The organism is Corynebacterium sp. MSK218 (assembly GCF_030232655.1).
In the GTDB taxonomy this organism is placed as follows: domain Bacteria; phylum Actinomycetota; class Actinomycetes; order Mycobacteriales; family Mycobacteriaceae; genus Corynebacterium.
On sequence record NZ_JASPGN010000004.1, the window covers coordinates 57,672 to 115,342 of the forward strand.

Genomic DNA, 57,671 nt, shown 5'->3' on the forward strand with positions numbered 1-57,671 from the left:
CTTCCTCGTCGCCGCCACCGAAGCCGGCGAAAAGGTCGAACTGGCCCTTATCAGCTGCCTTCTTCGTGGTCTGAACGGAGTCCACTGCGTCCTCGTGAATGAGCATGAGGCCCTTGCGTGGGTGCTCCAGGGAGTCGAAAGCGCCGGCCTTGATGAGGGACTCCGTCACGCGCTTGGAGCAGGCTGCTAGCTCAATCTTGTCCAAATAGTCAGAGAAGGACGTATATGCGCCTTTCTCCCGGCGGGTCTTCACGATGGAATCGACCACTTCCCCACCGACGTTGCGGATAGCGCCCATGCCGAAGCGGATGTCCTCGCCCACGGCTTGGAAGGTTTCTTGGGACTCATTGACGTCTGGGGAGAGCACGCGGATGCCCAGGTGGCGGCAATCGGCAAGGTAGATAGCGGACTTATCCTTCTTGTCACCCACCGACGTCAGAAGCGCTGCCATGTACTCCGGGGCATAGTAGGCCTTGAGGTAGGCCGTCCAGAAAGACACCAGGCCGTAGCCCGCGGCGTGAGACTTGTTAAACGCGTAGGAAGCGAAAGGCTCAATCGTGCCCCACAGCGCATCCATGGCCTCCTTGGAGTAGCCGTTGTCCTTCATGCCGCCCCAGAACTTGTCGTACTGTTGCGCCAGGACTTCCGGCTTCTTCTTACCCATAGCCTTGCGGAAGCCGTCTGCCTCGCCGGCGGTGTAGTTTGCCACCTTCTGCGAGATACGCATGATCTGCTCCTGGTACACGATAAGGCCGTAGGTCTCATCGAGGATTTCCTTGAGCGGCTCTTCCAGCTCCGGGTGAATCGGGGTAATTTCCTTACGCCCATTCTTGCGGTCCGCGTAATCCCAGTGAGCATTCACGCCCATCGGGCCCGGACGGTAGAGCGCCAGCGACGCGACAATGTCCTTGAAACCTGTCGGCTTCATGCGCTTGAGCAGCTCCTGCATGCCGCCCGAGTCCAGCTGGAACACGCCCAGAGTATCGCCCCGTGAGAGCAGTTCATAGACCTTCGAGGCATTCGGGTCGTCGGCATGGAGGTCCTCTAGGTGGACTTCCTCGCCGCGGTTTTTCTTGATGTTCTCTAGGCAGTCGCCGATCACGGTGAGGTTGCGAAGGCCCAGAAAGTCCATCTTCAGCAGGCCAATAGCCTCACAGGCGGGGTAGTCCCAGCCGGTGATGTAGGCGCCGTCGGCTGGGCGCTTCCACATCGGAATGTGGTCCATGAGGCGGACCGAAGCCATAATCACCGCGCAGGCATGCACACCGGCCTGCCTGACGACGCCCTCAAGACCACGCGCGGTCTCATAAATCTTCTTGACGTCCGGGTCAGTCTCAATCATTTGGCGGACCTCGGTGGCCTCCGAGTAGCGCTCGTGCTCCGGGTCAGTAATACCGGACAGCGGAATATCCTTGGCCATAATGGCGGGCGGCAACGCACCGTTGATGCGGTCGGCCATCTGGAAGCCCGGCTGGCCAAAGTGCACCTTGGCGGAGTCCTTAATCGCCTGCTTGGTCTTCACGGTGCCGAAGGTAATCACCTGGGCAACCTTGTCCTCGCCCCAGCGCTCAGCAGCGTAGGTAATCATTTCGCCGCGGCGGCGGTCATCGAAGTCGATATCGATATCCGGCGCGGAGGGGCGCTCCGGGTTCAAGAATCGCTCGAAGAGGAGGCCGTGCTCGATGGGGTCAATGTTGGTAATCGTCAACGCATAGGCCACGAGCGCACCTGCAGCCGAACCACGACCCGGGCCGACGCGAATACCGATGGACCGCGCGTGCTTGATGAGCTCGGCCACGATGAGGAAGTAGGAAGGATAGCCCTTCATATCGATGACGCTGATCTCGTACTCAGCGCGGTCGATGTACTCCTGCGGCACATCCCTGCCGTTGAAGCGATCCTTAAGGCCCTCCATGACCTCGTGGGTCAGCCACGAGGTTGGGGTGTGGCCCTCGGGGACGTCGGCAATCGGCATGCGGTCGTGGGTATGTTCTTCCCAAATGGCGCCGTAGTCTTGGACGCGCTCTGCAATCCACAAGGTGTTATCGCAGGCCTCCGGCACCATATGGTCCCACAGTTCACGCATCTGCTGGGCGGACTTGATGTAGTAGCCGGTGCCGTCAAACTTGAAACGGTCCGGGTCCATAAAGGTCTTGCCCGTCTGCACACAAAGCATAGCCTCATGCGCTGGGGCTTGAGACTCCAGCACGTAGTGGCAGTCATTGGTCACCAGCGGCGGCAAGTCCAGCTTGCGGCCAATCTCCAACAGGCCATCACGAGTGCGCTTCTCGATATCCAGCCCATGGTCCATGAGCTCCAAGAAGAAATTGTCCTTGCCGTAGATGTCCTGCCACATCGCAGCGGCCTCGAGTGCCTCGTTGAACTGGCCCAGGCGCAGGCGGGTTTGGACATCGCCGGAGGGGCAGCCGGTGGTCGCGATAATGCCCTCAGCATGCTCAGCGATAAGCTCGGCATCCATACGCGGCCACTTGCCCAGCTGACCTTCGTAGGAGGCAAGCGAGGAGAGCTTAAACAGATTGCGCAGACCAGTTTCATTTTCCGCCAGCATGGTCTGGTGCAGGTAGGCACCGGAGGCAGAAACATCATCGCGCTTTTGATCCGGCGTTCCCCACAGCACGCGCTTCTTATTGAAACGCGACTCCGGCGCGAGGTAGGCCTCAATACCAATGATGGGTTTGACGCCTGCGCTCGTCATCCTCTGGTAGAAGGCATTGGAGCCGTACATGTTGCCGTGGTCCGTCATGCCGACGGCGGGCATGCCTTGGCGGACCACCTCATCCGCCAACATATCCACCTTTGCCATGCCGTCCAGCATGGAAAACTCGGTGTGGTTGTGCAGGTGGACGAAGGATGAGTTTTTGGCCATGCGGTCATCTTAGCGGGGCCGTCAAACTTCCCGGATTACTCAACGTCCTGTACATTTTTCTGTGATGTTCTACACTATTGCCGCTTATCTCATGTGGGGCTTCTTCCCGGCGTTCTTCCCGCTGCTACGCCCCGCCAGCCCATTTGAAATTCTTGCGCACCGCATTGTGTGGACTGCGGTGCTCGTCACCTTCATGCTGGTGGTGACCGGCGGCTGGCGTGAGCTCAAAGAGATGAGCCTGCGCACGTGGGGCTGGATGCTGGGCTGCGGTATTACCATCACCATCAACTGGGGTACGTACGTCATCGCGGTCAACAGCGACCACGTGGCAGACGCCGCACTGGGCTATTTCATCAACCCGCTCGTCTCAGTCGCCTTAGGCATCATTTTCCTCAAGGAGACACTGACGAAGGCACAGGTGGCGTCGGTCAGCATTGCCTTCGTGGCGGTCCTGTGGCTGACGTTTATGACCGGCCAGGCGCCCTATTATTCGCTGGCCCTCGCCTTTAGTTTCGCGCTTTATGGGCTGTTCAAGAAACAGATTTCGGTCTCTTCCATGGGCTCCGTGGCCGCGGAAACCATCGTCATGCTGCCCTTCGCGCTCATGTACCTGGGATACCTACAGGTCCAGGGCGAATCCACCTTTGCCAGCGAGGGCCCTGGCCACATGGCACTGCTCGTTACCTCCGGACTGGTGACTGCCCTGCCGCTGCTCTGCTTTGCACAGGGCGCTAAGCATCTGCGCCTATCCACCATCGGCATGCTGCAGTACATGACACCGATTATGCAGATGCTGTGGGCGGTCTTCGTCACCCAGGAGGAGATGCCGACTGAGCGTTGGATCGGCTTCATCATTATTTGGGTAGCGGTCATCATTTACCTGGCGGATTTGGTGCGGATGGGCCGCGCTTCCCGACGCCGCGCCCGCCTCCACTCCCCGCACCCCCGCACCGAAGACACGACAGAAGACACGACTGCCACCTAAACGGGTAGTGCGCCTACTTCTGCTTCTTCATCCGGCGCAGCTCGTCACGGGCTTCCTTGGCTCGGGCCCGCTTGGCGGCTTCCTCTTGGCCGTTGAGCGCCCACCGCGGCATGAGCACGGCCATGGCGATGCAGTAGAGGGCCACAACAATCATGATGCCCAGCGTCAGCCCATCGCTGCCCAAGAGTGCTAGCGCGATGGCGGCGAGGACTGTGATGATAGCTCCTGCCCACACAAGGATATAGGCGAAGCGGTAGTTGGCAGGCCACGTGGAGGTTTTGGGGAACAGTCGCATCATCGCTCCTTACTGCTGGTAACTCTAACGGGTATTGGAGGGCGGGCGCACGCCGAAGGAACCCCAGGCGGCGTCGGCAGGCGCGGCTTCCACTGTCTTTACGCGGGGGTCGGAAGCTAGGGCTCGCAATTCAGTACCGCTGGAATAGACCACCGCGGCATCCACCTGCTTTGGAGTCTCGCCACCATCGCCGGCGGCGTGAGCCACGCGCTGAAGAACAGTAGTAATGACGTCCGCGCGGTCCTTACCCGCTGTGGGCTCCGGGACTGCCACGGGAGCTGCCAGTCCGATGATGATGGCATCCATGCGCTGCGCTGGGCTCAGTACCTCAGCGGTGTCCTCCGGTGACAGCGCCGAGTGGAACCCCACGAGCGCGTACGTCGGCTCATCGGCTTGGGCCAGCGACGCTTCGGCACGCTCGCGGTACTCGGCGGCGGTCTCAGAGCCGTCTGGGCCTAGCTGGTCTCCCTGGAGCGCGGTGCTTGGCTGCGTGCCAAAGATGCCAAAGGAAAGAACCACGAGCAGCGCTGTCACCGCAAGCAACACATAGGCTGCGATGCGACGGCGGCGATAAATACGCTGGCGGGTGGATCGATTCACCGTCATCCGCGCAAGACCTCTACTGCGTGCTCGAGATCCTCCGGGTACGGCGCGGTGCACTCAAACCATTTGCCGGTGCCCGGGTGCGAAAAGCCCAAGGACACTGCATGGAGCCACTGCCGGATAAGACCAACGCGCTTAGCCAAGTTCGGGTCGCAGCCATACATCGGATCACCCACGCAGGGATGTCCGGTGGCGGACATGTGGACGCGGATCTGGTGTGTGCGGCCAGTCTCGAGGTGGACCTCCAACAGGCTGGCCTCGCGGAAGGCCTCCAGCAGCTTGTAGTGAGTAACCGCTGGCTTGCCGTCTTCCACCACGGCGAACTTCCAGCCCGCCGACGGATGGCGCCCAATCGGTGCATCAATGGTACCGACGATCGGATCCGGCAGCCCCTGGACCACCGCGTGGTAGGTCTTGTCCACGGTCCGCTCGCGGAAGGCGGTCTTCAGCTGGGAGTAGGCGCGCTCGCTGGCGGCGACCACCATGACACCGGAGGTACCCACGTCGAGGCGGTGGACAATGCCTTTGCGTTCGGTAGGTCCGGCGTCGGCAAGCGCATAGCCCGCCGCACGAAGCCCGCCGATCACGGTCGGCCCTTCCCACCCCAGAGTCGGGTGCGCGGCCACGCCCACAGGTTTGAACACGCAGATGATGTCCTCATCCTCGTAGAGGACATCCATACCCTCCACCAGCTCCTCTTTAGGCACCAGCGGTTCTTCCGGCGCCGGCATCATGACGTCAATCCAGCCGCCGGCGCTTAGCCGCTCAGACTTGCCCACCGCCACGCCGTCGATCTCCACGTCACCCGCCGCGCACAACTCCGCCACCTTAGCCCGAGAAACACCCAAGAGCTTGGCCAAAGCAGCATCGGCACGCATACCCTCGAGGCCCTCAGGTACCGGCAACCTACGACTTTCACGCATCAGACTCTTGTGCCTCCTTCCGCTCCGCCATGAACATCGCGATGATAAACACCACCACACCACACGTGATTGAGGCATCCGCGATGTTAAAAACAGCGAAGCTGCCGACGGAAATGTAATCCACCACGTGGCCAAACCAGAATCCCGGCTCGCGCACGAGGCGGTCAATCAGATTACCCAACGCCCCGCCCGCAATCATTGCCAAGCCTACCGCCTGCCACTTGTCATGGATCCTCGGTGCAGCGATGGCAACACCTACGACGAAAACCAGCTGGATGGTGGTAAACAGCCACGTCGAGCCCTCCCCTCCCATGGAGAAAGCCGCACCGGGGTTAAAAAGGAGGTAGAAGCGGAACCAGTTACCAATCACCGGCAGCGCTTCGCCTTCGGTAAGGATCGACAGCATCAGTTGCTTCACTGCTTGGTCCACGGCAGCTACTCCCAGCACCACCGCGGCCATTGTTCCGATATATCTCCTTGCCTTCACCCGTTCCATTCTAAACAGCCCCATCCGGTATTTTGGAATGCGTGTTTCGTCTGAGAGTCGTTTCAGTTCTGTCCGCTGCAGCCTTGGCCTTGACCGGCACTCTTGCTGGCTGTTCCTATTCCCAGCCGGCCAAGCCGGTGGAAGAACCCGTGGGCCTGCCTCTCGACGCCCCACGCGTCACCCTTCACTCCCCCGGTGACGGCACCGGCCGCGTGCTGACCTATCAGGACCTTGATTCCGAGCAGTCCCTGACCTATACCGTTGCCACTGGCTTTGACCAGGAGCTGCGCAAAGATGGCAGCGAAGGCACTGCGCCCGGAGCCACCGATAAAGTCACCCTCCCGCTGCAGGCTTCCGTGGAGGCGGCTACCGAAAACGTCGAAGGCCAGCTGCCGGCGAGCCGCAATGCCTTCGTCACCGTGGGTAAACCCGGAGCAGAAGGTGCTGATGTGGAGTCTGCTGAAGGTTTCCAGTTTGGTTGGCGCGGCACCGATACCGGCCAAATGAACTCACTGCGCCTCGCCGCACCGCAAGCAGCCACCGATGAGGCGCGCGGTGCCGTGGAACGCGCAATTACCAGCCTGACGTCGCTGCCCATTGTCTTCCCTGAGGAAGAGATCGGCCCCGGCGCGGAGTGGACGGTGGAGTCTCGCGTCCCTGGTGAGTCCACACTGTTGCAAACCACCACGTATACCTTGGACAAGCTCGACGGCGATGTGGCAACGCTTAGTGTCTCTGTGGAACAACGCCCGTCCCTGGGCGCGCTGTCCTTCGACGGCGCCGACGCCCCTCAGGAGCTGCAGGACAAGGAACTTAAGGTCCTCGATACCACGACGCAATCCGAGGGCACCGTCACCGTGGATCTGACCAAACCGCTGCCGACGGCTGGCGACGTCTCCATCACCACCGTCATCTCCTATGGCGCAGAAGGCTCGGACCTGCGTGTCCTGCAGACCAGCGCCACCGAGATGGGTTTTCACACCGACTAAACTCTCCCCACACGCTTAAGAAAGCGCCCGCCGGCCCCGGTTTCGTACCAGGACTGACTGGGCGCTTGTGCTGACGAGGCACGTTCCTTGCAGCTTCCGTGCGCAGAACGTGCTGCGCGAGAAACTTACTGTGCTGGAGCCTCGCCTTCGGCGGGGGCATCAGCGGCGTCGGCGGGAGCCTCGCCCTCGGCTGGCATCTCGCCGTCGGCGGCGTCGACAGGCGCCTCTGCTGCGGAATCGGCACACATTTCCGGAACCTCTTCCGGCGGCACAATATTGGTCACGAGGACACAGGCCCACGTCTGGGACAGCTTCCACGTACCGCCATCGTTGATGAACTCCACCTGATCAGCGGTCTGCTGCTGGCCATCTGGGGTATTGATGTGGACGGTAGCCAGCGCAGAGTCCGGCACGAGGCCCGGGATGACCGGGGCAACGACCTCAAAGGTGGCGCCGGATTCGGCCTGGGACTGAGACATGACGTCGAAAAGCTCCGGCGCCGTCTCACTACCCTGGACCAGCTGAACCTTCTCTTCCTGCGGCACGTTCGGGTCAGAAGCCTTCGCCAGGATCTCATTGAGTTGCTCCACGGAAGGCATCTCGGTGGAGACTACCTGGGAAGCAGAGGTCTCGCCGGTAGGCTTTGCGGCGCTGCTCGAGTTCGCCGCGTCCTCGTCCGAGGACGAGCAGGCAGCCAAGGTGACACTTGCACCCAGGGCCAGGATGGCGGCGCTCAGCTTGATGGATTTCACAGATACTCCTCACGTAGGGGGTCGTGGTTAATCTCCTTCACTCTAGCGCTCACGCACACCAGCCTGTGTTTCCCGCGCAGCGTTGCGCCTGAAGTACCCTGGTGGAATGACTTTCGCGCTCATCGCCACCGGCGGCACCATTGCCTGCACCACCATTGCTGACGGTTCCCTCGTCCCCACTGTTAACGGCCAACAGTTGGCTGACTCCCTGGGCAACGACATCGAGGTCGTGGAATTTCGCGCTCTGGATTCTAGCTCGATTACCCTGTCTGATCTCGATGAGCTGCTGCTCTGCGTGCGCACACAGCTTGCTCGCCCGGACATTGAGGGCGTGCTCATTACTCACGGCACGGATTCGATGGAGGAAACCGCGCTGGCTTTGTCCCTGTTTGACTTAGGCGATGGCCCCGTTGTACTCACGGGCGCGCAGCGCGCCTTCGACCACCCAGAGGGCGACGGCCCGCGCAACCTGCGTGATGCCTACGACCTTCTGTGCTCTGGCAAGCCTGGTGTGTGGGTTCAGTTTGGGGGAAAGACCATCCCCGGCCGGCGCGCCCGCAAATGGCACACCTCGCATCTCAATGGCTTTGAGGAGCTGGCGGTGGGCGACTCTGCCGTGCCGCCACTTCCCCTAGCCCCCTTGGCGGAGCACCCAGTTGAGATCATTGCGGCTTACCCGGGAGCCGGCGCCCTGCTTGTCGACGTCTCCCTCAACCACGCCAAAAGCCTCATCATCGAAGCCATGGGTTCGGGCAACATGGGCGCAGAGATGGGCGCCGGGGTGGCCCGCGCGCTGCAGGCTGGAGTGCCGGTGGTGATCAGCACCCGCACTCCCTATGGATTGACCAAGCTGGCCTATGGCGGCGCAGGTGGTGGTGCCACCTTAGGCGAGATGGGCGCGGTAGCTTCCGGCGGATTCCGCGCCGGCCAAGCCCGCATTCTGCTTGCTGCGGCACTGGCTACCGGCACCCCGGTGGCCGACATGTTTAGCTCCGCGCCACAGGCCACGGCGTATACCGCGAGCTAGCTGTCCCCAGCCGGCGGTGTCCCTTCCGCATCATCAAGCTCGGTATCTTCATCCGACGGGATGTCCTCCCACGCCAGCGAATCCAACGGATCGGCGGGTCGGAGTTCTTCATCTTCAGCAGCAAAGGAACGAACAAACCCCGGCCCCGTCGCCCGGGTTTCAAAGCGCACGCTGACTACCCCATGGCCCGTGCCTTGAATCCACCCGTGCCCAAACTCCGGGTGGTAAACGTCTTGGGTAGCGTGCCAGCGACGCGTCGAGTCCGGCCCGGCTTCGTTGTGCGATTCCAACCCCACCCCGGGCTCCGTTTCTGTTTCGGGCCCGCCGGGCAGATGGTCGCTGACGCCGGTCTCATAATCCGTATCCGGAGTTGGGCGCACGACTTCACGGTCAAGTTCTGGGAAAAGAACGTCTTGGCGGGCTGTTTCCAATCCCGAATAGCTCACGCCAACCAACCGGATGGGCCCTAATTCGTCGGGGTAGCGCGCCAAGCTCAATGCTCGCGCCTTGAGGATCTCCAAGTCGTCGGTGGCATAGGGCAAGGTGGCTGAGCGCGACTCAATGTGGAAATCCGCCATCCGCAATTTCACCGTCACGGTGCGCGCACCGCGTCCATCTTTGAGCAAGCGGCGGTGCGCGCCTTCTGCTGCTCGCGTCAACGCGGCATCCACCTCCGGCACCGTGCGCAAATCCGTGGGGTAGGTAAACTCCGTGGAAATCTGCTTCGCAATCGCGCGCGGGGCAACGGGCCGTTCATCAATGCCTTGCGCCAACTGCCACAGCTGCACGCCCACCACACCGCCGAGGGAAATCTCCACTTCTTTGCGGCTCATGGCCGCCAGCTGCCCAATGGTCTCTACCCCAATGGCTGCAAGCTTCTGCTGCGTCACCGGTCCTGCGCCCCACAGCTTACCCACGGGCAAGGGGTGGATAAGTTCATCGAATCGTTCCTGCGGTACCACGAAGGTGCCATCCGGCTTCGCTTCCCCAGAGGCAATCTTCGCCGCCTGTTTTCCTGCTCCCGCACCAATCGAGCTGGGCAGGCCAGTGTCCTCACGAATGACGCGGCGCAGGTTGTCGGCCCACTCACGGACGTCGTCAGGCGCGGCGCCTACCAGAGCAGCCGGTTCCATAAATGCTTCGTCAATGGAGAGCTGCTCAATAAGCCCCGCATGTTTCGCGATGATGCCAAAGACCCGGCGCGAGGCCGCCGAATACACCGCGCGCCGCGGCCGCACCACCACGGCTTTGTACCCCACCAGCTGCTGGGCGCGGAACATGGGCATTGCCGAATGCGCACCATATTCACGAGCTTCGTAAGAAGCTCCAGCCACCACGCCGCGCCCACCCGCGCCGCCCACCAGCACTGGGCGGCCTCGCAGCGTGGGCCGGGTCAACTGTTCCACGGAGGCAAAGAAAGCATCCATGTCGATGTGAAGGACCCAGCGTTGCATGTGCTCCAGTGTAAACACCGCGCGCGGGTAACCCATTATTCATGTTTCTTTATTAACTTCGTAACTTTTATGCCCCTATCCGCTTACTTTCTCCCCCTAACCTTTTCCGCCGTGACTTCTCAGCTCTCGCCCCAACAACCTGTCTCCCAGGCCCACGTGGTCGTCGACGGCATTAAGCGCGAGTTCGCGGACAATACCGGCCTCCATGCCACTGACCTCGTCATTAACTCCGGCGAGTTCATCTCCATCCTCGGCCCCTCCGGTTGCGGTAAGTCCACGCTTCTGCGCTGCATCGCAGGCCTCGAAACTCCCGATGCTGGCACCATCACCTTCTCCGGTAAAGAAGTGTTCGGTCCCCACACGAACGTTCCCGTAAATAAGCGCAACCTGTCCATGGTGTTCCAAGATCTGGCGCTGTGGCCACACATGACCGTTGAGAAAAACATCGAGTTTCCCCTCACCACCGCGGGTAACAAGCTTTCTTCTGCGGAACGCACAGAACGTGTGCGCACCTGTATGGACATGGTCGGCATTACTCCGAAGGCACAAGCTCGCCCCAATCAACTCTCCGGCGGCCAGCAGCAGCGCGTAGCCATCGCCCGCGCGCTTGTGTCCAACCCGCAGTTGCTCCTTATGGATGAGCCACTCTCTGCCCTCGACGCCGCCCTGCGTGTTCAGATTCGTGCCGAGCTCACCGCACTTGCTCACGATTTGGGCCTCACGGTTATCTACGTTACCCACGATCAGTCCGAGGCTCTGTCCATGTCGGACCGCGTCGTCGTCATGAAGGACGGCGTCATCGAACAGTTCGCCGATCCTGTCACCCTGTACGACTCCCCTGCCACAACCTTCGTCGGTGGCTTCGTGGGCACTATGAACCGCCGTGCTGGGCTTCCCGACGTCCGTCCGGAAAACCTCACTGTCCTTGACGCGGAGGAAGACATTGGGTCTTTCCCGCACCACGTGGACGGAATCGTCCGCACCGCTCAGTACATCGGCGGGCGCTACGAGCTGCACTGCGATGTCGAAGGCGCTGACGAGCCTTGGGTGGCGTACAGCCGCTCTCGAGTCGATCGTGGTTCGACGGTACGTCTCGCGTACTAACCTCATCTGTTTTCTACTTTTAAGGATTCTCCATGCTGTATAAGAAGCTTTCTCTCGCCCTCGCTGCCACCGCTGCTTCCGCCCTAGCTCTGGCTGGCTGCGGTTCCGTTGATTCCGCTGACTCCACCGACGCATCCTCTGCCGACAACACCGGTGCCGAGACCACCGCCGAGGCCTGGGAAGCCCCGGAGGGCCTGTCCGGCGAGCTGGACTACTACTCTGCGAACCCGCAGGGGCTTACCGACGCCCTCGTCGAAGCCTTCGAGGAAAAGACCGATGTCAAGGTCAACGTCTTCGCCGACACCACCGGCAAGATCACCGCCAAGCTCAAGGCGGAAGAGGCTAACCCGCAGGCAGACGTGGTCTACCTGGCTTCTTGGTCCGCAGCGTCCAAGCAGGACAAGGCCGGCGCTCTGGAAGAATACACCCCGGAAGGCGCTGACAAGATCACTTCCAGCTGGGTATCTAAGAATGGCACCTTTACCGGCCGTGATGGCTCCGCGCTGGCGCTGGTGACCAATACCAACGTGGTGGACTCCGTCCCGCAGGACTGGGAGGACCTCGCTGACGAAAAGTACAAGGATCAGGTCATTATGCCGGATCCGCGCGAGTCCGGCACCGCCGCTGACCTCATTGCTGCCATGGTGGATCAGTGGGGCGAGGACAAGACCTGGGAGCTCTTTGACAAGCTCTTCGACAACGGCATGATTGTCCAGGGCGCTAACGGCCCAGCCTTGGACCAGGTCACCTCCGGTTCTCGTGGCATCGTCATGGGCGGCGTGGACTACTCCGCATACTCTGCTCAGGCCAAGGGCGAGCCGCTTGAGGTTGTTATCCCCTCCTCCGGCACTACTGTCACCCCGCGCCCGGTCATGATCCTCAAGACCACCGATAACAAGGACGCTGCCGAAGCTTTTGTCGACTTCATGTTCTCCGATGAGGCACAGGAGATTTCTGCTTCCAAGAACATGATCCCGGCCAACACCGAGATCGCCCCGAAGAACGGTCCGAAGCTGGAGGAGATTAAGACCCTCAACGAGGATCTTGACGGCATCGCCTCCTCCTCCAAGGACGTCAAGGAAAAGTTCGCTGAGCGCTACCTGAAGTAGCCTCTACTATCTCACCACGGAGTAACCCCACCTCATGAGCACCACTACCCGCAGCCCTCAGCGCACTTTTGGCATTTATGCAGTACTCCTTGTGCTGCTCGTGCTTGTCGCTGCGCCATTGGTATCGGTGCTCATCAGCGCTGTGGTGGGGTACCGCGATGAGCCTTCTTCTCTCCACAAGATTGTGGAGCCGGGCATGGGAGAGGTCCTGCTTAATACTGTCGTCCTCTCCCTCCTCGTGGTGGTCTTTTCTACTCTGTTCGCCGCCCCGCTAGCCTTCTTGCGCGCGTGGACGCCTTTTTCTAAAGCGAACTGGATAGAAATCGCCATCATGATTCCTTTCATGACCCCGCCTTTTGCCGCAGCAATGGCGTGGATGGATTTCACCCGCCGCGGTGGAGTCTCCGAATTGCTCTTCGGGCATACCGTCGGCAAGCTCGCGCACGACGCCATTTACTCGGTTCCTGGCATGGCCTTCATCATGGCGTGCGAGCTCTTCCCCTTCCTCTATCTCATCCTGCGCAACTGTCTGACCTCAATTCCCGCATCCTCTCTGGAAATGGCTCAAGTCGCCGGCGCCAGCCGGTGGCAACAAATTAGTCGCATCATCCTGCCCACCGTCGTGGGCCCCTATTCACTGGGCGCATTGATCATTTTCATCAAGGCCGCCGGCGAGTTTGGCACCCCAGTTACCTTGGGAAACGCCATCGGTTTCACGGTACTGGTCTCCTCCATTTACCAAGACGTCACCATTGACCCGTTGAGCTTCTCCGATGCAGCAGCGTCCTCATCTGTGCTGTTTGCACTTGGCGTGGGTGCATGGGCCTTCCAACAATGGGTCTCGCGACGCGACCTCACCAGTGGGGGACGCGTATCCCGCCAAGTCTCTCTCCGCATTGGCGCCGTAGGCAAGGCCCTTGGCGGCGCCGTTACTTTCCTCATCATCGCCTGCTCGGTGCTCATCCCGTATATTTCCATCACCCTGGCAGCAATGACCATTCTGCGCTCCGCGCCCCCAACGCCTCAGAACCTCACCTTCGACTATTTCGCCATCGTCCTACAGATGCCTTCTGCCCAGGAAGCTTTGCTGCGTTCCATTGCCCTCGGCGCAGTAGGCGCCACAACGGCGGTCATCCTCGGCATTGCGGTCACCTTGCTCACCCAGCGGACCAAGCAGGTCAGTGCCCGTGTCACGGACTTCCTTGCTGTGGCACCCGATACTGTTCCCGGCATTGTGCTTGCCATCGGCTTCATCCTCCTGTGGAACGCACCGTGGCTGCCATGGACACCTTATGGCTCCATGATCATCCTCGTCATGGCTTTTACCGTCCTCTTCCTGCCCATGGCGGTACAAAACATCAAAACCTCCGCTGGCGCAGTTTCCCCTTCGGTCTACGAGGCAGCCGCCGTATCCGGTGCCTCTGCGCCCCATAAGTTGCGCAGCATCACCTTGCCGCTGCTTGCCCCGGGTATCTTTGCCGGTTGGCTGCTGGCGTTCTTTGTGGGCTTCCGCGAGCTCGTCATGTCCTCCCTAATCCGTCCGAGCCAGCTCAATCTCCTCGCGCCCTGGATTATGAACCAATTTGACCAGGGACATCGCGCAGAAGCCATGGCCATGACGCTCATCGGTGTAGGCACCTCCACCGTCGTGCTAGTACTTATCACTTGGTGGCAGGGACGGCGGGCGCGTGGCTAGCATTCTCATTTTCGCGGATCTTCACCTTGGCAGGCCTGGCGCGCCGGGCATAGAGTGGGCACTCGACGTCCTGGAGACCACGGACGCGGATGCCTGCATCTGTCTCGGTGACATCATTGACCGTACGGCCGACACAGATACCTACGTCCCCCAGGCCCAGCAGGTCATGGCCCGCGCCGGCGAGCTTTTCGACGACGCCCATTTCATCTCCGGAAATCACGACGTCCACCACAAACTCAGTTTCCCTTCGTTTGTGACCGTTCACTCTACCGACGTTCATGCCTTTCACTGCGCAGGCGCAACTGTTGTTACCGCCGCGGTGGCCGCAGACCCCGATCCCCGCAAGCTCACCTTCCCTGCCCGCCAAGGCGACGGGCCGCACCTAGGCTTGCTGCATTCGTCAGCGACTGGTGAGTTCTCAAAAGGCGTGTGCTTGCCTACGACGCCCAATCAACTACAGGCGTGCGACTTCGACGCATGGATTCTCGGCCATGTCCACACTCCGCACGTGCTTCAGAATGATCCCTTTATCGGTTGGGTCGGCATGGGCGAGGCAGTGCTTTACGACGTCCCCACCGCCTCCGTCACTCGCCTTTAAAACGTCTCCCACCTGGCCACATTCGATATTCGGAGAACTAGCTCTCACTTTCCCTCCGCGTGATCGATGTCTCACGAATTGGCGTTTGCGCTAGATCTTGAATGCCACATGCATGCATCATGTATGCATGCAGAAAGACAAGGTGCCCGCCGCGGAACGGGCCTACGAACACCTCAAGCGCCGCATCATCGATGATGAGGTTGATGACTCGGAAATGCTCTCCGAAGCCGCCCTCGCCTCAGAGCTGGGGATGAGCCGCACCCCGGTGCGTGAAGCTTTCCTCCGTCTCGAGGTGGAAGGCTTTTTGAAGCTCTACCCCAAGCGTGGTGCACTCGTGGTACCGATTAGTCCCCGCGAGATTCGTGAAGTGTACGAGGCACGGATGCTCGTCGACGAGCACTCTGCCCGTCATATCTGCTCTTTACCAGCCGAGGAGCGCGGCCTCATCGCCGATGTCCTCGACGCCACCATTGCGGAACAACATGCCGCGCTCGACAAGGACGACTTACGCGCCTATGCCAGGCTCGACGCGAAATTCCACCAGACCATCATGGACAACGGTGGCAACCGTCTGTTGGCCAATCTGGGGCACACCTTGCGCGAGCGCCAACAACGTTTCACCGCCACGGCCGTGGGGCGCAGCGTTGAGCGCGCACGTGCCTTCGTTGCCCAGCACGCCTTGCTGGCCGACGCCCTCCGCGCCGGCCACCTCGACACCTACCTCACCGAACTCGAATCTCACCTCAACTCTTCAAGGAAGCAACTGTGACTGTCTCCGCACATTCGCACCCGGAGGTCGACGCGGCTGTCGACGACTCCGAACTATCAACTGACTCCGCTGTGCCCCCAGCCCAGGGCTCGCTCTCCTCACGCGCGTGGTTCCCCGTTGCTGGCTCCATGGTCGCTGTGGCCTGGGGTGGCAATGAATTCACGCCGCTTCTCGTGATGTACCGCGAGACCTCCCACTTCTCTCAAGTGACCGTCAACGGCCTCCTCGCGGCGTATGTTGTCGGCATTATCCCGGCGTTGCTCATCGGCGGGCCGCTCTCTGACCTTATTGGCCGCCGCCCGATGCTACTTCCGGCCGCTCCGCTCTCTCTTGCTGGTTCTTTCCTTCTTTCTATCGCTCCCGAGGAACCTCTCATCATTGCCTTGGGCCGCGTTCTGTGCGGCATGGCGTTGGGCCTGGTCATGGCTGTGGGTTCAACGTGGATTACTGAGCTCATTACCCGTGCCGGTGGTGACCCTGCCTCCGGTGCACGCAAGGCATCACTGTGCTTGACCGCAGGTTTCCTCGTGGGCGCGGGCATCGCTTCTGTCTTGGCGCAGTGGGGTCCATGGCCGACTCACACCGCATATATCCTCCATATGCTGCTCACCGTTGTCACTGCTATCTGGATTCTTCACACTCCGGAAACCCGCCAGCCCAGCCATGGCACTGTGAAGATGACCATCCTGGATCTCACCGTCCGCGAGATGCTCCAGATGCTCCACGTCCCGACGGCCGCTCACAAGCGTTTCGTGCGCGTCGTCATGCCTGTAGCTCCTTGGGTCTTTGGATGTGCCGGTGCCGCTTATGCGCTGCTACCGCAATTGTTGTCCGACTCCGCCGGCAATGCCCCCATCGCATTCTCCGGTCTCATGACCGTCATCACCCTCGGCTGCGGCGTGGGCGTGCAAATGCTCGGCCGTATCGTGGATACGCACAAGTCCGCTCGCGCCTCCGCCATCGCCATGGGCGTTATCACCGTCGGAGCTGTCTTTGCCGCTTTCGCCGCGCATTCCTTGTCTCTGCCTCTAGGCATCGCCGCAGCTGCCACCATGGGCGCTGGCTACGGCCTCGCGCTCGTCGCGGGTCTCTCTGAAGTTCAGCGGATCGCGGGAGAACGTGAACTTGCTGGCTTGACCGCCGTCTACTACTCCATCTCCTACACCGGCTTCTTCATCCCCATGGCCTTCAGCGCCTTGGCGCCTTACATTGGGTTTACCAACCTCTTCATCATTGGTAGCGTCCTCGCTCTACTGTGCCTCATCAACGTCGTCATGGCGTGGCGCGCACACTTGCCAGGTGCTCGCCGTTAGCTCTCCGAATACAAGAAAGGCTCCACTCCCCTTACCGGGACGTGGAGCCTTTCTCCTCGATATTTAGCGCATGGTCAGCTGCGCCCTGCTGTCCAAGTTCTAGGCCTTGGCCACGGTCGCGGTGACACCCTTGAGGACGTCATGCACCGTCTGTCCAGCATCGCTCGACAGAGCCTCCGTCGTCACGGTGAAGTCGACGGCGAGCACCTCTGCCGCAATGTGCTCGCGGTGGCGGTTGGCCCACTCTTCCTTTTCTGCGGGGACGCAGAGGACCACCGTGATGCGGTCAGTCACCACAAAGTCTTCAGCCTTGCGGGCATCTTGGAGTCCTCGGATGACATCCGCGGCCCAGCCTTCGGCCTCGAGCTCTTCGGTGACCTCGGTATCCAGCACCACCAGACCGTCTACGCCGTCCACGCGTGCCGTGGACTCCGGGTTCGCTGCCTGCAAGCGCTCGGTGTACTCATCCGGGGTCAGGCGGATATCGCCGTCGACGACGACCTCCTCGCCGTCGCGCTCGTAGTTACCAGCCTTGAGGTTCTTGATGGCGCGCTGCACGTCCTTACCCAAACGCGGGCCCGCCACCTTGGCGTTGCACACCACGTCGAAGGTGCCGACCTCATCGACGTCATCAGTGAGCACAACGTCCTTGACGTTGACCTCATCGCGGATGATGTCCTTGAAATCTGCCAAGCGCGCCGAATCCGGCATCGCCACCGTCAGCTTCGGTAGCGGCAGGCGGTTGCGCAGCTTATTGGACTTGCGCACAGACGACGCCGCCGAAGCCACCGCGCGGGTGGCATCCATGGCGGCCACCAGGTTCGCGTCAGCCGGGTAGTCCTCAGCCTTCGGGTAGGAAGCCAAGTGCACAGAGCGCTCACCAGTCAGGCCGCGGTAGATGACCTCAGCAACGTGCGGCAGCAGCGGAGCCACCACGCGAGAGACGGTCTCCAGCACCGTATAGAGGGTATTGAACGCCTCAACGTGAGTCTCCTCGCCTTCCCAGAAGCGATCGCGAGAGCGGCGCACGTACCAGTTGGTCAAGGCATCCGCGAAGAGGCGAACCTCTTCGGTAGCCGAAGCAATGTCAGTATTCGCAAGTGCGTCATTCGTATTCTTCACCAAGTCATGCGTCTTGGCCAAGATGTAGCGGTCCAGCACGTTGGTGGAGCTGACATCGAACTTCGCCTCCTGGGAAGCATAAAGCTGCAGGAAGGTGTAAGCATTCCAGATCGGCAGGATGGCCTGGCGCACGCCCTCACGGATGCCCTGCTCAGTCACGATGAGGTTGCCGCCGCGCAGGATCGGCGAGGACATAAGGAACCAGCGCATCGCATCCGAACCATCGCGGTCGAAGACCTCGTTCACGTTCGGGTAATTGCCCTTGGACTTCGACATCTTCAGGCCATCGTTGCCCAGAACGATGCCGTGGGCGACGACCTTCTTGAACGCCGGGCGGTCGAACAGCGCGGTGGACAGCACATGCAGGAGGTAGAACCAACCGCGCGTCTGACCGGAGTACTCCACGATGAAGTCCGCCGGCGAGTGAGTCTCAAACCACTCCTTATTCTCAAACGGGTAGTGCTTCTGCGCGAACGGCATCGAGCCGGACTCAAACCAGCAATCCAGCACGTCCGGCACGCGGCGCATCGTGGACTTGCCCGTCGGATCATCCGGGTTCGGTCGGGTCAGCTCATCGATGTACGGGCGGTGCAGGCTGGTCGGGCGCACGCCGAAGTCACGCTCCAGCTCATCCAGCGAGCCATAGACATCCACGCGCGGGTACTCCGGATCATCGGAGATCCACGCCGGGATCGGCGCGCCCCAGTAGCGGGTACGGGAGATGTTCCAATCGCGAGCGCCTTCCAGCCACTTGCCGAACTGACCGTCGCGAATGTGTTCCGGCAACCACTCAATCTCGTTGTGGTTGAGCTCCACCATGCGGTCTCGGAACTCTGTCACCTTGACGAACCATGCCGGCAGCGCCATGTAGATGAGTGGTTCGCCGGAGCGCCAGGAGTGCGGGTAGGAGTGTTCAATGGTCACATGACGCACCACGCGGCCAGCTGCCTTGAGGTCCTTGATGATGGCCTTATTAGCGTCAAAGACCAGCTGGCCCTCATACGGCGGTACCTGCGAGGTGAACTTGCCATCCTCATCCACTGGGATGACCAGTCCCACGCCATACTTCTGGCAGGTGATCATATCGTCCTCACCGAAGGCCGGAGCCTGGTGGACAACACCGGTGCCATCCTCAGTGGTGACGTAATCCGCGAGCAGCAGCTGGTACGCGTTCTCGACATCCGGAAAGAAATCGAAGATGGGCTGGTAATTAAAGCCCTCCAACTGCGCGCCCTTGAAGGTCTTGAGGACTTCCGCCTCACCCAGCTCCTTCGCCAAAGTGCCGGTGAGTGCCTCGGCCATCACGAAGGTGCGGCCAGCAAAGTCGCCTTCGGTGGCCTTGAACAGGACGTAGTCGACCTCCGGGTGGACCGCCAGAGCCAGGTTGGATGGCAGGGTCCAGGGGGTGGTGGTCCAGGCGAGGAAGGAGGCGTCGGCAAGCTCGGCGTTCTCCGCCAACGTCTTCTCCGCCGCACTTCCCTCGACCGCACCAGCCACCGGGAACGTCACCGTCAGGGTCGGGTCCTGGCGCATCTTATAAGAATCATCCAGGCGGGTCTCCTGGTTCGACAGCGAGGTGTGCTCCGCCCAGGAATACGGCAAAACCCTAAATCCCTGGTAGATCAGACCCTTGTCATAGAGCTCCTTAAAGGCCCACATGACCGACTCCATGTACTCCAAGTCCATGGTCTTGTAGCCGTTTTCAAAGTCCACCCAGCGAGCCTGGCGGTTAACATACTCTTCCCACTCATCGGTGTACTCGAGAACGGACTTAGCGCAGTACTCATTGAACTTCTCCAGGCCCATCTCCTCGATCTGGGCCTTATCGGTGATCCCGAGCTGCTTTTCTGCCTCCAGCTCCGCCGGCAGGCCGTGAGTATCCCAGCCGAAGACGCGTGGGACGTGGTTGCCGGCCATAGTGCGGTAGCGCGGGACGATGTCCTTGACATAGCCGGTCAGCAAGTGGCCATAATGCGGCAGGCCATTAGCAAAAGGCGGGCCATCATAAAAGACGTACTCGGGACAGCCCTCAGTCTGCTCGAGGCTGGCTTTAAAAGTATCGTCGGCCTTCCAGTACTTCTGGACTTCCTGCTCCATATCCGGGAAGCGGGAGGATCCAGCAGTCATATCGACTTTGGGATAGACATTGCCGACGTTCGCGGGGTTGTTGCTCATCTAAATTTCCTTCACTCATTCAATGTGACGGGGACGCGCCTTGCGGCTCGCGGTACCACCCCGCTTGGACGCCCGTGGCGCCCCGCTTCATTGTGTGAAGGAGATGACGGTCCCTACCCGCCCGGTTCTAATAATGCGGCACTCGCGTGCCTCACGTTCTTCCGGAATGCTCCCCGGTGATAGCCGGCTCACTGCATATAGCTCCAGAGTATAACCGAGGAGTCAAGTTTTCACAGGCTCCGGTTCCCCAGATACCGAAATAGAAACACGTGTGTGCACTCGATGCTGAGGTGAAAAGGTTATTCACAGGAACATTCTTTCTAGTGCGTACTGGTCGCAGTGAGTCTTAGGCTCCAGAATCATGAACGCACTTCAGACTTTCCTTAACGCCCTGGCGCCCGGCATTGATGTCGTCGCTGGGTGCGAAGGGATGTCTGAAGCGGACCTCATTGCTGCTGGCTCACCGGATAAGACAGCCAAGGAATTGGTGCGCTTGCACTCGAGTTTCTTTGGTAAGACTGCAATGACTCGCATGCAACGCGACGCCGTGACTGCTGCCCGCCAGCGCGGCCATTCTCTGCCCACGCTCAACGTCATTGATCGCTATGCACGCAAAGCTCGGACTCTGGCCTTGGGGTGGAAGATGCGCCTTGAGCTGTGCCGCACGAGCGCTGATACCTTGGCGATGGAAGCTCTGGCCAAGAAGAAACTCAAAGAGCTCTCGAAACCGACGCAGCGCAAGGAAGGCGTCACGGTGTATCGCCGGCGCAACTCGTTGTGGACGATGGCGATTACGGCACCTTCTCATGTCATCGCAGAGCTTAACGACGCCGTCGATGACCAGCGCCCCATCGAATCCATCCAGGAAGCATTTTTCACAGGCGCGGCCCCACGCAAAGGGCTGCAGACCAACATTCTTGTCCCCTTGGACGCGTTGACGCAGATCCTCAATGGTGACGGCGAGGAAGTTACGCTGCGTATGACCAACGGCGCGACAATGACGGGTGCGGAGTACGTCAACAAGGTGATCTCCGGTGAAATAGACCTTGACGGCACGCTGGCGACACTCTTCCACCCCGTCCGCGGACCTGTGAACCTCTACCGGGAGGAGCGCAGCGCCAGCATCAAACAGCGCATCATGGCTATGGCCGAGTTTCCGGTCTGTGCGTGGGATAACTGCATGAAGCCGGCCGATGAGTGCCAAGTGCACCACATCATCGCGTGGAAGTATGGAGGTTATACCAACCCGGAGAACCTCGTCATGCTGTGTCCGTACCACAACGGGGTCAACCAAGATAACCCCAATGCTCCGCCAGGGCGTGGGCGGATGGCCCGAGTTGAGGGGACGGTAAAGCGCACCTTCGGTCCTCTCCCACCGCCTTCGCCACGGCAGGCGGCTAACAAAGCAACTGGACCTCCGGCCAGCGGTGCCACCTAGATTCGGGCCCTATCACTATCCGACAGAAGCTCTCCGCCCAAGGCCCTCCATCGCAGGAGCCCTCCACCTCAGGAATCCCTTGAGGCCGAGGGCTACTTGTCGTGCTTGCGGCGTATTTTCACCACGGTATCGGCGATAAAGAGAATGATGCCGACGCCGGCAGAGATGAACAACAGGTACAGGGACCAGTCAGCAGCGGTAAGGATGTAGTTCACGAATGCCAAGAAAGCCACAAATGCCAGAACCAATGCGCCAATGAGCATGTCCGCTCCCCTTCCACGAAAACTGGTCTTGTGCCTACCGGAGGCCCCCGGTGGTCTACAGAAAAGAATAACGGCGTCCGGTGCCGGACGCCGTTATTTCAGTCATGAGATAAAGATTAGTTGTTGGCCTTGCCTGCTTCACCGTTCGGAGCCGCAGTGCCGCGGGACTCCAGCTCCTCAAGCTGGGACTCGAGAAGCGTCTTGAGGCGGGTACGGTACTCACGCTCAAAGGTGCGCAGCTCGGAGATACGGGCCTCGAGAGCAGTCTGCTGCTGCTTAACCGTGTTCATGACCTCGGTGTGCTTTTTCTCCGCGTCAGCCTGCAGGGCTGCTGCCTTCTCTTCGGCCTGGCGGATCTGGGCCTCAGCGCGGGAGGTGGCATCAGACTCGGTCTGCTTTGCCTTGGCCTCTGCATCAGCGACGAGCTTCTTGGAACGGTTGTCTGCATCCAGCAGCTGTGCGTCGAAGCGCTTCTGGGCATCAGCCAACTGAGCCTTGGAGTGAGAGTCAGCGTCAGCAAGCTGCTTCTCGGCGGCCGTGCGGGCCTCAGCCAGCATGGACTCGGAGTCAGCCTTGGCCTCGTTGGTGAGGCGATCTGCCATCTCCTGAGCCAAGCCCAGAACACGAGCGGCCTGCATGTGGGTCTCCGGAGTAGCTAGGCCTTCAGCGGACTTGACGGCGCCAGCGCCGGCGATACCGGCGGCAGCTGTAGAAGCACCGGAGTTCTTCTTGGCGGACTCTAGCTCCTTCTTGGTGTTGTCCAGTTCGCGCTTGGACGCCTCCAGCTCACGCTTGGATGCTTCGAGCTCGCGCTTAGCAGCGGCGGCTTCCTCACGGGCAGCCTTGAGCTCTGCGGAACTATCTTGCTGCTGAGCAGCCGGTGCCTGGGAGGACTGGGCCTGAGCCTGAGCGGCCCTGGCCTGCTCCTGGGCCTTCTTGGTCTCTTCCTTGGCCTTAGCAACCTCGTTCTTCGAGTCAGCCAGCTTTGCCTCGTACTCAGCGCGCAGCTTGGACTCCACGTCCTTGCGCACGGCGGCCTCATCGACCTTAGTTGCAGCGGCACCGGCGCCAGCAGCAGCGCCGCCCTTGGACTGAGCCTTCAGGTCCTCAACCTGGGCCTGGAGATCGTCATTCTCATCCTGCAACTGAGCAAGAGCATCTTCGACGAGGTCGAGGAACTGATCGACCTCGTCCTCGTTGTAGCCACGCTTGCCAATCGGCGGCTTGCTGAAGGCGACGTTGTGTACATCAGCTGGTGACAGTGGCATTGACTTCTCTTCCCCTTACGAATCGGTCAAACCTCTAGTGGGTCCAGAGGCCGGGTACATATGCGGTTAATAGTACGGATTGTGATAACTCATTGTATCCAAATCAACACATTATCTAACGCAGACACGAGTCTCAACGTTAACAGGAGGGTTTAATACACCCGCGAATTAGACCGCAAGTCCGCCTGCGCCGAAGAATACCCAGCCGATGAGACGCGAGAGAATGGCCAAGAGCAGGAACAGCACGATGACTGAGACGTCGAGAGCAATGCCTCCCAACTGCAACGGCGGGATAACCTTGCGCAGGGCCTTAACGGGCGGATCAGTGAGAACAAACAGCACTTCAGCCACCATCATGAACCACCGCGGCGGGTTAAATTGACGCGAGAAGGACTGAATCATCTCGATGACGATGCGCGCGAGCAAAATCCACGAGTAGAGGCTCACCGCAAGAATGAGAATTGAACCTAAAGCATTCACAACGCCTGAGCCTATCTGAACCACCCCCGCGGGAGGTACTCCCCCGTCCGGCGGTTCGCCAGAAAACGCACGGAGAAAACCGAGAAAACGCAATGAGCCGCCGTTACCGGTCTCCTCCACTAGCCAACACGGGAGGGGGCAGGTTCGGCGGCCCTGAGGCGTCGAGTTTTAGCGCAGGTGCGCAGCGCGCTCAAGCTCCACGGTGGAGATGTCAGCGCCCTTCGGCACAATAGCGAAGACCTTGCGGCTGGTATCAACGCCCTTGGTGAGGTTCTTCATACGGCCCTCCAGTGCAAAACACAGGCCAGCAGCGAAGTCGACGAAGCGCTTGGCGGAGCCACGGTCAGCATCGGTGAGCTCGAAGACAACGGCGTCACCATCACGGAACGGGCCGCCAACCTTGGCTGCGTCATCGAAGGAGACGAGCGACAGGGCCACGATGGTCGGAACGAATTCTTCTTCCTGCTTGTCGTAGGACGGTGCTGCGTACGACGGAGCGTTGTAGGTGCGCTCGTCGGCGTAGTAGGCGTCGTCGGCGTCCATGTCCATCGGGCCCAGCCCGAAGAATTCCTTAGTCCTATCAATCAGTGACATTCTGGGTCTCCCTCTGACCTAGTTTTCTGTGAGATTAGTGTCTTTGAAATGCGCTTTTGCGATGCCACTTAAACTACTGGCCGCGGTCCCATAATTCCGGTTCCGACACGCACGATATCTGTTCCAGATTCAATTGCTTCCTGCAGGTCTGCACTCATTCCGGCAGAAAGCTTCAAGGGGCGCCCGAGCTGGCTGGCCACGTCCCCCACAAGCCCCTTCACCCGTGCAAAAACCTCGCTCGACTTACTCTCCAGGGGTGGGACAACCATAAAGCCCTGCAGCTCAAGATTGTCGAGTTCTTCGACGACGTCCACCAGGTCTGAAACCTGCTCTAGTGGGCAACCGCCACGGACGGTATCGCCGTCGGCGGAGACCTGAATGAAAACCGGCAAGATGCCGTCACGTTGGCCCCGTTCTTGGGCTAAAGCCACACCACGGTCGAGGGCACGAGCAAGTTTCTCAGAGTCGAGCGAGTGCACGCTATGCGCCCAGCGCGCCACGTGGTTGGCCTTCTTGGTTTGGATTTGCCCGATCATATGAAAGTGCATGTCGGGCAAAGCTTCGGCTTTGGCGCGGGCTTCCTGTTCGCGGTTTTCGGCAACGTCGGTAATACCCAGCTGACCAAGCAGAGCGATGTCGTCTGTTGGGTGGAACTTGGTTACTGGCAGCAGCTGCGGGACCTCGCGCCCGGCATCGTCGGCGAAGCGCTGGATGTCAGCTCGGGTGCGCTCGAGTCCGGCACGTAGTTCTTCGAGACGGTTCTGGTCAGTCATGGTTATCCCTCCAGCCAAATCACGCCGGCTTGGCGTCCGGTGACACCTTCGCGGCGATAGGAAAAGAAGTCAGTATCTTCGATAGTGCAACGCGGGTCGGACTCAATGGCAGTGATGCCCAGTTCCATGAGCTGGCGCACGAGCCCGGCACGGACATCAACGCCCCAGGTTCCTTTCGTGGTACGCGTTAACGACCCAGGCAAGTGCTTCTCGACGTCCCTTGCCATGTCCTCCGGCACCTCATAGTTTCGGCCCGAAGCGGCTGGCCCCATGAGTACCTGAATGGTCGACGGGGTTGCGCCGAGGTCCATCATGGAGTTGACGGTGTTGCGGATGATGCCGTTGCGTGCGCCGAGGCGGCCGGCGTGGGCGGCGGCGATGACGCCGGCGGGGACGTCGACAAGCAGCACCGGCGTGCAATCGGCCACGAGCACGCCGAGGCCAAGACGTTTTTCAGTGGTGACCAGGGCATCGGTAGCTTCGACCGGCTCGGTCATGCCACGACGCTCCTCACCTACCGTGGTGACGGTATTGGTATGTAACTGTTCCATCCACACGATGTCGTCGAGCCCCGTGGCACGGAGAAGGCGCTCGCGGTTAGCGGCCACGGCGGCGGGCTCATCGCCAACGTGGTCCCCTAGGTTAAAAGAGTCATAGGGAGACGACGACGCCCCGCCGGCACGGCTGGTAAAGACCATGCGGACGGGGCGCTTCGATGGGTGTGCTTCCTCGTTTACTGGCATGCACTCCAGAGTAGCGGGCTGCGGCTAGCGCATGAAGGAGGGCACGTCGAGATCGTCGTCGCCATCGTCATCGAATCCGCGGGAGCGGCGCTCGTCGGGGCGGGACAGGCGGTACTCGTCGCGGTTCTCGCGCTCCTCGCGGCGGAAGCGATCAGAGCTAGTGAACAGTCCACTAGACGGAGCCGGCTCGGACGGCTGCTCACGCTCGTAGGAGTGGCGCGGAGCGTACTCCTCGCGCTCGCGACGCTCGGCGGCCTGCGGCTCGACGCGGGTGTAGTCCTCACGCGGGGCCTCGGTACCGGACGCGGTGGGAGCCGCCGGCTGTGCCTCGGCACGGTTCTCGAAGAGGGAACCCGGGCGAGCTGCCGGGGTAGCCTGCTGGCCCTGCTGCGCTGCTTGACCGGGCTGCGCCGGCTGGGAGGTCATGTTGGCCTGTGCATCGAAGCCGGTGGCGATGATGGTGACGCGAACTTCGTCGCCGAGGTTGTCATCGATGATGGTGCCGAAGATGATGTTGGCATCTTCGTCGGCGCGTTCTTCCACCATGGAGGCGGCAGCATTGACCTCGTGGAGGCCTAGGTCGGAACCACCGGCGATGGAGAGGAGGACACCCTTGGCGCCTTCCATCGTGGACTCCAGCAGCGGAGAATTAATGGCTTGCTCAGCAGCGTTGAGAGCGCGGTTATCGCCGCGGGCGAAGCCGATGCCCATGAGGGCGGATCCGGCATCGGACATGACGGAGCGCACGTCCGCAAAGTCGACGTTGATCATGCCCGGGATGGTGATGAGGTTGGTAATACCCTGAACACCGTTGTGCAGGACTTCGTCGGCAGCGCGGAAGGCTTCGACAATGGACAGCTCCTCGCCGCCCAGCTGCATGAGGCGGTCATTCGGAATAACGATGAGGGTATCGCAGACCTCGCGCAGCTCCTCGATACCAGCCATGGCCTGGCGGGTACGGCGAGCGCCCTCGAACTTAAACGGGCGGGTGACGACGCCGACGGTGAGCGCGCCCATCTTCTTCGCGATGGAAGCCACGACTGGGGCGGCACCCGTACCGGTTCCGCCGCCCTCACCAGCGGTGACGAAGACCATGTCGGAGCCCTGGAGGGCGTCCTCGATTTCGGTCTTGTGGTCCTCAGCGGAAGTCTTGCCAACCTCCGGGTTAGCGCCAGCACCGAGGCCGCGGGTGGCCTCGCGGCCGATGTCGAGCTTGGTGTCCGCGTCGGAGAAGATCAGCGCCTGAGAGTCAGTGTTAATGGCGACGAACTGGACTCCCTTGAGGCCTTCTTCGATCATGCGGTTGACGGCGTTGACGCCGCCGCCGCCGACGCCGACGACCTTGATGTCCGCGAGGTTGTTGCTAGATGAGATCATACGAGGGTCTCTTGCCTTTCAACTAAGGATTTTATGTAAACGAGGAGGCGCCCCTTTTTCGCGAGAGGCGGTTACATCCATCTTTAACGAAAGGAGGGTTATTTCGGCGCACATTTTGCCGCGTGTCGGTACCCTCAACCTCTACTTTAGGGTTGCTGACGTGCGGTTTTATTAACAGGCGTCCCACCCGTACCACCGGCGACGCGCTTAGCGGCGAGTCACCAGTGAAGGGTTAGAAATATTCCAGGATTCGCCCTCCAGCTGAAGCACATCCTCGAAGGCGATGGCCTTGTTGGCGTTGTCTTCTGCGGCTCCCCAGAAGATGGTTTTATCGTCATCCGTGACGAAGGTCAGCGAATAGGTGTCTTCGATGTCGAGGGTCTTGACGCGCTTGCGTACATCGGCAGGAAGCGCGGATACCGCATCCACCGCCGCCTGCATTTCCGGGGAACCAGATTCCGTGCGCCCAGTCAGTTGAATGGCTTCTGCCGGCGGGGTGTCCTCGGCAAATTCCTTGCCTTTGTCATCCACCAACACTGTGTGGCCACCGTCCTCGACATACGCCACGGCCTCATGTTCCACCACGCTGATATGCACAGTGGACGGGAAAGCGCGCGAGACCGTTGCCGATTCCACCCACGGCAGCGAGGCCACGCCATGGGCCGCCTCACGCGCATTCAGGCGCACCAAATTGGAACCTGCAGCCACACCACTGGCCTGCTCCGCGTCTTCGGCCACCACGTGCTCGTTGCCCTCAACCTCAAAAGAGGTCACCTTAAAAATCGGGAAAAGCCATACGACGGCTGCAGCCACAAGTGCTACGAAAAAGACCGCGCCGACGGCAATCGCGCCCGTCTTCTTAGACATCCTGGCCCTCGGCCTCACCTGGCTGCGCGGATTCTGCCCGTGCCTCACCTTGCTCCAGCTTCGAAAGTATTTCGCCCGCCACATAGGTAATCGTTCCAGCACCGATGGTCAGCACGACATCACCCGGCCGGGCCAGGGAAATGACGTCGCCCGCTGCCTCGGAGAAATCCGGCTCGAAGATGACCGGCATATCCTCCGGCATCTTGTCCGTAATAATGCGGGAGGTAATGCCCTCAACCGGCTGCTCGCGGGCGCCGTAGATGTCGAGGACCACGGAGGCGTCGGCAAGCGCCAGCGCCTCTGCGAACTCCGCATCGAATTTCATCGTTCGGGAGTAGAGGTGCGGCTGGAAACAGGCGATAACACGCGCGCCTTCGCCTTCGGCATCGACCTTCGCGCGCGCAGCGGTGAGGACCGCAGACACCTCCGTCGGGTGGTGCGCATAATCATCAAAGACGCGAATCCCCTGTGCGGAACCGCGGTACTCGAAACGGCGGCGCACGCCAGTAAAATCGGTCAAACCCGCAGCGAGTTCCGCTGGTTCACCTCCTGCCAATGCGCCGGCAAGTAGCGCCGCAGCGGAATTAAGCACCATATGGTGGCCCGGGACGTGGAGGTCGTAGGCGAGGTCTTCCGGGGGGACGTCGGGAAGCGTGAGGCGCACTCGCACATGCGCGCCCTCCGCTGACACCGTCTCCTCCAGGACCTCGACGCCATAGGGCAAGGAGGACTCGTTGTGCGCGCCATACCCCAGGACGTGGATGCCGCGCTCGGCCGCGCGCTCACCGGTAGCCACGGCCTGCGCATCCTCCAGGCACACCACGAGGTAGCCGCCGTCCACGACGCGGTCAGCGAAATCATCAAAGACTTTAAAGTAGCTTTCGGGGCTCTCGAAGTAGTCCAGGTGGTCCGGCTCGATGTTCGTAATCACCGCTACGGAGGGGCTATAGCGCAGCAGTGAGGCATCGGATTCATCAGCCTCGGCGACAAAAGCGTCACCGGTTCCTCCATGCGCGTTCGTCCCCGCACGGTTGAGCTGGCCGCCGATGGCAAAGGACGGGTCCAAACCAGCCTGCTGCATTGCGCTCACCGTCATGGACGTGGTGGACGTCTTGCCGTGGGTACCGGCCAAGAGGATTTGGCGGTGTCCCTCCATAAGCTCCGCTAGAAGGTCGGAGCGGCGAATCACCGGAATTCCAGCCTCCCGTGCAGCAGCCAGCTCGGGGTTGTCCTGTGGAATCGCCGCGAAGGAGGTCACCACCACCGTGGGCTTTTCGCCGGCGAGATCGAGGTTCTCGGCTGCGTGGCCGATGGCAATGTGAGCGCCCATCGTGCGCAGGACCTCCACCGCGGTGGACTTCTTCACGTCCGAGCCCGTCACCACCGCGCCGCGGGTCACAAGGATCCGGGCAAGGCCAGACATGCCCGAGCCGCCGATGCCCACAAGGTGAACGCGAGACAAGTCAGTAGAAGCAGGAGTAGCAGTCATGAGGGATAATCCTTCGTTCGTGGTGGAGAGGGCCTAGTTGCGAGCACTCGACGCAATGCGGTCAGCGATAGTGGCAGCCACGTCACCCGCGGTGCTGGCATCCGCAGCTGTGCGCATGGCATCCAGCGTGGCGGGGTTGCCGAGGATAGCGCGTACCTCACGGATGAGGCGCTCGGGGCTCAGTTCGGCATCGGGAATCTGGACAGCAGCGCCCGCATCTACGAGCGCACGAGAGTTCAGTGCCTGCTCGCCGTTGCCGTGCGGGAGGGGGATGTAGATGGCGGGCAGTCCTGCGGCGGAGACTTCCGCCACGGTCATGGCACCAGAGCGGCATACCATGAGATCCGCGACGGCGAGGGCGCCGGCCATGTCATCGATATAGGGCACGGGGGTGTAATTACTGCGTTCTTCTGGCTTGTCGTTCTTCTTTCCATACGCATGAAGAACCTGGAAGTCCTGCGTGAGGTCGGCGATAGCACCGGCAACGGCAGTATTGATGCTCACTGCGCCCTGGGAACCGCCCGTCACGACGATGGTGGGGCGTTCGTCACCTAGATTCCAGTTCTTGCGCGCGGCGGCTGCCTTGGAGCCATCTGGGTCCTCCCCCAAACCGGGACGTACTGGGATGCCGAGGACCTCGCCCGGCATGCCGGACCCCTCCTGCGCGTTGAAACCGATTCCACCCAGACGCACGCCCAGCTTGTTAGCCATGCCCGCCAGCGCGTTGGTCTCTAAGACAAAGAAGGGAATGCCCAGTGACTTCGCCGCCAAGTACGCAGGCGCTGCAACGTAGCCACCGGTACCGAAGACGGCGTCCGCAGCCACGTCTTTGAGGACTGCGCGGGTTTCCCGTACGGACTTTAAAACGCGCCACGGCAGCTTCAACGCATCTGCATTGATCTTACGGGGCACCGGAACCGGGGTAATCATGCGCAAATCCACGCCACGGGCCGGAACAATATCTCCCTCCAGACCGCGCGGGGTGCCCAGAGCGGTCACTCGCGCGCCGTGGCGCTGACGCAGCTCCTCCCCCACAGCAAGCGCTGGTTCAATGTGTCCGGCAGTGCCGCCACCTGCGATGACGACGGAAATTGGCGTGGCATTCATGCCCTACAGGCTACCAGCGCAGCACAACGCTACCGACGCTCGCCGCGCCGACGGTCCCCGTGCGCTTCCTGGCGTGGGACGCGGCGGCCGGTCACGGCGCGACCAAACCGTTCCTCACGGCTGCGCTCCGTGTGACGCTGCGCTTGCGGGCGCTGACGACGTTGAGCGCGCTCTCCTCGCCCGCCACGCTCGCGATCTGCTCGGTGCGCGCCGCCGCGACGCTCGTTGGGAGGAGTGGGTTCCGGAATGAGGAAAATGCGATCGAAGAGCGGGCGGCCAAAATTCTGCATGGCGGAGACCTGCATCGGCTCGTGGCGCGCGACGTTGCACAACAAGCCCATGGAACCAATCGTAATAATCGCAGCAGTACCACCGGCAGAAATCATGGGCAGCTGAATACCCGTCACCGGCAGTACACCGATGACATAGCCAATGTTGATGAAGGCCTGCACCACCACGCCAACGGACAACGTCGCCGCGAGTAGAGACTGGAATTGGTCCTGCGCCCGCTTAGCAGTGCGCAGTCCGAAGTAGCCCAAAATGGCAAAGAGCCCGATGACTAAAGCACCGCCCCACAGGCCGAGCTCCTCGCCAATAATGGCGAAGACGAAGTCATTCTTTGCCTCTGGCAGGTAGAACCATTTGGCGCGTGACTGGCCTAGGCCGACGCCCCAGAAGCCGCCGTCGGCAAGCGAGAGGAAGCCCTGGTACGCCTGGAAACCTGTCCCTTGTGTGTCTTCGATGTTGCCGCGCAGGGCGTCAAAATAGGTGTGGAAGCGGTGGGAACGGAAGCCGCCCGCCAGGAAAACCGTAGCCATGCCGATGACACCGAAGACACCAACGACCGTTGGCACACGCCAGTCCACGCCAGCAAAGACGAGGGTAAAGACCACCACCAAAGCAAAGGACACGCCCATGCCCAGGTCGCCCTGCGCCACGATGAGCACGAACATGATGCCGGAAATGATGGAGTACATCATGAACGGGTCTGTCAGACGCATCGAACGATGAGTCTTATCTGCTAGAGCGGACGCGCCATACATGCCCACGGCCACACGTGCGAACTCGGATGGCTGGAAGGCAACGCCGCCAGGCAGCATAATCCATGACTGCGAACCGACCTCGGCACGTCCTGTACCTACGCCGGGGATAAGAACCAGGATGAGCAGAACGATTGCCAGCCCCAGGAACCACGGCACCAGCGCTCGCAGCGTTCGCGGAGACATCCGTAAACCGATCCAAAACACGATGAGACCAGCGACGACGAGGATGCATTGGCGCAGAGCAGCCGACCAGGGGCTGTCACTCTCCGAAAGCGAAGTCGCCATCGACGAGGAAAAGGCCATGAGCACGCCGATACCAATGAGCGAGAAAATAGCGATGCGCAGCATCTGATAATCCAGCCCTGGGTAGGCGCGCAGGCGCTCGCGGATATCGCGTGCGCGGTGGCCCAGCGTGCGGGGTGGCTTCTGGGTAGTGGTCACGGCGAATGCTCCTGATTAGCGGGCGAGGCGGCGGGCTGCGGCGGCAAACATGTCGCCGCGCTGGCTCATTCCGGTGTACATATCCAACGATGCCGCAGCCGGTGCCAAAAGTACGGTATCGCCGGCGTCGGCGTGTTGCACCGCTGCTGCCACGGCCTCATCCATAGCGGCTTGGGGGTCGTGGCTTTCCACCAGCACGATGGGCACGTGTGGTGCGGCCTTGGTGAGGGCTTGGGCGAGCAGGTGCTTATCGACGCCCACCAGAACCGCCGCCTTTATCCTGTCCGCGTGGGTACGCAGCAGTTCACTCACGTCTGCGCCTTTGAGCTGTCCGCCGGCGATCCACACCACAGAGTCGAGGCCACGCATGGCGATTTCTGCGGCATGCGGGTTGGTGGCTTTGGAATTGTCGATGTAGCTCACGCCTGCGTGTTCGTGCACGATTTCGCCACGGTGCCCGGCAACGACATAGGATTGGAGCCCTTCCGTGATGGACTCAGGATGGGCCCCTGCACGGACAGCGACGGCCGCAGCTGCCGCGGCATCGAGCACGCCGGCCAAGCCCGTGGGCTGAAGGGTCGTTACGTCGTCGATGACGGTGGCCGTAACCCCAGCGACGTCGTTGATGAATAGTCCTCCGGCGCTCACGCCGACCTGCCCTGGGGCTGGCTCGGTGTGGGTAAAGCCGATGCGGGGCGGCTCGGCGTGGCCAAAGTGTTCGCTGACATAAGAATCATCAAGTCCGATCACGGCATGGTCCCCACCCAGGATTTTTGCTTTATCCGCGGCATAGGCATCAAAGGAGCCGTGCCAGTCTAGGTGATCGTCTGCCAGGTTAAGCAGCGCACCGACTTCTGGGCGCAACTGGGACGACCAATGCAACTGGAAGGAGGACAGCTCTGCTACGAGGATGTCTACGCGGGGAGTTGCCGCGAGGGCATCGAAGGGAGAAACACCAATGTTGCCTACTGCTTGGGAATGCAGGCCAGAGCGCTGCTCATCTGCAGCCATGATGGACGCAAGCATGCCCGTGGTGGTGGTCTTGCCGTTGGTGCCAGTGATGGCCAACCAACGGCGTGGTGCGCCGAATACTTCCGCGTGGTCCAAGCGGTAGGCCAGCTCGACATCGCCAATGACGTCGAGGCCACGGGAAGCCGCGGCGACGAGGAGCGGGGAATCCGGGCGCCAGCCCGGGGAGGTCACCACAAGAGAATAGTCCGCCCAATCCACCGTGTCAGTGTCCACGGTAGCGACGCCCAATTCCGACTCGAGACGTGCTCGAGACTCCGCATTACCGTCCGCGACGGTGATGTCTACGCCTAGGCCAGCTAGTACTGCGGCGCACCCGCGACCAGATACACCGGCGCCGGCTATGAGGACGCGGCCGTTGAGGAAATCAGGACGGGGACTCATGCGCTTAAGCCAATGCCGCTGGCGGTGAGCCAGTCACCGTAGAAGATTGCCACGCCGGCCATGGCAGCCATTGCTGCCAGCAGCCAGAAGCGGACCACAACGGCCGTTTCCGCCCAGCCGCCGTTTTCGAAGTGGTGGTGGATGGGAGCCATGCGGAAAAAGCGCTTGCCGGTGGTGCGGAAAACAACAATTTGGATGACCACAGACACCGTCTCAATAACAAAGAGGGCACCGATGACAATCATCAGCAGTTCCGTGCGGCTGGCCACGGAGATACCGGCAACGAGGCCACCCAGAGCCAAGGATCCGGTATCACCCATGAAGATCTTGGCCGGTGCAGCGTTCCACCACAGGAAGCCCAAGCAGCCACCCAAGCCGGCAGCGGCGAGGACTGCCAAGTCAAGTGGATCACGGACCTGGTAGCAGCCGGCGGTGAACTCGGAAGCACAGGAATAGCGGAATTGCCAGAAGGTCATGAGCGAATAGGAGCCCATAACGATGGCGGTCACACCCGCTGCAAGGCCGTCGAGGCCGTCAGTCAGGTTCACCGCATTCGACCACGCCGCAATGAGGATATACATAAAGATAAGGAACACGATGGTACCTACCACCGCTCCCCCGACCGCGAGGTCAAAGGTCTTCAGGTCACGGGTAAAGGACAGCTTGGTGGATCCTGGGGTAAGCCCCTCCTCATTAGGGAAGCGCAGCACCAAGAAACCGAAGAGCAGGGACAGCGCGAGCTGGCTGACAAGCTTGGCGGTCTTGTTGAGGCCCAAGTTGCGCTTCTTAAACAACTTGATGAAGTCATCCGCAAAGCCCACGGCACCCAGGCCCAAGGTAAGACCCAGGACGAGCACACCGGACGCGGTAAATCCCACATGGCCGGTAAGCCTGCCATAAAAACCTACGACGAGGTACGCCACCAAGATGCCCGCCAGAATGGCGAGGCCACCCATGGTGGGGGTTCCGCGTTTGCGCAAGTGCGATTTAGGCCCGTCTTCACGGATCTCCTGACCGCGGCCAGCGTCAGAGAAGTACCGGATAAGTACCGGGGTGGTAAAGATCGCCACGAGGAAGCTGACCACACCAGCGATGATGATCTGAGTCACGTGCTTGAAGTCCTTTCTAGCGGCTAGCTGTGGTTCAGCTCTTCCGCGACCAACCAGAGCCGCTGGGCATTAGATGCCTTCACCAAGACCACGTCCTTGACAGTGCGGTTGGCCCAGTCATCGACCCCTCCCGGGGCCGCGCGCAAGATACCGTCGACAGCTTTCGCAGCGGATGCGGCATCGGCGCACACCATTGTATTTATACCCTGCTCGGCCGCGGCTTCCGTCATCGCCCGGCAGTTGGCGCTTTCTCCCACTCCAATGAGGTGACTAACGTGGTATTTCGACAGGACCTCACCCAGTTGGCGGTGCGCTGACTCAGCGTCATTGCCAAGCTCGCCCATCTCCCCCAAAACGGCGATGGCGCGGGCATCAGGACGCGCGGCAGCAGTGTACGCCAAGGCTGCGATGGCAGCGCGCATGGAATCTGGGTTGGCGTTGTAGGAATCATCGATGATGGTGACGCCATCCCGGCGGGTCCGCACGTCCATACGGTGTTCCGAGGCGTTGCGATGCCCAGAAAGCGCATTGGCCACTGCCTGTGCAGACATCCCCAGCTCTATCGCCGCGGCTGCTGCCGCCAGCGCATTGGAGACCTGGTGAGAGCCAAAGACTTGCAGCTTGACGTCCACTGGTTGGGCGCCTGGGCTATGCAGGGTGAAGGAGGGGCGGGCGACGTCGTCAAGCACAATGTCCGTGGCATAGTACTGCGCCGCCGGGGCACCACCACGGCGGTTCTCCGTGGAGTAGTACACCACCTTGGCGTTTGTGCGCGCCGCCATAGCGGCAACGAAGGGGTCATCGGCGTTGAGAACGGCGACGCCGCCCTCGTCCGCGGTGGGCAGGGCCTCGACAAGCTCGCCCTTGGCCTTCGCGATGTTCTCGCGCGAGCCGAACTCACCCAAATGGGCAGAGCCAACGTTGAGGACCACGCCGATTCTCGGAGCGGTGATGTCGGTGAGGTGGCGAATGTGGCCAATACCGCGGGCCGACATCTCTGCGACGAGGTACTGGGTATGCTCATCGCAACGCAGTGCCGTGTACGGCAGGCCGATCTCGTTGTTGAAGGAACCCGGTGGTGCCACAGTCTCCCCTACCGAGCGGAAAATCGTGGCAATAAGGTCCTTCGTCGAGGTCTTGCCGGCAGAACCGGTCACGCCCACAATGTTGAGATTGTGCTGCGTCAAACGCTGGGTGACCGCGCGGGCCAGAGCGGACAACGCGCGGACAACCGCCGCCGCGGAGCCGTCCTCATCGTTGGCATAGATATCCGCATTGGCACCATCACCTTCGACGCGCCCACGAGGCTCAACAATGACGGCCGGAACGCCCACCGGGCGTGCGGCGAGAACAGCAACCGCGCCTTTCTCGATAGCGGTCGCAGCAAAGTCGTGGCCGTCGACGCGTGCACCAGGCAGCGCGACGAAGAGGCCACCCGGGGTAACTTTGCGGGAATCGAATTCTACGAAGCCGGTGACCTGGGCATCCGGATTCTCAACGTGGTCGAGACGGCCGCCAGTGATCTGAGCGATCTCCCTGAGGCTTAAGGCGATCATGCGTCCTCCTTGGACTGAGAATCATCATCGCTGTCACGGTACCCCGCTGAGACCTGATTCGCGCTGTGACGAAGAACGTCGTCGAGGGCTCGCGCCATTTCTTCGCGGTCGTCGAAGTGGTGCATCGTCTCACCAATGAGCTGGCCTACTTCGTGGCCTTTACCTACGACAATGACGGCATCGCCGGGGCGTGCCCACGCAACAACCTCGTCGATGGCTGCGGCGCGGGAGTCTGCTTCACGAATATCGCCATCGGGGTTCGCTTCACGGGCGCCTTTCATGACGGCCGCGCGGATAGTGGCGGGGTCTTCGGTGCGGGGGTTGTCGTCGGTTACAACGGTCAAGTCGGCGCGTTTCGCGGCCGCGGCTCCCATCAGCGGACGCTTGGAGGAATCACGGTCACCGCCAGCACCGACGACGATACCGATGCGCCCGTTGCTGCCTTCCAGTTGTCCACGCAAAGTATCCAGGACCGCGGCGATGGCGGCTGGTTTGTGTGCATAGTCCACGACCGCCACGAAGTCCTGGCCGCGGTCAATGCGTTCCATGCGTCCTGGCACGGCGACTTTTTCTACGCCCTCGAGGAATGTCTGCGGGTCGAGTCCAATGGCTGCGGCCATGCCCGTCGCCAAAGCTGCATTGGCGATATTGAACTTACCGGGCATCGGAAGACGGAAATCATAAGACGTGCCGCTGGCAGCCACCGTCAATGTCACCTGTTGGGCACCGGTGGCCTCAGTGCTGAGTTGGCGTGCGGTGATATCAGCGTCGTCCTGCGTGGCAACGCGCGTAAGCGGTAGTGCCGCCGCACGTTTCGCCATACGCTTGCCCCAGTCATCATCGACGCAGATGACGGCACGTTTGGCGGCTTGGGGGCCGTCGAAAAGCGCGGCTTTGGCTTCGAAGTAGTCCTCCATCGTGGGATGGAAGTCCAAGTGGTCCTGGCTCAGGTTGGTAAAGCCACCGACGTCGAAACGCGTGCCCCGCACGCGCCCCAGCTCCAAGGCATGGGATGAGACCTCCATGACCACGTGGGTCACGCCCTCAGACAGCATGCGGGCGAACAGCTCTTGAAGGGTCGGGGCCTCTGGGGTGGTAAGGGACGTCGGCACCGGCTCGCGATTGATGCGGGTACCAGTCGTTCCGATGAGGCCCACCGAATACCCAGCGTGAAGGAGACCTGCCTCGAGGAGGTAACTCGTCGTGGTCTTACCCGACGTGCCCGTTACGCCAAGGACGGTGAGCTTTTCGGTGGGGTGTCCATAAATCTCCGCGGCTACGAGACCGAGGATGGCACGAATATCCTCCACCACGAGGATGGGACGGGACTCCCCTGCCTCTAAAAGAAGGGCCTGTCCGTCCTCATCAGTGAGAATGGCTGCCGCCGGGGTATCCGCGGCATAACGCGCACCATGCACGCGAGTACCAGGCAGCGCCGCGAAGAGCCCGCCCGGTGCCAGCGTGGCGGAGTTAAGGCCGCACGAGTCTACGGTGACCGAGGCGTCCCCGATCACACGGCCTCCGGCAATGTCTGCCAGCCGCTCTAGGCTGATGCTGCTTGTCACTCTGTGTCTCCTCTTCTCTGTGCTTCTATTCTGTATCGTTCTCTAACTCGTTAAGGCCTACTCCGCCCGCAGTGTCAGCGGCGGGGCCGGTGGTGACGGTGGAATGTTGTCGCGGTTGAGCAGCCATGCGGCGATGTCACTGAAGACTGGCGCGGCCGACTGACCGCCAGAACCGTCGTCATTTACTCCGGACTCTGGCTCGTCGAGCATGACGGCGACGACGAAACGGGGGTCGTCGGCAGGCGCAATGCCCGCAAACGTGATCCAGTACTTGGAGTTGGAGTAAGCACCGGTCTCTTCATCCACCTTCTGCGCGGTACCGGTCTTACCGGACAGCTGGTATCCCTCAATCTTTGCGTTACCGGCGGTGCCGTTATTGATACCTCGCTCATCGGATTGGAAGACGGCTCGGAACATATCCACCACGGTGCGTGCCGTTTCGGGGCTCACCACTTGAGTCTTTTCTGGTTCCTCAAGTTCTTCCTTTGTGCCATCTGGACCGGTGATGGAATCAATGATGCGCGGTTCAATGCGCTCACCATCATTAGCTAGGGTCTGGTAAATCGACGCGAGCTGCAGAGCAGTCCACGACTGTCCTTGGCCGATCGGCAGATTGGCAAAAGTTCCGCCGGACCACTGCGACAGTGCAGGAACGAGACCAGGAGACTCGTTTGGCAGCTCAATACCCGAGGTTTGGCCGAGTCCGAACTTCTTGAGGTATTCGGCGTACCGTTCCTGGCCTAGGCGCTCAGCCAACATGAGAGTACCTACGTTTGAAGACTTACCAAAGACACCCGTGGTCGTATACGGCTCGACGCCGTGCGGCCATGCATCGTTCACGGTCACACCAGCCATATCAATGGAACCTGGGACCTGGTGGACCTCATCAGGATCGGTCAAACCTTCTTCAATAGTTGCCGCTGCAGTAATGATCTTGGCTACTGATCCCGGCTCAAAAGGATGGGAGATACTAAGGTTATCGAAGGTTTTATCCTTGTCTAGCTGCTTCTCAATGTCCTTGTTCGGATCGATGGTGTCCGTGTTCGCCATGGCGAGGACTTGTCCGGTGGCGGCATCAAGCACTACTGCTTCTGCATTCTTAGCCTTTGAGTTAGCTTTGGCCTTCTCCAGCTTTTGCTGGACGTAGGTCTGAAGGTCGAGGTCCAAAGTCAAGGTGACGTTCTTGCCGTCGGTGGTCGGCACCTGGTCGCGGAGGGTACCCGGGATAACCTGACCGCTGGCGGAGACATCTTCGGTTGAGCTACCGTCAATGCCGGTCAACGTGGTGTCTCCGGAGGCCTCAAATCCAAACTGGCCCTGCCCATCCATGGATACCTTGCCGATAACGTTTTCCGCGATCGAACCGTTGGGGTATTGACGAATCTGCTGCTCATCAGCGGCAAGACCATGGAACTGCTCCGAAATTTCCACTGCGACATCTGGGTCCACGTTGCGAACGAGCACCTCGTACTGCGTGTCAGCGCGGAGCTTGTCCATGATCTGGTCGGAGTCCACATCCCCGGCATCAATGCCAGCATCTTTAAGCATCTTCGGGATGCCGTCCGCCATTTCGGTGAGGCGGTCGTTGAGCTTGTTATCAAGGAAAGACTCTTGGGCATCAGGGGCAAGGCCCGCGTACTCAGCGGTGTTGACAGCCTCGAGCTTTTCTTGCTGGCGCAATTCATCGCGCAGACGCGTTGGCGATACTGTCAGCGAACGCGCGCGCATGGTGTAAGCCAGGCGCTGTCCATCGCGGTCGAGGATCTCGCCACGGCCGGCGGTGTCGATGTAGACGCGGGTTCGCTGGGCAGCTGCCTTTGCCGCGAGGTCTGGACCCCACACAATCTGTACCCAGGCAAGTCGTCCCATCCACGCCAGCATGACGACGAGCAGCAGTGAAGCGACAACGTGTACGCGGCGGCGCATCGTCTTCTGCTGGCTGACGGCCGGTTTGCCGGTCCGCGGATTCTTGTCTCGGGTCGCGGGGATAACCCTATCGGCCTCGTATCGCTGCCGGGTATGGTGCGCTGTGCCACGTGGTTGGGAAGCACGGGCCGTGGAAGGGCGCCTCGGGCGCCGACCACCGGAGTGTGGTGGAGTCACACGTCACCTTTCTTTCTGCAGCGGATGGGCCTAGTCGCCCGCCACAAGCGGCGGGCGTACTTACCCCCGAATTGTGCCCTATGATCACCGCGTGCCCGCGCAGGCACGCGCGGGCAGGGGCGCGGAATCTAACCGCGCGCTGCGTAGGGCGCCTGTGCCGGAATGTCCGGAAGCTCCACGTTGCCTTCTGCTGGGGCAGATTCCTCTCCGTGGCCCTCCTGCTCGGCAGGCGCATCCTGCTCCGCATTGCCTCTGTGCGTCTGACCGTTGCGAAGATTCGGGCGGGCATTGAGGTTATCGGACATATTGGCCGTTGCGTTCGGATCACTCGAAGCGCGGCCCGGACGAACTGGCTCGCCGTTGACGTCCACGACGGATTCCATCTCGGGAGTCGCTTCACGCTTCTCTTCAAGCTTTCCCTCGCCATTTACTTCAACAATGCCCGGCTGCACTGGGATACCCATCTTGGCCTCATTCGCACGGCGGGCAACATCCGAGGCAGAGCGAACATTCTCCAGATCACGGTTGAGAGTCTCCAGCTGGTTGTCGAGCGTCGACTCATGTGCCGTGAGCTGTTGAATCTTGAAGGTTTGCGAGGTAGACAGACCCGAAAGCCACATGGCTCCCACGACACCAGTAATAAGCAGAGTGATGGCGATGACTGACAGCCGCGCAAAGCGTCCATTGTTCTTCGGCTTGTGTACAACGCGGCGCCCGCGGTTGCTGACGACCTGCTTCGAACCGAGACGGCCTCCACGCAGGCCCTCGCTCGTGCGGCGAGTAGGCACAGTGCTGCGGTGCGGGGTCCGGCTGGGCAGCGGAGTCGTGCGGCGGCTGCGTTCAAGCAGCGCAGTTGAGTGACCAGCGTAGTCGGATCCAATGGTGAAATCGCGGCTTGCTCCCATGGTAGGGGTCCTCTCGTGGTGGCGGGAAGGGGCTGTGCGGTCTCGAAGCGTCATAATGTTCCTCCCGGGTCATGGAACCCTGGGGTTCCTTCCACTCGTTCCACAGCACGTACGCGTACTGACGCGGCCCGCGAGTTTTCAGCGACTTCTTCCTCGCTTGCCTTTTCTGCACCACGCGTCACGATGGAGTAGTGAGCGGCTGTCCCAGGAAGGTCCATAGGCAACCCAGCCGGAGTGGTGGAGGTGCTGAGCTCCTTGAAGGCCTGCTTCACAATGCGGTCCTCGAGGGACTGGTAGCTCATGAACACTGCACGCCCACCGACGGAAAGTGCATCCGTGATGACGGGTATTACCTGTTCGATGGCTTCAAGCTCACGATTTACCTCGACGCGCAGCGCCTGAAAAGTACGTTTTGCTGGGTGCCCACCGGTGCGGCGAGTGGCTGCCGGAATAACGTCATACAGCAACTCGACGAGACGGGCAGACGTGGTGAACGGTTCCTTATCTCGCTCTTTGAGCACTGCGGAGGCAATCTTGCCAGCGAAGCGCTCATCACCATACGTTTTGAGGACGCGGGCTAGATCACCGTGGCTGTAGGTGTTGAGAACATCCGCAGCCGTAATCCCTTGGCTCGGGTCCATGCGCATATCCAGCGGTGCATCCGTCTTATATGCAAAGCCGCGATCAACCTGGTCAAGCTGCATGGAGGACACACCTAAGTCAAAGAGCGCTCCCGCCACACCGTTATTACGGGCAGCAGCGAAAATCTCGTGCTCACCACGCGCAATAGCGCCACCAACCTCATCGAAACGGGCATTAACTCCGACAAAGCGGCCAGGGAAGGCAGAGAGACGCTGCGTGGCATTGCTCAACGATTGCCCATCCCTATCCACGCCAATGATGCGCACAGACGGGAACTTTTGAAGGAAGTACTCGCTGTGGCCGCCTGCCCCCAGTGTTCCATCCACGATGACGGCGTTCTCTCCTGCCGCTTCGACTGCAGGTGCCAGCAGCTGCGCCATGCGTTCACGCATGACGGGGACGTGACCGTGATTCTCGTTCACGTCGTAGGTGATGGTCTCATCCTGTGCCACAGCCCGCTGTCCCCCTTCCTCAAGGCGCCTGAGTTCGCTGTCTGGTTTGGTCGATAAAAATTGAGTGCGTATAGGGCCCTGTCCGAGGAAGGCTTCTGATGTCGGGGAAGTACACCAGATCATCTTCCTCGGGCAGAGTCCGTACACGCACTCTCGTTGTCCCGGCCTTTACAGGAGGCCGGCAAGCACGTCGTCGGCATCTGCTGCCGAATAAGCGTCTTCAGTTTGCGCCTGGTACTCAGCCCACGCGGCTGCGTCCCAGATTTCGAGGAAATCAACTGAGCCAACAACTACGCACTCCTTGGTGAGGTTTGCGTATTCGCGATGACCCGCGGACAACGTGATACGCCCGTGCCCGTCAGGACGTTGCTCGTCCGCACTTGCAGCCAAGTTACGAATGAACGCACGTGCATCTGGGTTGGTACGTGACACAGCCGCCGCTTTCCTAGCTCGTGCCGCGAACTCCTCCCGCGGATACACCGCGAGCGAATGATCCTGCCCCTTGGTGACCATGAGGCCACCGGCCAGTTCTTCACGAAACTTCGCCGGAAGCGTGAGCCGCCCTTTGTCATCGAGCTTGGGAGTGTAGGTACCGAGAAACATCCCGGGTCCACCTTCCTGTCACTCGAAAACTCCGGATTCCTCTCGCGACAGGAGATCAACTCTCCTCCGCTACGCCCCACTCTACCCCACTTTCCCCCACCTTCCACACCTTGAAGGCAAATTACACTCGCGTGTCTCACTATAACCGCAGATAAATAGCCCGTTTTTCAGTGGGGGAAATTCCCCACCACCCCCTTGACACGCCCTCTAAACAACCCCATTTAGCACTTTAGAATCACGTGCAACTTAGATAGCTTTACCCACTCTTCCCCCTATAGCTCCCCGCTTCCTGCAGAATTGCCCACAAACCAGCTCCCGGTCATCCGCCATGCCACCGCCCCAGCGCCCCCACTATCATTCCGGTGGGGCAAAGTGGGGAATGTGGGGCAAAGTGGGGCACGCCAACAGATCGCAAAAGCGCCGCACCACCCTGCATGCGATGACCAACGTCATCGCCGCAAAGTGGTGCGGCGCTTAAAAATTAGTGCGCGCTCCTAGCGCTCCTCAAAGCGGCGGCGGAAGTTATCTTCCAAACGGTCGCCCATACCACCATTTCGCTTCTTCGACTGCTTGGCACGAGGGGACGAAGGCGTAGAAACAGACACCAATGAATCTTCAGAGTTTCCACGCAACATCCACACACCGGCACCAAACATCACCAGGAAGCCAAGGATGGAGAGCGCGATAAACCACAGCGACTGCTGCGCGAGGGCGATACCGCCCACCATCATGCACAGGCCGACGACAACGAGTGCCACGCCGCGAAGGGTAATGGCACCTGATCCCCCACCAAAGGAGGAATCACCAGATACAGACGCGCCAAAGTCAGGGTCATTGGCCAGCAACGACTGCTCAATTTCACGCAGTGCTTGCTGTTCTTGCTCAGAAAGGGCCACAGCGTCCTCCGTAGTGAGTTTCGGGTAAGTGAGATCTTTTAGGGGATATCTACCTCTATAACGTCAAGAGTAGCGAGATAGTTCCCGCAAAGACAGTCCATCCCTCTACGCTCAACCACTACGTCACCGCAATCACAAGAATGACTGCAATCTGCGGCCAATCCCGCTACGCAGCCATACCGCCGAAACCGAGCTCAGACTCAGTTGCGTCCACATAGCGCGCAGCAAGCGCCAAATACTCAAAGACAGCATCTTCATTGGGAACTGGATCCATTCCCGACGCCACACGAGACCGCACCCGCGAGTAGTCCTTAAACTCTGCCGCCCACTGAGCGTCCGCCGGACCTATGAGAGCGACCTGCTCCCACGCAGAGGTAGGCAGGCGGCGACGCCGGGACACTGACGACGCCGCTACCCGCGCCCCTGCTGCACGCAGCGATGCACGATAGGCCATCTCAAGCGCATCCTCAAAGCGGCCGCGCGCAGCACTCGCGCGGGCATCGGTAAGCAAATCAAAGGCCTGAGCCACAAAGCGATCGCGCCTAGCACTCTGCAGCGACTCTCGCCTGCGCCCCCGCGCTGCCGCCGTTGCTGAAATTACCTGTGCCATAACCACTCCTCCTTGTTTGCCATAACCGCACACGCTGCGCGTGTGCCCCAGATATCTACCTGTGTCATCTGTTTGTGACGTTTTCCTGCGTTTCTGCGACTCACTGTAGAACCACCTCCGTACATCTACACCCAACATTAGCTCAGCTGTTCGAATTTGACAATGGCTCATGCCCATCCTTTTGATAATTTCCGAACATTAATGCGAGAACAACTCTGCCCATTTTTCGGTTGCACTTTCGCCAGCTGTGCAGATCTGCTGTTATTAGAACTGTGAGTTATACGCTGCGCCGCTTGAGCCCCCAAGAGTTCGCGATCGCCCTTCCGCAGTTGGTAGACATCTATATCGAGGCCATGGGCTACTCACCGGCAATGCGTGACAATTCGATCGCTCGCTGGAAGTCAGACCTCATGCGACCAGGTTTTTCCTGCGTGGTCGCCACTACCGAATACGGAATCTCCGGCTTTGCCTACGGTTTCCTGGGCTCCCCTGATACGTGGTGGGACAGGCAGCTTCGCCGCGCGCTGATGACTATTGGCGGCCCCAGCCCGGAGCAGGAGGACATCCTCCACAATTATTTTGAGCTCGCAGAAATCCACGTCCGGCCAGCAGAACAAGGCCGCGGGCTTGGCCGCAGCATTCTCGAAGCTCTCGCATGGAACCTCCCGGCGCGCTACATGCTCCTATCCACGCCCGAACATCCCGACGAAGCTAACTCCGCCTTCCGCTTATATCGCCGCATGGGTTTCACGGACTTTCTGCGCCAGCTCTACTACCCCGCTGATTCCCGGCCTTTCGCTATCCTGCAGTCCCCCATACCGCTCACGCCCGTCGACACCACCCAACCTGGCGCTTAACCTGCTCACCCCTGCCAGGTATCGTGGCATGTGTGACTGAACCGAAGATTCCTGCACTGGACGATATCCCCGCTGCCGTGCGCGCTGAGCTCGCCCTCTTTCTTGAAGAGCAGCGAGACTCCATCGCCGCTATTGGCCAGCCGGTAACCAATGCCATCTCCTACTTGGAATCCTTTGTCCTCGATGGTGGAAAACGCATCCGCCCGCTCTACGCTTGGGCCGGCTTCGTGGGCGCGCGTGGTCTGGAGGGAACGGAATCACCGGAGGCAATGCTGCGTGCTGCCTCCTCGCTCGAGTTCATCCAAGCGTGTGCGCTTATCCACGATGACATTGTGGACGCCTCCGACACCCGGCGCGGAAACCCTACGGTCCACCGAGGTGTTGCTGCTCGCCACCGCGAGTTGGATTTGAATGGGGACTCAGATTTCTTCGGTCAATCGCTAGCCATCCTCATCGGCGATATGGCACTGGTCTGGGCAGAAGACATGCTCCAGGATTCAGGCCTGAGCCCTGAGGCTCTTGCCCGCGTGCGCGCCCCTTGGCGCGGTATGCGCCGCGAGGTGATTGGCGGCCAGATGCTGGATATCTCGCTCGAGGCTGAGGGCTCAGAGGATGCCTCCTTGGCGGATTCCGTCAACCGGTTTAAGACGGCTGCCTACACCATCGAACGCCCGCTCCACCTAGGAGCTGCTGTGGCAGGGGCATCGGAAAAGCTCATCTCCGCCTTCCGCGGCTATGGTCGCGATATTGGTATCGCCTTTCAGCTTCGTGATGATCTCCTCGGCGTCTTTGGTGACCCCGCCATTACCGGTAAACCTGCTGGCGATGATCTTCGCGAAGGTAAACGCACCGTCTTGCTTTCTCTCGCGCTGCAGCGCGCAGATGCGTCAGACCCTGCCGCCGCGGCAGAACTTCGTCGACTCATTGGCCAGACCGAAGACCCCGAGGAGATTTCGCGTATGGCGGAGATTATCGCTTCGTCGGGAGCGCCGGACGTCGTCGAGCAGCGCATCAGCGAGCTAACACAGTCGGGCCTGTCGCACCTGCACAACGCCCAAGTTTCCCCGGAAGTCACGGCGACGCTGGAGAATCTTGCCCGCAAATCCACCGCTCGCCGGATGTAGCATGGCCGCCCGCACATCCACGCGTGTTGCCCTACGCATCCCCAACCCGCTTCCCTTGGGCATTGTCGCCAGCATCATTCTGGCGCTGGCGTCCTTCTCCGGCGGCGCAACTCGCAACCGAGGCGGGGCGCTGGAGGCGCTCAATATCGGCTTCCTCGCCTATGGGCACGGCCGCAACATCGGCATGGTGCTGTATTGGGTTGGCCTCTTCGGTCTTGTGGGTGCGTGGGTTCTCGCAGGGCGCCACGTCATTGCCCCGCAACTCAAGGACCCGAAACCTGAGGGGGGCCTGCGAGACATCCAGCGCATGTTACTCAGTTGGATTGCCCCACTGCTGGTGGCCGCGCCACTCGCCTCCCGGGATGTTTATTCCTATCTCATGCAGGGAGCCATGGTGCGCGATGGGTTCGATCCCTACACCGAAGGTGCCGCGGTCAATCCGGGCCCCTTCCTTTTAGAAGTGTCCCATGACTGGCGCAACACCACCACGCCTTATGGTCCGCTGCATTTGTGGATGGGCAAAGGCGTTACGCAGTTGGTGGGTGACCACGTTGCTGCCGGCATTATCGTCTACAAGATCATTTCCGTCATCGGCTTCGCAGTCATTGCCTGGTCCATTCCGCGTCTGGCCCGCGCCATCGGCGGCGATCCAGCATTAGCGCTGTGGCTTGGTGTGGCCAACCCAGTCATGATTCTGCATCTCATCGGCGGCATGCACAACGAATCAGTCATGGTCGGCCTGGTCTCTCTGGGGCTTCTCGCGGCGGTGCACCACAAGTTCCATGCCAGCCTCCTGCTCGTAGGCATTGCGGTCTCACTCAAAGCAACGGCTGTCTTCGCCGCGCCATTCATCGTGTGGCTCATGGTTCACCACTGGGCGCCGGAAGGGACGAAGACGCTCAAACGTGTCGGAGTCTTTCTGCTGTCAGGATTCGTGGCCGTAGCTGAGGTCGCGATTGCGGTAGCGGTGATCACGTGGGCGTCGGGAAGCTCGTGGGGCTGGCTCTCACAGATCAGCGGCAACTCCAAGGTCATCAACCCCTTGGCAGGACCGACGCTGCTTGCCGACGTCCTCGTGCCCCTCATCCAATTCTTCTCACCCGATACGACCTACAACGGCGTGCTCGAAGTGTTGCGTTCTGCTGGCATGGTCCTCATGCTGCTCGGGCTCGTCTTGGTGTGGTGGTGGGGGCGCACCGGCGTGCGCCGAGCCATCGCCGCCACGGCGGCGGCCTACCAGGTGGCATTCGTCTTCAACTCCGTCACGCTGCCCTGGTACTACGCCTCAGTGTCCACGCTGATGGGCACGTTCCGCCCGCCGTTGCCCATCCTCAAGCTAGCCACGGGCGTCACCTTCTTCATTGGAGTTGCCTTTGCTGGTGACGGAAACCACCAGCTCTACAACTGGTTCTGGGTTATCGGCATGGTGGTCGTAGCGTGGAGCGCCACGCAGTGGATCTTTGCTGGTGTTCCTGCCAGGTCGGCGCTCAAGGGCGCCGACGATTAAAAGGCCGACGATTAAAAGGCCGAAGCCTGCGCGCGCCGAATAACCTCGCGCGCGAGGTGGCCATGCAATCCATCGATGGGACGTCCCGGCAACGAGTCATCCTCAGTAAAGAGGTGCGCAAGGATTTCGTTATCGTGCCACCCGTTGTCCGAAAGCACCGTAATCACGCCCGAGACGTACTTGGAAATAGCGCCCTTTGAGTTAAAGAAGGACGCAGGGACTAGGCGGTTTCCCTCTGGGTCACGCCAAGCAATGAACTTGCGGGCATTGAGCAAGTCAAAGACGCGGGTGATAGGAAGATCCAGCTTTTCAGCCACGTCTTTGAGCGTCAGCAGCTCCTCGCCGGCGAGCAACTCGACCAGTTCGGGATGGGAATTCTCTTCAGGTTTCGCAGAATTAGTCACAGACACAACTGTAGCGGGATCACACTTTGAGGAGAGGATCGACCATACTGGAATCCATGACAAGGCTGAACGTGGGCGACATTCTTGAGGGACGCTATCGTATCGACCAGCCGATCGCCCGCGGCGGCATGTCCACTGTGTACCGCTGCGTGGATATGCGTTTGGGCCGCGCCGTCGCCGCCAAGGTCATGGATGAGCGCTATCACGATGACCCCGTTTTCGTCACTCGTTTCGAGCGCGAGGCCCGCGCCATGGCGCAACTGAGCCACCCCAACCTCGTCGGGGTCCATGACTTCTCCGCGGACGGACTGCCTATTTATCTCATTATGGAGCTCATCACTGGCGGTACCCTGCGCGAGCTTCTCGCGGAGCGTGGCCCCATGCCACCACATGCCGCCGCTGGTGTCATGCATTCGGTACTGGCAGGGCTCAGCGAAGTCCACGACGCCGGGCTCGTACACCGCGATATCAAACCGGATAACGTGCTCATCACGAACACGCATCGCGTCAAAGTGGGTGACTTTGGTCTCGTGCGCTCAACCAGTGCAGAGCACGATAGCTCCGGCCAGATCGTCGGCACCGTCAGCTACCTCTCCCCGGAGCAGGTCACCGGCGCGGAGATTTCACCGGCTTCCGACGTCTATTCGGCGGGAATTGTGCTCTTCGAGCTGCTCACAGGCACCGTTCCCTTCAGTGGTGAAACTCCGCTGGCCCATGCCACCGCCCGCGTCCACGCGGATGTCCCCGCGCCCTCCTCACGTATCGAGGGCGTGCCGATGCTTTTCGATGCCCTCGTGGCCACCGCCACCGCACGCCACCCTGGCGAGCGTTTCGCCGATGCAGGCGAGTTCCTCGATGCTTTGGACGATGTCTCCCGCGAGCTTCAGCTGCCGGCCTTTACAGTCCCCATCCCCCATAATTCGGCCGCTGCCCGCACCGCCGCGGTACCCACGGATTTTGCCGGCACAGGCAATACCCGAGTCTTCGAGGCAACCTCTGCACTCAACACTCCGCGGTCTGACGCGCCCCAGCCAGTTGCACCAGACTTCGAGACACGCGTCGAACCGCCCGTGGCTCCCCCTCCGGCTGAGCCGCCGGTGCCGGTCGAGGAGTCCTATGCTCCTGCCGGTGCTGAAGAAGAACCCGAGGAACGCCCGCTGACCAATCGCAGCGCGGTCTCCCTTTTCGGGTTTCTTATCCTCGTGAGCCTCGCCACGCTCGCCGTTGCGGTGGCGGCGTGGTGGTTTGGCTCCGGAGAATACGGCACGTGGCCGATTCTCTGGAGACCGTACTAGCTGCTAGTTGCGCAGCATTTCCGCGATGAGGAAGGACAGCTCCAGCGATTGCTGGGTGTTCAAGCGCGGGTCCACGGCAGATTCGTAGCGGCCCGGCAGGTCTACGTCGGTGATATCCTCAGCGCCACCGAGGCACTCGGTCACGTCCTCACCGGTGAACTCGAGATGCACGCCGCCTGGGTGGGTCCCCAGCTCGCGGTGAACCTCGAAGAATCCCTGAACCTCATCGACAATTTTGTCGAAGTGGCGGGTCTTGTAGCCGTTGGACGCAGTGAAGGTGTTGCCGTGCATCGGGTCGGACTGCCAGACCACCTTGTGGCCGGATTCCTCCACTGCCTTGATAATCGGGGGCAGTACGGAGCGCACCTTGTCGTGGCCCATACGAGCAATCATGGTGAGGCGGCCCGGCTCACGGTTCGGGTCAAGCTTTTCCGCGTACTCCACTGCCTGCTCCGGAGTCACGCCAGGGCCCAGCTTGATGCCCACTGGATTGCCAATGATGGACGCAAACGCCACGTGGAAGTCCTCGATGCCGCGGGTACGCTCGCCGATCCACAACTGGTGAGCGGACAAATCATAGAGCTTGGTTTCCCCATTGAAATCTGTGCCGAGTCGCAGCATGGAGCGCTCGTAATCCTTCAGCAGGGCTTCGTGAGAGCAGTAAATCTCCGCCGAGCGCAGGGTTTCATCGGACACGCCACAGGCATTCATGAACGCCAGGCCGTTTTCAATCTCGTTGGCCAGAGCCTGGTAACGGGCACCCGCCGGCGAGTTCGCCACGAATTCGCGGTTCCACTCATGCAGGCGGTACAAGTCCGCGGTGCCGGAGTGCGTGAGGGAGCGAACCAGGTTCATCGCAGCCGAAGAGTTTGCGTAGGCACGAATCATGCGGGCCGGGTCGTGGCGGCGAGACTCCTCGTTGGCTTCAACGCCATTGACGATGTCGCCGCGGTAGTTGTACAGGCCGTTCGCATCGAGATCAGAGGAACGCGGCTTCGCGTACTGGCCGGCAATACGGCCCAGCTTCACTACCGGGGTAGACGCGCCATAGGTCAAGACCACAGCCATCTGCAGCAGGGTCTTGATGTTGCCGCGAATGTGCGGCTCAGTGTTGGATTCAAAAGTCTCTGCGCAATCGCCGCCCTGGAGGAGGAAGGCTTTGCCCAAGGCGACGTCGGCAAGCTTGCGCTTGAGCTCCTCAATTTCCGGGGCCACGACGATGGGCGGGACCGATTCCAGAATCTTGCGCACGTTATCTGCTTGCAGCTGGTCCCAGCTAGGCTGTTGCTTGGCCTCACGTGCAATAACGTCCTGGAACTTCTCGTTGATGCCCTCCGGCAGCGGCGGCAGATCAGGAAGCACTTCTTTGGGAATATCTACTGTCCAACTCACACCCAGTATTAAACCATCTCGCGCCTATAGTGCGTTAGTTAATCCCCCGATTGCCCCACCTTATAGATTCACGCGGTTGCCGCGGCTCAACGGCAGATGTTGCTCGCAGGTGCGGAACTTGGCGAGGTTATGGCGGGCGTCGACAAGCGCATCGTGGTTCCCATTCGGCACGGGCGGCAGCGTGGGGCGGCCGGCAAACTCCCAATACTGCTTCAGCTCACGCGTGTAGCGCGGCAGCCCCTTGGGCAGCCCAGCCATGTCGCCCCAGAGCTGAGCCAAGACCACATGGTCGTAAGCGCCGACCCATGCCCACAGCTCAATGGGGCTGGAATGGCCGCCCATAAACTCGAGGAGCTCCTCACGGATAGTGGCGCGGGACTTCCACACCTCGTTGCCTGGACTCGGCAGTTTGTCTAGGACGTTCTCACGTACCCAGGCATTCGCCTTGGATGGGTCAAAATCGGTAGACACGGCATAATATTCGCTACCGTCTTCGCCCACGATGCCGATGGAGACCAACTCGATGGTCGATCCGTCCTCGATAAACTCGGTGTCGTAGAAGTAGCGCACGGTTTCGTATCCTAGCCTCTCTTCCATTCCCCATTGTCACCGGGGCCTATACTCAGCACCGGCGCCACACCTGCCGTGCTCCTGGTGGCAGCGCAGTCCGAGGAACGACTATCCTCGCGATACTGTGCTGCTTGTGGCCTCGGCAGTCTGGTTCTCCAGTGGCTCAATGGGCTCTGCTTGGCGACGTTCCAACGCCGGCGGCTTCAGCGACCAGCCCACCACCGGAATCTTGCCCAAGGCCCACAGCGTCAGTGACGCCAGCCCCGCGTAGACCACGCACATGCTCAGCCAGAACCACGTATTATCCAACGGCCACTGCCCTGTCAAAGACACGTCTCGTGGGTAGAGCGCCATGGGGAAGCCATACAGGACAGTCAGACCAATCGGATGCCCCAGATAAATCGGGAGCGTGTGTGCGCCGATGAATCTAAGCCCTGTCGACACTGCTGGAATATAGGAGACAGCTACCGCCACGGCGATACCCACGGGAACCTCAAAGAACTGCTCCACCATGCGCACCAGAATATGAAGGTCATGGTCCGCCAACACCTCCGCGCCAGGAAGCGGCCACGCCACCTCCACGGGGTTAGCTCGCTGGTCCCAGGCGCGACGAATAAAGAAACCTACAGCGTAGGCGACCATCATGCCCGAATATGCCCAAAAAGCCCGCTGTCCCCAGCGCCCCCTAAACGGCGCCTCTAAGGCATCGGCGAAGGCCGCAATCGCGTCACGGAAGTAGGCCGCTGCCACGAACACGGGCAGGAACATGACCGCCTTGGCGATAGACTGAAACTCCGCTTGCCACGCCATGAAGACGATTGGGAAAAAGCTCAATAAAAACCCCAACCATCCCGGGAGCGTGCGCACACACCACAAGAAGAGATTGAACAGAATAAGCACATAGAGGAACCACGCCATGGAGTGGCCGACGAGAAGACTAGCCAGCATCTGATTCGGGTCAAAAATTGGATCCCCGAAGACCCAGTGATACTCCACTCGTTTTGTTTGCTGCTCAATGAGCATCCACACCACATAGGGCACAAAGAAGTACCACAGACGCCGTGTGACAAGCTCGGCAAAGCTAAAGCGAAAGACCTTCTGGGAAAAGTAGCCACTGACAAGGAAGAACAAAGGCAAGCGCAACGGATCCAGCCACATGTTAAAGGCTGCCAGCCACGTATCTTGGGCTTCAGGAACGACTAAGGTGACGTGGAGCAAAACCACGCCAAGGATGGATATTCCTTTCGCTACATCAGGCCAGGCAAGGCGTTGAGCGAGAGTAGAGCTCACAGATTACTGCGCCTCCGAACCGGGCTCGGCCCCTTCCGGGTAGCCGTGTCCAGCTTGCAGGGATGCCTTGACATCAGAGGCGTAGACATCCACATATGGCTGCCCAGTCAGCTCCGCCAACTGCTTCATCACATAGTCCGTGAAGGCGCGGGCAGTGTCGTGATCCTCTGGATCAAGGCCACGTTCTGCTGCCCACGCGGTGGGATCGATAGGCTCGCCCACGCGCATGCCGACGCGCACCGGACGCGGAATCCACGTACCAATGGGGTTTGCCTTTCGCGTATTGATCATGGCAATCGGCAGGACCTTCTCCCCAGTGGTCAGCGCAATGCGGGCCATGCCGGTGCGGCCCTTATAGATGCGGCCATCCGGCGACCGCGTACCTTCTGGGTAGATACCAAACAGATCGCCGCGCCCCATAATGCGCTGCGCGCTGCTCAACATGGCATCGCTAGCGTTCTTATCCACACGGTCAATGGGCACTTGGCCCACGGAGCTAAAGAACCAATTCTGCACTCGCCCCACCAGTCCAGGGGTGGTGAAGTATTCGCTCTTAGCCAGGAAGGTGATCTGCCGCGGGCACAACAGCGGAAAATAGAAAGAATCCATGACCGCTTGATGCGACGACGCCAAGATGGCCGGGCCGGACTCTGGGATGCGTTCCATACCCTCAGACCATGGACAGTTCCATACCCGCAAGGCAGGGCCAAAGAAGATGTGCTTAAAAGCCCAATACCACTTGTTTCGCATCGCTTATAGTCCTATCTGGTTGTGCCGGCCACGCGGATGCCTCCGCGAAGGGAAAGTGTGCGGTGTTAACCTCGGTGCTCCTGACGAGCGAGATCAGCGACACCGATCATACCTGCCGCCGAGCCCAACTCGGCGGTCGCAACGCGCGCCAAGGGTCGGTGACCGGCACCGACAATCTGTTGTGCCATACACTCACGGGCGGTATCGAGGAATAGATCTGCGTCCTGCGACACGCCTCCACCAATAACAATGAGCTCCGGATCAAGTACGTCCGCCACCATTGACAGGCCTTGGCCGAGCCACTGCCCGAAGTCCTCCATGACGGCTGTGGCCAGCGGATCTCCTAGACGCGCCGCGGCAGTAATGTCCTCACCGGAGGGCTTGTTAGGAAGCGCGGTCTCATACTTCCCACGCAAATCTGCAAAGGTGTCCGGCAGTGCAGTACCGGAAGCGTAGCGCTCCAAGCAGCCGCGCTTGCCACAAGAGCACAAGCGGCCACCGGGGTTGACAACAAGGTGCCCGAACTCGGGGGCAGTTCCGAAGGCACCGCGGTAAATGCGGCCCTCGGTAAACAACGTAGCTCCGATTCCAGTGCCCACGGCAAAGAAGACCCACTCCTTGGCGCCGCGGCCGGCACCGAAACGCCACTCGCCCCATGCAGCCGAATTAGCATCGTGTTCCAAGCGAACCGGTACATCCACGCGCTTGCTCAACGTCTCACGCACATTGGCGTCACGCCACGGCAGGTGCGGAGCAAAACGCACCACTTCGCACTCGGGATCCAAGAACCCGGCGAGGGCGAGACCTACCGCAGTGATGTCATGGCGGACTGAGAGTTCCTCCACACACCGAACGATGTCATCTTCCAGTTGGCCTGCATCCGTAGCCGTGGGCACGCTTGTGGAATCTACAATCTCTCCAGCTGCATCGATGACTGCAGCACGAAGATTAGTGCCGCCGATATCGAAACCAATAGTGAGGCCAGTGTGGTCGCCGTCGGCCGAGGGAGAGTGTTCAAGCATGACTAGTAGGATATACCGCCGGCTTAGCTCCGGTCACATTCAAGAACGTCGCGCAGACGCGCTCCCATAATGTCCCACGTCCAGTGCTCCTCCACGTGGCGGCGTCCGGAGATCGCCATGTGGTGCCTCAGGGGGACGTCGCCAAGCAGCCGCTCCACCGCTTCCTCCAACTCCGCGAGCACCGCTCCTCGCACCACAACGCCCGATTCAGGGGTGACAGTCTCCGAGGCTCCACCGGAATCCCCCGCGATGACCGGCAGGCCCGCCGCCTGCGCCTCGAGGTAGACGATTCCCAAGCCTTCGACGTCGAGCCCTCCCCCGCGGGTACGAGCCGGCATGGCAAATATATCTGCTGCATGCAGTGCCATGAGTAATTCTTCACTGTCCCGTGCTTCTCTAAGCACAGCATCAGGACAGTACTGCTTCGCTAGAACCCGCAATGTGGACCCATAGCTTCCACGTCCAATAATAAGCAGCTGAGCATCCGGATAAGTCTCCCGCACCCGCGGCATGGCGCGCAGCAGTTGGTCTTGACCTTTGCGTGGCACCCACCGTGAGATACATACGATGACGGGACCTTTACCCAAGCCAAAATGCTGGCGCGCATTTACCTTTTGCGTCTCCGTTGCGGGCACAAAGTCCTCGAGGCTTACCGCGGACGGCAGGTGTACCCACCGCGGGTGTGGGCCAAAGGCCCTAGTCAATCGACGGCGAGTGTACTCCGAAATGTAGGTGACAACATCAGATGTGTCTCCAATCCGGCGCAGCGCCTGGCGGGCCCCGGGCAACATAGACCAGCCCACTTCGTGTCCGTGCGTCGTCGCCACGATGCGGTGTGCCCCCGCTTTCCGTGCCGCGGATGCCATCAGCGCGAGAGGAGCCGCCGCACCAAACCACACAGTCTCGATGTCATGTTTACGGATGAGGCGCTGCATCTCACGGGCCGTGGCCGGGGTCGGCAGCATCACCTTACGCGGCCAGCGCACCACCGTATAGTCCACCGACTTATCGTAATCAGCGGCTGCATCCGCATCCTGGGTTGAGGCAAAAACTACGACGTCCCGCGGGTCCAGAGTGCGGAGGAAATCTCGCAGGTAGGACTGAATTCCCCCAATGGTGGGCGGGAAATCATTCGTGACCAGGAGTGTCCGTGACATGCGCTAGTACCGGACAGCGCCCTGAACTGGCATGGAATTAAGGGGCACCACAGCAACCGGTACGCCGTACGTCGATGCATGAACCACCTGGCCATCGCCGATATACATGCCCACGTGAGTAATACCAGGGTAGTAGCCCACAATGTCACCTGGCTGCAACTGATCCAGCGGCACCGGCGTGCCGCCAGCGATCTGCGCCTGCGACGTGCGCGGAATACTCTTGCCCATTTGCTTATAGCTCCACACCATCAGACCTGAGCAATCGAAGGTGTCCGGCCCTGCAGAACCCCAACCATACGGTGCACCCAGACGAGTCATTGCTGCCTGCACGGCAGCAGAGCCAGAACCATCCACAAGGGCAGCAAGGTCAATATCGGAAAGGCCGCCAAAGTGCTCAACCCATGCCTGGCGTGCCTCAGGGCTGAGAGAATCTACCTTCTCTTCTAGCTCTTTCTGTTGTTCTTCGAGCTCAGATTGCTCCTCCATGAGGGCCGTACGCTTGGCCTGCAATTCATCACGGGTACGGCGTGCCTCCTCAGCCGCATCGACCGCTTCCCGGTGAGCAGAATCAGCCGCTGCGGAGGCGGCCACCATGGCCTCTTCTTCACGTTTAGCAGCCTTCGATAACGCGCCAAGGTAGCCCATACGCTCCACAGCGCTAGCGACATCTTCAGCATCGAGCGCCGCTGCGATCGGCGACGCCGCGTTACGCCGATAGCGCTTTTGCGCTAACGCATCAATGCGCTTCTGTTGTTCCGCTACTGCTGCAGTGGCCTCATCAGCGTTGCGCTGAGCTCCCGCTGCCTGTTCATCGAGTTCGCCAATTCGCTTTTCGGTCTTCTCGATCTCATCTTCGAGCCCCTTGACTTCCTCGCCTTTGGCGGACACGCGCTGAGCGACGTCCGCCATACGCTCGATGAGCCCCGCGAGATCCTCCGGCGCGTCCTCCTGCTGAATCTCCTGAGCGACAACCGAAGGAACAACTACGGTCAGTGGAACTGCCGTCACCGCACATGCGGTGACGACAGAAGCAAGACGGCGACGCGACATGGACACCCCGATATCTAAGAAAATAATAATAGTTGACTGAAGTATAGCCTCAGCCGAGGGAAAGCAAAAGACTACCGATTAACAATAGCGGAACCCCTTCCCCACACTCATCTTCGACGTGACGAGTGTGGCGGAAGGGGTTAAAAATGTCCTCTGGGCCGTCTTTTAGAAGCGAACAGCAGAGTGGATCGGCATGTAGTTCAGGGAACGCTCACCAACCGGGGTGCCGGTGTTCAGCGCGTCAATGATGGTGCCATGGCCGGTGTAGATACCAACGTGAGATGCACCGGAGTAGTAAACGATGATATCGCCCGGCTGAAGAGCATCCAGGGAAACCTGGGTGCCGGCAGATGCCTGCGCCTGGGAGGTGCGCGGGATCTCCACGCCAGCCTGACGGTAAGCCCAGGAGGTCAGACCAGAGCAGTCAAAAGCGCTCGGACCGTTGGCGCCATAAACGTACGGGGAGCCAACTGCAGAACGAGCAGCCTCGAGGACCTTCTCGCCAACAGACTTAACCGGGGCAGGGGCCGGAGCTTCCTGCGCTACCGGTGCCTCAACGGAGGCAGCGTAGTCGGAGCCCTGGTTGGATTTCAGGGACGGGACGTACTTATCAACGTTCGGAACCTGCTTGATGTTCGGAACGTTCTCCAAGCCAGCGACCTCAAAGCGAATGTCGGTGTTCGGAACGACGACCTCGGCGGCGTTGGCGGCAGCCGGTACGGTAACGGCTGCGGTTGCTGCGACAGCAGCGGTGGTTGCAATGCGACGGGTGTTCAGGTTGCCCTGGCGACGGTGCTTAGCCACGAATTCAAACTCCAAATCTTCCAGTGCGCCTACCTTCGCTGCCTCCACACAGAACGTAGTTCTCTCGGAGCGCAACGAAAGCTCTAACCCATGGGCGGGCCTAGCGTTCGACGGTGACCCATTCCTGTAGGGCCACCTCCGCTCGGCCCCCAAATTTTAGGAGGGGCCAGACGCGGCGCTTAAATCTTCAGTTCGTATTGAGCACCGGTGCTTGGTACACCGTGTCGGTAACTCAATGTCTCGAATAGGTTACGAAACCATCACAAGCGATGTCGAGTTGGAAACACGAATCCCGCTCCGTTACCGTCCTGTTACCAAACGTCAACCCAAATGAGACTGGCCCGAGAATTAAGACACCATTAACACGCAAGCGCCACCGTTCACACCCTCCTACCTGCGACGACAAGCCACCACAAGGCTCGAC

Annotated in this window: 52 protein-coding genes (1 of these 52 only partly in view); 14 read left to right on the forward strand and 38 right to left on the reverse strand. The window is 60.6% G+C overall.

Translation table 11 applies throughout. From position 1 onward, the window contains the following. On the reverse strand, positions 1-2,887 hold the 5' portion of the coding sequence (dnaE, locus tag QP922_RS04380; RefSeq protein ID WP_284808076.1) for a DNA polymerase III subunit alpha. It extends 689 nt beyond the left edge of the window; 2,887 of the gene's 3,576 nt are visible here — the first part of the coding sequence; it begins with the start codon at positions 2,885-2,887; the stop codon falls past the left edge of the window. A gap of 64 nt (positions 2,888-2,951) precedes the next feature. On the opposite strand from dnaE, the gene rarD reads away from it, so the two are divergent. Continuing rightward, complete coding sequence (gene rarD / locus QP922_RS04385; protein WP_284808077.1) at positions 2,952-3,872, forward strand: EamA family transporter RarD; 921 nt, start codon at positions 2,952-2,954, stop codon at positions 3,870-3,872. Positions 3,873-3,885: 13 nt separating this feature from the next. On the opposite strand, the gene QP922_RS04390 is transcribed toward rarD, so the two are convergent. From QP922_RS04390 to lspA, 4 genes are read right to left on the reverse strand one after another with little or no spacing between them, the layout of a single operon-like run. Next, positions 3,886-4,170, reverse strand: a complete 285-nt coding sequence (locus QP922_RS04390) for a permease (protein ID WP_284808078.1) — start codon at positions 4,168-4,170, stop codon at positions 3,886-3,888. Positions 4,171-4,191: 21 nt separating this feature from the next. Further along, on the reverse strand, positions 4,192-4,773 hold the full coding sequence (locus QP922_RS04395) for a hypothetical protein (protein WP_284808079.1): 582 nt from the start codon (positions 4,771-4,773) through the stop codon (positions 4,192-4,194). After that, a complete protein-coding gene (locus QP922_RS04400) occupies positions 4,770-5,693 on the reverse strand; it encodes an RluA family pseudouridine synthase (RefSeq protein WP_284808080.1) in 924 nt (307 codons plus the stop codon). The genes QP922_RS04395 and QP922_RS04400 overlap by 4 nt, the downstream gene beginning before the upstream one ends. Further along, a complete protein-coding gene (gene lspA / locus QP922_RS04405; protein WP_284808081.1) occupies positions 5,686-6,189 on the reverse strand; it encodes a signal peptidase II in 504 nt (167 codons plus the stop codon). The genes QP922_RS04400 and lspA overlap by 8 nt, the downstream gene beginning before the upstream one ends. 32 nt (positions 6,190-6,221) lie before the next feature. Here lspA and QP922_RS04410 point away from each other — a divergent pair, with 32 nt between their 5' ends. Then, on the forward strand, positions 6,222-7,169 hold the full coding sequence (locus tag QP922_RS04410) for a hypothetical protein (RefSeq protein WP_284808082.1): 948 nt from the start codon (positions 6,222-6,224) through the stop codon (positions 7,167-7,169). Between the two features lie 125 nt (positions 7,170-7,294). Here QP922_RS04410 and QP922_RS04415 read toward each other — a convergent pair whose 3' ends face one another. Beyond that, the gene (locus QP922_RS04415) at positions 7,295-7,921 is read right to left on the reverse strand and encodes a WKL family lipoprotein (RefSeq protein ID WP_284808083.1); all 627 of its coding nucleotides are present in this window, start codon (positions 7,919-7,921) and stop codon (positions 7,295-7,297) included. Between the two features lie 106 nt (positions 7,922-8,027). Between QP922_RS04415 and QP922_RS04420 the strand changes: the two genes are divergently transcribed. After that, positions 8,028-8,948 (forward strand): asparaginase, encoded by a 921-nt coding sequence (locus QP922_RS04420; protein WP_284808084.1) that lies wholly within the window; start codon positions 8,028-8,030, stop codon positions 8,946-8,948. Here QP922_RS04420 and QP922_RS04425 read toward each other — a convergent pair. Next, positions 8,945-10,402 carry a DNA polymerase IV gene (locus QP922_RS04425; RefSeq protein WP_284808085.1) on the reverse strand — a complete coding sequence of 486 codons (1,458 nt, stop codon included), beginning with the start codon at positions 10,400-10,402 and terminating at the stop codon, positions 8,945-8,947. The two genes, QP922_RS04420 and QP922_RS04425, sit on opposite strands and share 4 nt — an antisense overlap. A 111-nt stretch (positions 10,403-10,513) precedes the next feature. On the opposite strand from QP922_RS04425, the gene QP922_RS04430 reads away from it, so the two are divergent. From QP922_RS04430 to QP922_RS04455, 6 genes are all read left to right on the forward strand, one after another. Then, positions 10,514-11,506, forward strand: coding sequence for an ABC transporter ATP-binding protein (locus QP922_RS04430; RefSeq protein WP_284808086.1), 993 nt, complete (start codon positions 10,514-10,516; stop codon positions 11,504-11,506). Positions 11,507-11,538: 32 nt separating this feature from the next. Further along, a complete protein-coding gene (locus QP922_RS04435; RefSeq protein WP_070669906.1) occupies positions 11,539-12,615 on the forward strand; it encodes an ABC transporter substrate-binding protein in 1,077 nt (358 codons plus the stop codon). Positions 12,616-12,649: 34 nt separating this feature from the next. Next, positions 12,650-14,311 (forward strand): ABC transporter permease, encoded by a 1,662-nt coding sequence (locus QP922_RS04440; RefSeq protein WP_284808087.1) that lies wholly within the window; start codon positions 12,650-12,652, stop codon positions 14,309-14,311. Further along, the gene (locus QP922_RS04445; RefSeq protein ID WP_284808088.1) at positions 14,304-14,909 is read left to right on the forward strand and encodes a metallophosphoesterase family protein; all 606 of its coding nucleotides are present in this window, start codon (positions 14,304-14,306) and stop codon (positions 14,907-14,909) included. Before QP922_RS04440 ends, QP922_RS04445 begins: the two co-directional genes overlap by 8 nt. A 127-nt stretch (positions 14,910-15,036) precedes the next feature. Then, positions 15,037-15,678: a GntR family transcriptional regulator gene (locus tag QP922_RS04450; RefSeq protein ID WP_284808089.1), complete on the forward strand. Its 642-nt coding sequence runs from the start codon at positions 15,037-15,039 to the stop codon at positions 15,676-15,678. A gap of 128 nt (positions 15,679-15,806) precedes the next feature. Beyond that, a complete protein-coding gene (locus QP922_RS04455) occupies positions 15,807-16,991 on the forward strand; it encodes an MFS transporter (RefSeq protein ID WP_284808172.1) in 1,185 nt (394 codons plus the stop codon). Positions 16,992-17,090: 99 nt separating this feature from the next. Here the strand turns inward: QP922_RS04455 and ileS are convergent, their stop codons facing one another. Next, a complete protein-coding gene (ileS, locus tag QP922_RS04460; RefSeq protein ID WP_284808090.1) occupies positions 17,091-20,288 on the reverse strand; it encodes an isoleucine--tRNA ligase in 3,198 nt (1,065 codons plus the stop codon). A 361-nt stretch (positions 20,289-20,649) separates the two neighbouring features. Between ileS and QP922_RS04465 the strand changes: the two genes are divergently transcribed. Continuing rightward, positions 20,650-21,726, forward strand: a complete 1,077-nt coding sequence (locus tag QP922_RS04465) for an HNH endonuclease signature motif containing protein (protein WP_284808091.1) — start codon at positions 20,650-20,652, stop codon at positions 21,724-21,726. 92 nt (positions 21,727-21,818) lie between these two features. Here the strand turns inward: QP922_RS04465 and QP922_RS04470 are convergent, their stop codons facing one another. The 21 genes from QP922_RS04470 to QP922_RS04570 form a co-directional block, all read right to left on the reverse strand. Continuing rightward, entirely contained in the window at positions 21,819-21,989 is a 171-nt protein-coding gene (locus QP922_RS04470) for a hypothetical protein (protein ID WP_039676076.1), read from the reverse strand. 116 nt (positions 21,990-22,105) lie between these two features. Further along, a complete protein-coding gene (locus QP922_RS04475; protein ID WP_284808092.1) occupies positions 22,106-23,257 on the reverse strand; it encodes a DivIVA domain-containing protein in 1,152 nt (383 codons plus the stop codon). Between the two features lie 168 nt (positions 23,258-23,425). Further along, positions 23,426-23,737: a YggT family protein gene (locus QP922_RS04480; protein WP_284808093.1), complete on the reverse strand. Its 312-nt coding sequence runs from the start codon at positions 23,735-23,737 to the stop codon at positions 23,426-23,428. A gap of 168 nt (positions 23,738-23,905) precedes the next feature. Continuing rightward, positions 23,906-24,331 carry a cell division protein SepF gene (locus QP922_RS04485; protein WP_039676080.1) on the reverse strand — a complete coding sequence of 142 codons (426 nt, stop codon included), beginning with the start codon at positions 24,329-24,331 and terminating at the stop codon, positions 23,906-23,908. A 68-nt stretch (positions 24,332-24,399) separates the two neighbouring features. Then, positions 24,400-25,104 carry a YggS family pyridoxal phosphate-dependent enzyme gene (locus QP922_RS04490; RefSeq protein WP_284808094.1) on the reverse strand — a complete coding sequence of 235 codons (705 nt, stop codon included), beginning with the start codon at positions 25,102-25,104 and terminating at the stop codon, positions 24,400-24,402. A gap of 2 nt (positions 25,105-25,106) precedes the next feature. Continuing rightward, positions 25,107-25,847: a peptidoglycan editing factor PgeF gene (gene pgeF / locus QP922_RS04495; RefSeq protein ID WP_284808095.1), complete on the reverse strand. Its 741-nt coding sequence runs from the start codon at positions 25,845-25,847 to the stop codon at positions 25,107-25,109. 24 nt (positions 25,848-25,871) lie between these two features. Continuing rightward, positions 25,872-27,224: a cell division protein FtsZ gene (gene ftsZ / locus QP922_RS04500; protein ID WP_284808096.1), complete on the reverse strand. Its 1,353-nt coding sequence runs from the start codon at positions 27,222-27,224 to the stop codon at positions 25,872-25,874. Between the two features lie 207 nt (positions 27,225-27,431). Continuing rightward, positions 27,432-28,091, reverse strand: a complete 660-nt coding sequence (locus QP922_RS04505) for a cell division protein FtsQ/DivIB (RefSeq protein ID WP_284808097.1) — start codon at positions 28,089-28,091, stop codon at positions 27,432-27,434. Then, entirely contained in the window at positions 28,084-29,580 is a 1,497-nt protein-coding gene (gene murC / locus QP922_RS04510; protein WP_284808098.1) for a UDP-N-acetylmuramate--L-alanine ligase, read from the reverse strand. The genes QP922_RS04505 and murC overlap by 8 nt, the downstream gene beginning before the upstream one ends. Before the next feature lie 33 nt (positions 29,581-29,613). Then, on the reverse strand, positions 29,614-30,687 hold the full coding sequence (murG, locus tag QP922_RS04515) for an undecaprenyldiphospho-muramoylpentapeptide beta-N-acetylglucosaminyltransferase (RefSeq protein ID WP_284808099.1): 1,074 nt from the start codon (positions 30,685-30,687) through the stop codon (positions 29,614-29,616). 29 nt (positions 30,688-30,716) lie between these two features. Further along, the gene (locus QP922_RS04520) at positions 30,717-32,171 is read right to left on the reverse strand and encodes an FtsW/RodA/SpoVE family cell cycle protein (RefSeq protein ID WP_070669921.1); all 1,455 of its coding nucleotides are present in this window, start codon (positions 32,169-32,171) and stop codon (positions 30,717-30,719) included. A gap of 15 nt (positions 32,172-32,186) precedes the next feature. Continuing rightward, on the reverse strand, positions 32,187-33,584 hold the full coding sequence (gene murD, locus QP922_RS04525; RefSeq protein ID WP_284808100.1) for a UDP-N-acetylmuramoyl-L-alanine--D-glutamate ligase: 1,398 nt from the start codon (positions 33,582-33,584) through the stop codon (positions 32,187-32,189). Further along, the gene (gene mraY, locus QP922_RS04530) at positions 33,581-34,693 is read right to left on the reverse strand and encodes a phospho-N-acetylmuramoyl-pentapeptide-transferase (protein WP_039676097.1); all 1,113 of its coding nucleotides are present in this window, start codon (positions 34,691-34,693) and stop codon (positions 33,581-33,583) included. The genes murD and mraY overlap by 4 nt, the downstream gene beginning before the upstream one ends. A gap of 23 nt (positions 34,694-34,716) precedes the next feature. Continuing rightward, positions 34,717-36,249, reverse strand: coding sequence for a UDP-N-acetylmuramoyl-tripeptide--D-alanyl-D-alanine ligase (locus tag QP922_RS04535; RefSeq protein ID WP_284808101.1), 1,533 nt, complete (start codon positions 36,247-36,249; stop codon positions 34,717-34,719). Continuing rightward, entirely contained in the window at positions 36,246-37,814 is a 1,569-nt protein-coding gene (locus QP922_RS04540; protein ID WP_284808102.1) for a UDP-N-acetylmuramoyl-L-alanyl-D-glutamate--2,6-diaminopimelate ligase, read from the reverse strand. Before QP922_RS04540 ends, QP922_RS04535 begins: the two co-directional genes overlap by 4 nt. A 57-nt stretch (positions 37,815-37,871) precedes the next feature. Further along, complete coding sequence (locus QP922_RS04545) at positions 37,872-39,740, reverse strand: peptidoglycan D,D-transpeptidase FtsI family protein (RefSeq protein ID WP_284808173.1); 1,869 nt, start codon at positions 39,738-39,740, stop codon at positions 37,872-37,874. Positions 39,741-40,045: 305 nt separating this feature from the next. Beyond that, complete coding sequence (gene ftsL / locus QP922_RS04550) at positions 40,046-40,822, reverse strand: cell division protein FtsL (protein WP_284808103.1); 777 nt, start codon at positions 40,820-40,822, stop codon at positions 40,046-40,048. Positions 40,823-40,872: 50 nt separating this feature from the next. Continuing rightward, on the reverse strand, positions 40,873-41,916 hold the full coding sequence (gene rsmH, locus QP922_RS04555; RefSeq protein ID WP_284808104.1) for a 16S rRNA (cytosine(1402)-N(4))-methyltransferase RsmH: 1,044 nt from the start codon (positions 41,914-41,916) through the stop codon (positions 40,873-40,875). Positions 41,917-42,084: 168 nt separating this feature from the next. Then, a complete protein-coding gene (mraZ, locus tag QP922_RS04560) occupies positions 42,085-42,519 on the reverse strand; it encodes a division/cell wall cluster transcriptional repressor MraZ (RefSeq protein WP_010190539.1) in 435 nt (144 codons plus the stop codon). A gap of 494 nt (positions 42,520-43,013) precedes the next feature. Beyond that, positions 43,014-43,415 carry a DUF3040 domain-containing protein gene (locus tag QP922_RS04565; RefSeq protein WP_284808105.1) on the reverse strand — a complete coding sequence of 134 codons (402 nt, stop codon included), beginning with the start codon at positions 43,413-43,415 and terminating at the stop codon, positions 43,014-43,016. Positions 43,416-43,581: 166 nt separating this feature from the next. Then, positions 43,582-44,025 carry an SAV_6107 family HEPN domain-containing protein gene (locus QP922_RS04570; RefSeq protein ID WP_284808106.1) on the reverse strand — a complete coding sequence of 148 codons (444 nt, stop codon included), beginning with the start codon at positions 44,023-44,025 and terminating at the stop codon, positions 43,582-43,584. 272 nt (positions 44,026-44,297) lie between these two features. Here QP922_RS04570 and QP922_RS04575 point away from each other — a divergent pair, with 272 nt between their 5' ends. Genes QP922_RS04575 through QP922_RS04585 form a run of 3 tightly spaced genes read left to right on the forward strand, consistent with a single transcriptional unit; the run spans position 44,298 to position 47,513 of the window. Then, the gene (locus QP922_RS04575) at positions 44,298-44,882 is read left to right on the forward strand and encodes a GNAT family N-acetyltransferase (protein ID WP_284808107.1); all 585 of its coding nucleotides are present in this window, start codon (positions 44,298-44,300) and stop codon (positions 44,880-44,882) included. Between the two features lie 32 nt (positions 44,883-44,914). Then, complete coding sequence (locus QP922_RS04580; RefSeq protein ID WP_284808108.1) at positions 44,915-46,006, forward strand: polyprenyl synthetase family protein; 1,092 nt, start codon at positions 44,915-44,917, stop codon at positions 46,004-46,006. Position 46,007: 1 nt separating this feature from the next. Continuing rightward, positions 46,008-47,513: an alpha-(1->6)-mannopyranosyltransferase A gene (locus QP922_RS04585; protein ID WP_284808109.1), complete on the forward strand. Its 1,506-nt coding sequence runs from the start codon at positions 46,008-46,010 to the stop codon at positions 47,511-47,513. A gap of 11 nt (positions 47,514-47,524) precedes the next feature. Here the strand turns inward: QP922_RS04585 and QP922_RS04590 are convergent, their stop codons facing one another. Next, on the reverse strand, positions 47,525-47,923 hold the full coding sequence (locus QP922_RS04590) for an Rv2175c family DNA-binding protein (RefSeq protein WP_115022911.1): 399 nt from the start codon (positions 47,921-47,923) through the stop codon (positions 47,525-47,527). A 50-nt stretch (positions 47,924-47,973) separates the two neighbouring features. Here QP922_RS04590 and QP922_RS04595 point away from each other — a divergent pair, with 50 nt between their 5' ends. Next, positions 47,974-49,212, forward strand: a complete 1,239-nt coding sequence (locus QP922_RS04595) for a protein kinase domain-containing protein (RefSeq protein ID WP_284808110.1) — start codon at positions 47,974-47,976, stop codon at positions 49,210-49,212. A gap of 3 nt (positions 49,213-49,215) precedes the next feature. On the opposite strand, the gene QP922_RS04600 is transcribed toward QP922_RS04595, so the two are convergent. The 8 genes from QP922_RS04600 to QP922_RS04635 form a co-directional block, all read right to left on the reverse strand. Then, positions 49,216-50,604, reverse strand: a complete 1,389-nt coding sequence (locus tag QP922_RS04600) for a class II 3-deoxy-7-phosphoheptulonate synthase (protein ID WP_039676119.1) — start codon at positions 50,602-50,604, stop codon at positions 49,216-49,218. A gap of 60 nt (positions 50,605-50,664) precedes the next feature. Continuing rightward, positions 50,665-51,174: a polyadenylate-specific 3'-exoribonuclease AS gene (locus QP922_RS04605; protein WP_115022915.1), complete on the reverse strand. Its 510-nt coding sequence runs from the start codon at positions 51,172-51,174 to the stop codon at positions 50,665-50,667. 108 nt (positions 51,175-51,282) lie between these two features. Beyond that, positions 51,283-52,464: an acyltransferase family protein gene (locus QP922_RS04610; protein ID WP_284808111.1), complete on the reverse strand. Its 1,182-nt coding sequence runs from the start codon at positions 52,462-52,464 to the stop codon at positions 51,283-51,285. A gap of 3 nt (positions 52,465-52,467) precedes the next feature. Next, a complete protein-coding gene (locus tag QP922_RS04615) occupies positions 52,468-53,214 on the reverse strand; it encodes a lysophospholipid acyltransferase family protein (protein WP_284808112.1) in 747 nt (248 codons plus the stop codon). A 65-nt stretch (positions 53,215-53,279) separates the two neighbouring features. Further along, positions 53,280-54,236: an ROK family protein gene (locus tag QP922_RS04620; RefSeq protein WP_284808113.1), complete on the reverse strand. Its 957-nt coding sequence runs from the start codon at positions 54,234-54,236 to the stop codon at positions 53,280-53,282. Positions 54,237-54,259: 23 nt separating this feature from the next. After that, on the reverse strand, positions 54,260-55,393 hold the full coding sequence (locus QP922_RS04625; protein ID WP_284808114.1) for a glycosyltransferase family 4 protein: 1,134 nt from the start codon (positions 55,391-55,393) through the stop codon (positions 54,260-54,262). 3 nt (positions 55,394-55,396) lie between these two features. Beyond that, entirely contained in the window at positions 55,397-56,443 is a 1,047-nt protein-coding gene (locus tag QP922_RS04630) for a C40 family peptidase (RefSeq protein WP_284808115.1), read from the reverse strand. 165 nt (positions 56,444-56,608) lie between these two features. Continuing rightward, on the reverse strand, positions 56,609-57,247 hold the full coding sequence (locus QP922_RS04635) for a C40 family peptidase (RefSeq protein ID WP_204099782.1): 639 nt from the start codon (positions 57,245-57,247) through the stop codon (positions 56,609-56,611). Between the last annotated feature and the right edge of the window lie 424 nt (positions 57,248-57,671).

Excerpts from the sequence above, each read along its gene's own strand:
- QP922_RS04440 (WP_284808087.1), top strand. The coding sequence starts at position 12,650 with ATGAGCACCACTACCCGCAGCCCTCAGCGCACTTTTGGCATTTATGCA.
- QP922_RS04390 (WP_284808078.1), bottom strand. The coding sequence starts at position 4,170 with ATGATGCGACTGTTCCCCAAAACCTCCACGTGGCCTGCCAACTACCGC.
- QP922_RS04490 (WP_284808094.1), bottom strand. The coding sequence starts at position 25,104 with ATGACTGACCAGAACCGTCTCGAAGAACTACGTGCCGGACTCGAGCGC.
- QP922_RS04435 (WP_070669906.1), top strand. The coding sequence starts at position 11,539 with ATGCTGTATAAGAAGCTTTCTCTCGCCCTCGCTGCCACCGCTGCTTCC.
- pgeF (WP_284808095.1), bottom strand. The coding sequence starts at position 25,847 with ATGCCAGTAAACGAGGAAGCACACCCATCGAAGCGCCCCGTCCGCATG.
- QP922_RS04625 (WP_284808114.1), bottom strand. The coding sequence starts at position 55,393 with ATGTCACGGACACTCCTGGTCACGAATGATTTCCCGCCCACCATTGGG.
- QP922_RS04545 (WP_284808173.1), bottom strand. The coding sequence starts at position 39,740 with ATGCGCCGCCGCGTACACGTTGTCGCTTCACTGCTGCTCGTCGTCATG.
- QP922_RS04630 (WP_284808115.1), bottom strand. The coding sequence starts at position 56,443 with ATGTCGCGTCGCCGTCTTGCTTCTGTCGTCACCGCATGTGCGGTGACG.
- QP922_RS04395 (WP_284808079.1), bottom strand. The coding sequence starts at position 4,773 with ATGACGGTGAATCGATCCACCCGCCAGCGTATTTATCGCCGCCGTCGC.
- ileS (WP_284808090.1), bottom strand. The coding sequence starts at position 20,288 with ATGAGCAACAACCCCGCGAACGTCGGCAATGTCTATCCCAAAGTCGAT.
- murC (WP_284808098.1), bottom strand. The coding sequence starts at position 29,580 with ATGACTGCTACTCCTGCTTCTACTGACTTGTCTCGCGTTCACCTTGTG.
- QP922_RS04615 (WP_284808112.1), bottom strand. The coding sequence starts at position 53,214 with ATGCGAAACAAGTGGTATTGGGCTTTTAAGCACATCTTCTTTGGCCCT.
- QP922_RS04595 (WP_284808110.1), top strand. The coding sequence starts at position 47,974 with ATGACAAGGCTGAACGTGGGCGACATTCTTGAGGGACGCTATCGTATC.
- QP922_RS04420 (WP_284808084.1), top strand. The coding sequence starts at position 8,028 with ATGACTTTCGCGCTCATCGCCACCGGCGGCACCATTGCCTGCACCACC.
- QP922_RS04455 (WP_284808172.1), top strand. The coding sequence starts at position 15,807 with ATGGTCGCTGTGGCCTGGGGTGGCAATGAATTCACGCCGCTTCTCGTG.
- lspA (WP_284808081.1), bottom strand. The coding sequence starts at position 6,189 with ATGGAACGGGTGAAGGCAAGGAGATATATCGGAACAATGGCCGCGGTG.
- QP922_RS04485 (WP_039676080.1), bottom strand. The coding sequence starts at position 24,331 with ATGTCACTGATTGATAGGACTAAGGAATTCTTCGGGCTGGGCCCGATG.
- QP922_RS04570 (WP_284808106.1), bottom strand. The coding sequence starts at position 44,025 with ATGGCACAGGTAATTTCAGCAACGGCGGCAGCGCGGGGGCGCAGGCGA.
- QP922_RS04505 (WP_284808097.1), bottom strand. The coding sequence starts at position 28,091 with ATGTCTAAGAAGACGGGCGCGATTGCCGTCGGCGCGGTCTTTTTCGTA.
- QP922_RS04470 (WP_039676076.1), bottom strand. The coding sequence starts at position 21,989 with ATGCTCATTGGCGCATTGGTTCTGGCATTTGTGGCTTTCTTGGCATTC.
- QP922_RS04620 (WP_284808113.1), bottom strand. The coding sequence starts at position 54,236 with ATGCTTGAACACTCTCCCTCGGCCGACGGCGACCACACTGGCCTCACT.
- rarD (WP_284808077.1), top strand. The coding sequence starts at position 2,952 with ATGTTCTACACTATTGCCGCTTATCTCATGTGGGGCTTCTTCCCGGCG.
- mraZ (WP_010190539.1), bottom strand. The coding sequence starts at position 42,519 with ATGTTTCTCGGTACCTACACTCCCAAGCTCGATGACAAAGGGCGGCTC.
- ftsZ (WP_284808096.1), bottom strand. The coding sequence starts at position 27,224 with ATGATCTCATCTAGCAACAACCTCGCGGACATCAAGGTCGTCGGCGTC.
- QP922_RS04450 (WP_284808089.1), top strand. The coding sequence starts at position 15,037 with ATGCAGAAAGACAAGGTGCCCGCCGCGGAACGGGCCTACGAACACCTC.
- ftsL (WP_284808103.1), bottom strand. The coding sequence starts at position 40,822 with ATGGGAGCAAGCCGCGATTTCACCATTGGATCCGACTACGCTGGTCAC.
- QP922_RS04465 (WP_284808091.1), top strand. The coding sequence starts at position 20,650 with ATGAACGCACTTCAGACTTTCCTTAACGCCCTGGCGCCCGGCATTGAT.
- QP922_RS04475 (WP_284808092.1), bottom strand. The coding sequence starts at position 23,257 with ATGCCACTGTCACCAGCTGATGTACACAACGTCGCCTTCAGCAAGCCG.
- murG (WP_284808099.1), bottom strand. The coding sequence starts at position 30,687 with ATGAATGCCACGCCAATTTCCGTCGTCATCGCAGGTGGCGGCACTGCC.
- murD (WP_284808100.1), bottom strand. The coding sequence starts at position 33,584 with ATGAGTCCCCGTCCTGATTTCCTCAACGGCCGCGTCCTCATAGCCGGC.
- QP922_RS04585 (WP_284808109.1), top strand. The coding sequence starts at position 46,008 with ATGGCCGCCCGCACATCCACGCGTGTTGCCCTACGCATCCCCAACCCG.
- QP922_RS04400 (WP_284808080.1), bottom strand. The coding sequence starts at position 5,693 with ATGCGTGAAAGTCGTAGGTTGCCGGTACCTGAGGGCCTCGAGGGTATG.
- QP922_RS04535 (WP_284808101.1), bottom strand. The coding sequence starts at position 36,249 with ATGATCGCCTTAAGCCTCAGGGAGATCGCTCAGATCACTGGCGGCCGT.
- QP922_RS04425 (WP_284808085.1), bottom strand. The coding sequence starts at position 10,402 with ATGCAACGCTGGGTCCTTCACATCGACATGGATGCTTTCTTTGCCTCC.